Here is a 57671-nt window from a genome sequence, read left to right on the forward strand (position 1 = left end):
ATATCTGCTTGAAGCATGGTTCTTGTTTTTGTACTTTGACCATCTTGAGCTGCTTGAGTAGCTTTAGTCTTGATAGTATCTAAGATTTTAAGTTGCTCATCCATAGCCTTATCAGCAGTTTGTAAGATACCTAAAGCATCATTACCATTTGAGATAGCTTGACCTAAAGTATTGGCTTGAGATCTTAAACTATCTGCTATCGCCATCCCTGAAGCATCATCCGCTGCAGAGTTAATCCTAAGACCTGAACTAAGTCTTGCTAATGAACTATCTAAACTTTTAGCATTTAGATCTGAGTTTGCCTTTGCATTTAATGCTGCGACATTTGTGTTAATACGAAATCCCATTTTAAATCCTTTTAAATAAATTCAAGCTCATCCATGAACTTGTTAAATGCTATATCGTTACTTTTTTTTAAAAATTTATACTTTTATAGAAATAATTTTTCTAAACTTTGTTTTCTAATATTTAATTTTTCTATAAATAAAAGTAGCCAATCTTTATAAGCTTTAATTACTAAAAATAAATATTTCTCTTCCTCTTTTATTTTTTGCAAAATAATTTCACTAAGCTTAAATCCTCTATAAAATAAAACCCCCTTTAATATTCCATCATATAAAGTAGAATTAGAATCTATAAAAGAATTAAATTTTTCTATACTTTTTAAAACATTTAATAAAAATTCTAAAGGCAAATTTTCACTTGATATAACTTTTTCTAAGACATGACACAAAGCTTCAGCATCTTCTAAAGTTTGATCAAATATTTTTAAATCTTGACTAAAAATTTCTAGAATTTTTTTAAACAATTTATCGCTTCTATTTAAAGTAAGACTTTTTGGGATAGATAAGATTTTTTTCTTGCAACTTGCAAATTTTAAACAACACTCTTTAAAACTTAACTCTTTTGTAAAAGCAATTCTAACTCCTCCTTCTGTTGCATTATAATAATTTATTAAAGAATTACATGCAAATAAAAATTCCAACTTTTTTTTATAATCATTCCATCCAACATGAGTAACGACATCACCTTTTCCGCCATAAGCTACAACTTTCATGCTTGGAAGTTTCAAACCAACATCAACAGTACTTCCTAAGGCAAAATTCTTAAAATGTGAATCACCTTCTTCATTATAAGCTAAATCTTGACCTATGATAATAATATTTTTAAATCCTAATGCTAAAGCTAAAGTATAACACATATGTCCTACATGTGTCCCAAGTTCTAGATAGCCAAAGTTCAAAATATTCAAATTTTTATAAGGAAGATCTTCATTTAAAACTATAGATAATGATAATTTTTTATCTTTTAATAACTCTACGACATTTGGATGGGTGCTTTGAGCTAAAATAAATAAGGTTGATTTTAACTTATCTTTTTCAATATCTTTAAAAAATTCCAATGGATACTCTTCTAAATCTAAATTTAATACATAATCAGGAATAATATCATTTTTATAAAGCAAAGGAAAAGCTCCATCTGCACAAAAAATTACAAAATTTTCTTGATATTTTTTTAAAAGTGGAATTTGCTTTTCAAGACTAGGTCCAGCACATACAACTATACAGCTTTCAAATTGGTTTTTTCTCTCCTGTATGATTTTTTGGAATGGAATATTTTTTAACATTATAGGAATATTTTGTATAAAATTATCATAGCAAGTCAAGGCTATCATAGAGCTTGGATCTAAATTTCTAATGACAAGATTAATATTATCATAAATTATATCATTAATTTTAGCTATTTTATCTATAAAAATATTTTTATAATAGGAATTCATAAATATTTCATAAAGACTCAGATATCCAAACATATCTTTTTGATCAAAAAGTATTCTAAGTTGTATGTCTACTCTTTCTTCTTCAATATCCACCAGATAAATTTTTCCACTACAAAGCTCTTCACTCAAATCCAGCATACTTAAAGCTAAAATAAAAAGTTCTATCTCACTTTCAAATACAAAAAGATGTTTATAATGTTTAGCTAAATTTTTAATAAGCAAGGCATTGCCTATACCATAAATACATACAAAAGGATATCTAAGAGTTTTTTCCAAAATACTTTGATAGAAAAAATTTATCTCCTGTTCCAAATTTTCATACATAAAAACATTATGAGTTTTATCATAGATATTTAAATTTTCATCTATATTAAAACGAGAACAAGTTTTATTTTGTATAAAATTTAAAAGTTTATTTCCTAAAGGTTCATTTACCCCGCTTAATAAAGCTTGTATGTTTTTTTCTAGTATAGTCATACTTTTCCTTTAAATTTTATCTATTTTTAATGATATTTTATTATCTTTCTCGCTAAATCGATATAACAAATCCTCACAAGGATAAGAAATGCATTTTTCTTTATAGTCTTTTTTTGGATTTTGTTTTATTTTTTCTAGTATTAAAGGAAGTTCTTTAGAAATCAAAGTTTTTATAGACATTCCCATGCCATGTTCTAGATTTTTAATAAATTTACCATCAATTTGATTTGGATTTTTTATCATATAAAGTTCTGCATCAAACCCAAATTGTTTTAAATATTTATAGAGTTCTAGTTTTTCATCAGGTGGGGCTATTTCTTTATCATAAAAAGAATGATAACTAATATAACATGGTTTTGGGTAATTAGCTTGAATTTCAAGATGCATTGGTTCTAAGATATATCTTATCATTCTTCTTGACACTGAAAAAAAATTATTTGAGCTTGAATTACTTGTCCAAAAAGTTTTGCTAGAACAACAAACTCTAATATTTTGATAAAAATCAAAAGTATCAAACTCTGAATATTCCATAAAATCAACTTCTTTACCAAACCCAACAAGCCTCCAAAGAAATTTAGCATAACTTGAGTTATCTATCACTCCATCTATCAACCAAGGAGCAATTTTAGCGGCTAAATGCGCTAAATATCCCCCATGAGAACTACCTATCATGATAACTGGTATACCCCCCCCCCATAGTATCAAAAGGAGCATATTTTTTAAGATAAAGTGCAACATTTAAAAGATCTTGAGTCTGCATAATGCCAAAATTTTGATACTCATTTTTTGTAGGTTGCAAACTCACATGCAAATTTAAAAAATAATTTGGTGCAAAATCACCTTTTTGCTTGCCTTTGGTTATTTGATTATTTACAAAATGAAAAATTTCACTCATTTGTTTATAGTCTTGAATTTTATCAACATCATAAGGAAGCTTTATGTCTATAGCTTCGCAACTTGCTTTTAAAATAAGCTTGTCTATATCATCTAAATAAAAAGTAGAGCCTGTTTGAGGACGATTACCAATACAATGATAATTCACACTTGCTACAGCCACATTAAATTCGTCTGCTACAAATTCAGCTAAGTGTTCACGGTAATTTTCATCCGCATCTCCACCAAGCCCAGGGATAATAAACACTAAAGCTTTTACTTCTTTTTCATCATCAAAACAAAGCTTAAATTCAAGCTTTGATTCTCTTTTTATACCAAGTTCTGCATCATCACAAGAGTCAATCTCATAAGTTTTACTCACTATCATTACATTCCCCCTATTAAAAGATAAGTTTTGCTCGCTAGGTTTTTAAAATTTTCATTCTTACTTAAAATCACGCAAGCTTTATTGCTTGAAGAGCTTGTAAAGTCTATATTTTCTAAATCTTCATGAGTCTGATTGGCTGCGTTGATGATAGCATTTTTGCTTGCTTCATTGCTTGAAATTCCCATGAGTATAAAATCAGCCTTATTTATAAAAACAAGTTTTAAGCATTCTTTATCATTGCCTACGCCAAAATTTACTTCTTTTGTGCCGTTAAAATTGCCAAGATCAACATTTTCAACCCCGATTACATTACTCATCGTTTTTATAGAGCTTAAATGATCATTTTTTAAAGTATAAATGCTTATATCATTGATCAAAGTTTTAAGGTTGTTTAAAGACTTGCTAACTTCAGCTTCATCCTTGCTTGAACTCATTTTTGGTAAAGCAATAGCGGCTAAAATTCCTAAGATAACAATTACAAAAACAAGTTCTAATATAGTAAAAGCTTTTCTCATCTATATCCTTGAAAAATTTTTATTTTTAGGGCTTAAAATATCTTCTTCTATACTTACAAATTCCTTTTTTTTATAAGCATCAACTGCAGCTCTTGCTATCATCAAAGCATTATCGGAGCAGAATTTTAAAGGAGCTAGTTTTAAATTTGCATTATATTTTTGACATAAATTTTGCAAACGCGAACGCAAGTGAAGGTTTGCACTAGCTCCGCCTACAACGCCAAAATTTTTAAACTTATAAAGATTAAAAATTTTTTCTAATTTATCCATGATATGATCACAAGCTGTATTTTCAAAGGCATAAGCTATTTCAGCTTTTATCTCATCGCTTAAATTTTCATGCTTTAAAATTTCTAAACGCACTGCATTTTTAAGTCCTGAAAAACTATAAGCGAGTTCTTTAGAATGCTTTAAAGGTATGTTAAAAGAGATATTTTTAAGTTTGGCATTTTTTGCTAAATTTTCTATGATGACCCCACCAGGATAACCTAAATTCATCATTTTGGCCACTTTATCAAAACTTTCTCCAAAGCTATCATCATTTGTGCTTGCTAAAAGCTCTAAGTTTGCATCATCTTTAAGATAAAGCACCATAGTATGCCCACCACTAACAAGCAAAATTCCCATATCTAAAGAAATTTTTTCTTCTAAAAAAAGACTATAAATATGACCTTTAAGATGATTTATAGGGATTAAGGGTAAATTTAGAGCACTTGCTAAGGTTTTTGCCATAGAAATTCCACTGAGCAAAGAAACGCTAAGCCCAGGTTCATTTGTCACAGCTATGGCGCAAAGATTTTTAAAATACTCTTTGCATTGCTTAAGTATCTTTGGTAAAGCTTCGCTATGAAGTCTTGCAGCAAGTTCAGGTACCACTCCCCCATAGATACTATGATCTAATTCTTGGGAAATTTTTTTATGAAATTTACACTCTAAGGTATTTTTATCAATGATAGCTATAGAACTATCATCGCAAGAACTTTCTATAGCTAGGATAAGATTTTTCATTCAAATTCCACTAAAATAGAACCTAAGAATTTATCTTTTGATCTTGCCATTTTAAGAGTGTTTAAGTCCAAATTTTTAGCATTTTTGATCAACTTGCTATTGGTATTTGCCTCTAAAAGTTGTTGCAAATTCACCCCTCTTAACTCATAAAATTCCACTCTATAAATTTTACCTGCCATATCCAAAGAGTATTGTGTTTGCATATTTTTTTTATGAACTAAAATATCACTTTCATCTTTTCCATGATCAAAGCCTATGATATTTACGCGCACATTAGCTATCTTTGGAATAAGAAAATTCTCTTTTACTTTTACCTTGGTTCCAAAAGGAACGGTGGTTTCATTGCCATCAACTTGAAAAGTTACTTCATTAAAAGCATCGCTAAATTCTAAATACTCAGGATATAATCTTGTTTGAAAACGATTGCCATACTGGATATAAAAAGAATTTCCTTCTGCGATAACAGCAGTAAGTTCATTGCTTGTATTATAATTTAACTCTTTATTTACCGGAAAAGGCACATAGTTGATAACCTTTCTTGGATTTTTTAAAGAAAGTAAAATTCTATCATCAAAAAGTTTCACTTCAAGCTCTTTATTTATGGCTTTATCAACCCCTTGTGGGGTAAGTTCAAAATCTCTGCTAAATTCAATTCCAGCGGTTTTTAGATAATTTTCAATTGCCAAAAGATGATAATAAGCTCTTAAATTTACAGGCAGATTTTTACTCGCTTCATTTGCAAAAGCAGCTTTGTAATTTGAAATCACAAAATAAGTTAAAGCTTTAAGCATTTCCGTATCACCAAGCTCTTGGGTTTTGGTGTTTTTAAGATGATAAGCATGCTTTGGATCAGCAAGTGAAGAATTGACACTATTTACGGTTTGAGTAGCGATATTTTCAAGATCAGGGTATTTGCTTGCATTGATTTCGCTTGTGTCAATCACACTTGAATTTCCCCAACGCTTAGGATTTTGCATCGCATCAATATAAGTAGGTTTATAAAAACCCCAACCATCGTGAAGATTGATCACCATACTAACTTCAGGAAGTAAAATAAGCTCTTTAATGCGTTGAACTCTCTTATAATCAGGATCTTTTGAGCTAATGTTTGCAAATTTACGGTTTAAATCCCCATTATTCCCACGCGAACGCTTGATAATGCTATCAAAAGCTAAATTTGGAGCCACTATAATCTTACCCTTAGTGATATTATAATCACTCAAAAGCAAACTTGCCGCATGAAATCCACCAGGCTCATCGCCTTGAATTCCACCAAAAATTAAAACCGTATTATTATCATCTAGGCTTTTTCCATTTTCTCCTACGCTAAAGTCTAGCTCTAAAGCAAAAATACTTGTTATAAGAAATAAAATTGTTAAAAAAAATTTCATTTTAACTCCTTAAATACTCTCTTGTTTTAAAATCATACTCAAAAACTTCTTCTATGCTTGAAATTTTAGGCACTCCAAAGTGATTAAGAGCTTTAAAAATGTATTTAGCAATGTCTAAAAATCCACTTTTATTTTCTAAAAAATTATAAACACCAACTTCATTAGCAGCATTGATGATAACACCTAAATTTGGCTCTTTTAAAAATGCATTTTTAAGCTTAAAAATAGGATATTTTTTTGTGCTAATTTTATGAAATTTTAAAGCAGGCATTTTGCTAAAATCAACAGCCTCTAAAATAGGCATATCTTGTTTTTCAAATATAGCATCTGAAATAGCTAATTTCATATCTGCTTTTGAAAAATACGCCGTGCTAGCTCCATTTTTAAATTCACACATTGCATGCACTAAAGATCTTGGTTCTATTAAAGCATCAATTTCTTTAAAATCATATAAATGATAAGCCTCTATAATCTCAAAAAGCTTATTTGCCATAGTCGCACTATCTACAGTGATCTTTGCCCCCATGTTCCAATTAGGATGTTTTAAAGCATCTTTGACACTGACTTGATTTAAATCTTTGATTTTATACCTATAAAAAGCTCCACCACTTGCTGTGATATAAAGTTTTGCTATATTTTTTTTGTCTTCGAGTAAAAATTTTAAAGCCGCATGCTCACTATCAACGGGTAAAAATTTAGCCCCTTTTAAAAAACTCCCAGCCACAACAAGACTTTCTTTGTTAGCTAAGGCTATGTTTTTGCCAAGTTCTTTAGCCTTTAAAGTGCTTTTAAGTCCTGCAAAACCTACAATAGCATTGAGTAAAAGCTTGTCTTGGCATTCTGTTAAAATTTGCTCTAAACCTTCTTGTCCTATAAAAACTCTATCGTGTTTAACTAAATACTTATTTTTTGAATCTTTTATGGCAACAAATTTGGGCTTAAATCTTGCGATTTGCTCATTTAAAAGAGCGATGTTATCCCCACAAGCTAAAGCAGAAATGGGAATGTTTTTTAAAGCAGCAAGTTTAAGAGCATTTACTCCTATACTACCCGTACTTCCAAAAAGTATCATAAAAGAGCAACCATCACAAAAGCAGTAATGATCACTGCATCGATTCTATCGAGCACACCCCCATGACCAGGGATAAGATCTCCACTATCTTTTACACCTGCTTCTCTTTTAAAATAACTCTCAAGCAAATCTCCAATTACTGCAAAAATCGCTACAAAAAACGAACAAAGTAAAGAAAGCCAAAAACTATAGACAAAAACTCCCAAAATAGTTCCAATAATACTCGCACAAATCAAGCCGCCTATAACACCTTCTAAGGTTTTGTTTGGACTTGTTGGAGAAAAAGGAGTTTTACCTATAAGTTTTCCGATAAAATACGCCCCACTATCACAAGCTGTAACGATAATGATAAGCCAAAAAAGCGCAAACATACCCTGATCTAAATACACTTGCCAAAGTGCTAAAATAGGCAAACTAGGATAAATATAAATAAGAGCTGGTTTTAAGGAAGCCTTTTTATAAACCAAATATCCAACGACCAATAACAAAGCTAAAATCCCAAAAAGTAAAGCTTTATGCGATAAACTTCCCAAAATAAAAGCTATAGCCAAAGGGATAATAGAAATATTTTCTAAAGCAAAAAGTTTTTTTGCTTCACTAAAAGATAAATACAATAAAACCGCAAAAACGATAAAATTGATAAAAAATTGATCAATCAACGCGATAATAATAATAGCCCCTATCATCACAAAAGCTGAAATAATTCTAGTTGTATTAAACATATTTTTCCTTATATACTAATATCTAAGCGATGAATGCTTTGTGCGTCTTTAAAATTTGGATCTTTAGACTCATCTTCTTCATTTTTCTCATCATCGCTAGTTTTAGCTTCTTGATTGTGTTTTTTCTTTTTTTCTTCTTGTTCGGCTTTTTCTTTGATCTCTTCTTTGATTTCATGAGTCTTATTGACTTTTTCAAGCTTGTTTAAAGTTTTTTCTTTTTCATTAAATTCAGCCATATTTAGCGTAGCTGCAAAACCTTCTTTTGCAAGCTCATTGCTTGCTTGTGTAGCTGGATAAGCCATATTTTGATTTATATAATTGACATTTCCTAATGGGCTAACTGGCATTTTAATCCTTCATGATATTAATACTTTTAAAATTTGTATAATTTACAAACGCCTTTTGCTGAACCTTAACAAAATTTTTTAAGGTATAATCGACCCAATACGAACCTTTCTTTAACTTAGAAAAACTTACACAAAGCCTTGCGGCAAATTCTATCACATCAAGGCTGATTTTTTGCTTGTTTGATACAATCAAAGTATGTGCACTAGGAATATCCCTTACATGAAACCACAAATCATCTTTTTTAGCATTTTTAAGTAAAAATTCATTGCCTTTTTCATTTTTACCCACGCAAATTTTAAACTCATTATAATAAAAATTTGCCACAAGATCTTCTTGTTTATGATCTTGATTTTTTTTGCTATTTTTTTTAGGTAGTAAAATTTCAAGCTCTATCTCACTCTTAGCTTGAAGCAATAATTCTTTTAAACTCAAGGTAAAATCTAACTTTTCTTTTAAATTTTGCCTTTGTATGTTTAAATTTTTAGCTTTTTGTTCTAATTTTTTGGCATTTTTATAGTATAAATTAGCACTTTGCTTAGGACTAAATTCAAGCTTAAATTCAAACTCTTTGCCTTCAAAGTCATCAAGCTTAAATTCCCTTTCATAATCTTTTAAAACACTCAAATTTGCAAACAATACATCAGCCCTTTTTCTGTATTCTAAAGCTTTTAAGAGTAAAGAATTTTCTTCATCTAAATTAGAAAAAAGTTCTTGTAAATTTTGTATTTTTTTATCCACTTGTGCAAGTTTTAAATTTTTTATTTGTTTGATTTTACTCTCATAAATGCTTGTAAATTTGCGAGAAAAATAATCTTTAAAATCTTTAATTTCCTCAAAACTTTCATCCATTTTATAAGGCTTTAAAGGCTCTAAAATCACATTAGATTTTACTACACGATAACTTTTATCAATGTGCCTTAAAGCCTCTATGATTAAATCTTTTTCATCTGTAAGAATAACATTGGTATTTTTACCCGTAAATTCAAAATAAATCTTGCTCTCATAGCTTTTATAAGCCTTATTAGCTTTTACACTAAAACATAAAATACGATTGCCTTCAAGGACTTTAACTTCCTTTATAAAAGCATTGCTAAAATACTTTTTAAGCATAAAATCAAAAGGTGCATTATAATTTTTTGCATTAAATTTAGCTGTATAAATCGCACTCATTGCACGAGTGAGATCAAAAATAAATCTTTCTCTGTCAAAGCTTAATTCCAAAATATTGTCATTGATACGCTTGATAAAATCGATTTTTTTAAACTGAGAAAAAAAAGTTTGCAATTGTAAAAGTTCTGTGTATTTCATAAAAGAAATTATAAAATATTTTAGCGAATTTGTGGTAGAATTAAACTAAAAAAGGAAATTTGTGCAGCTTAATGAGCTAAATTGTGTGATTTTATGTGGTGGTAAATCTAGTCGTATGGGACAAGATAAAAGCAAATTGATTCTTAAAAATCAAAATTTAACTCAATTTCAAGTAAATAAATTTTCTAAAATTTTTAAAAATGTCTATGTGAGCGCAAAAGAAGACAAATTTGAAAACCATTTTAGCTTGATAAAAGATTCTTTAGAATTTGAAGTTTACTCTCCTATGCTTGCGCTTTACTCTATACTTTCAAATTTTAAAAATGAATTTGTTTTTGTTTTAAGTGTAGATAGTCCTAAAGTAGGTGAAAATGAGCTTTTAAAAATGCTTCCTTTTTTAGAGCAAAACTATAAAATAATCATAGCCAAAACTCCTTTACATAAACATCCCTTGTGCGGCTTTTATCACAGCTCTTTAGCTCAAACTTGTAAAAATTTCTTAGAAAAAAATGAACAAAAAATAGGACTTTTATTTTCTGAGATTAAAACCAAATTTGTGGAATTTGAAGATGAAGATGCTTTTTTAAATCTTAATTTTTATGAAGAATATGAAAAATTTAAAAGTGAGTTAAAATGAGAAAAATTGCTTTATTTTTAAGCTTATGTGTTTTTATATGGGCTAGTGATTTACAACAAGCTTTAGAGTATGAAAAACAAGGCGATTATAAAAAAGCTATGGAAATTTACAAAAAACTCGCTTTAAAAAATTCATCTGTTTTAATCCCTCAAGAACAAAATAAAACTAAACAAACTACTCAAAATGAAAAATCTATTATTGCAGCCAAAGAAGAAAGACAAGATTTTGCTCGTCTTGCCTTGGCAAATTATCTTGAAGAAGATGAATACTTTAACCCTCTTGGCATTAGTGCTTATAAAATGAATTATTTTCTACCTTTGGCTTATAGTTTTAACTCTCTAGAAGAAAATCACAATAAAAGTGAAGCTAAATTTCAACTTAGCATTAAAAAAAGACTTTTTGAAAATTTGCTAGGATTGGATGAAAAATATTATATAGCCTATACTCAAACTTCTTGGTGGCAAATTTATGAGCATTCTTCTCCTTTTAGAGAAACCAACTATCAGCCAGAATTTTTTATAGATTTTCCTTTGTATCTTAAAGATTATGAATTTTTTAACAACCTACGCGTAGGCATATTGCATGAAAGCAATGGCAAGGGAGATGAGAATTTGCAATCTCGCTCATGGAATAGAATTTATGTATCTACAGCTATTTTATATAATAAATTTTTATTTGTTCCACGCCTTTGGTATAGGATTCCTGAAAGCAAAAAAGATGATGATAATCCTGCCATCTTACATTATATGGGAAATTTTGATGTAAATTTAGCGTATTTGGGTGATGATTATTTTATCAATCTTATGCTAAGAAACAATCTTAAATTCCGCAATAACAAAGGTGCTATACAGGTTGATCTAGGATATGATATTTTTAACAATGGAATTTATTGGTATTTACAATACTTTAATGGCTATGGAGAAAGCCTTATAGACTATAACAAACACTTGCAAAGACTTTCCACTGGATTTTTGATTTCTTACTAAAATATCCTTTGTAGTTTTATCATTTCTTAAAACAAATTTCATTACAATTTCATTTTTGATAATTATTATTACTATAAGGAAAGATTTGTTTTTTAAGCATATATTGAGTTTAAAAGTGCTTATAGCTTTACTTTTATTCTTTGGAATGATAAGTTTATTTATAGGAGTTATCAGTATCAATGTAAAAGATATTCTTAATCTTAACTCCACTCAATTAGAAATCATAACTCTCACAAGAATTCCTAGACTTATAGCGATTTTACTCACAGGAATGAGTCTTAGTATATGCGGGCTTATCATGCAACAACTCACGCAAAATAAATTCGTTTCTCCAACTACAGCAGGAACTATGGATTGTGCTAAATTTGGCATACTTATTTCTTTAATATTTTTTGCTGGAGCATCTTTTTTCACTCAAGCTGTCATTGCTTCTGTATTTGCACTTTTGGGTTCTTTTATATTTATCCAAATTTTAAGAAAAATCAAACTCAAAGATGTGATTTTTATACCTTTAATAGGCTTGATGTTTGGAGGCATTATTAGTGCTATAACCACTTTTTTTGCCTATGCTTTAAATTATATACAAAATATCCAAGGCTGGTTACAAGGCAGTATGGCAAATGTTATGCAGGGAAATTATGAATTGCTCTACATTTCTTTACCACTTTTTATACTTGCTTATTTTTTAGCTCATAAAATCACCATAGTTGGCATGGGCGAAGATATAGCTTTAAATCTTGGAATCTCTTATAATGGTATATTATTTTTAGGCTTGATGATTGTAAGCATTATCACTAGTTTAGTGATTGTAAGCGTTGGGATTATCCCTTTTTTAGGGCTAATTATCCCAAATTTAGTAGCTCTTTATCTAGGTGATAACCTTAGAAAAAATCTTATCTATATAGCACTTTGTGGAGCTTTGTTTTTACTTATTTGCGATATCATTTCAAGACTTGTCATCTTTCCTTTTGAAATGCCTTTAAGTATCACTACAGGTGTTTTAGGATCTTTAATCTTTATCTTTCTTTTGTTAAAAAGGAAAGTTTATGCGTAAAAAAATGCTGATTTTAAGCTTTTTAACACTTAACATGATAGGGATTTTTATACTTGTGGGTTTAAATGGCTTTGATGAGTACGCCTTAAAAAGTCGTTTTTTACAAATTGCAGCTATTATCATAGTAGCTATTTGTATCGCTGTTTCAACAGTGATTTTTCAAACTTTATGCAATAACAAAATTCTAACCCCTGCTATCATAGGATTAGATTCTTTATATATGTTACTTCAAAGTGCTCTTATCTTTTCTTTTGGTGTAGCTAATTTAAGTGTTTATAAAAATGACATCAATTTTTCAATCACTCTAGTTTGTATGATGGTTTTTTCACTAGGACTTTATAAAATTTTATTTAGTAGCGATAGAAGCATTTATCTTATCATGCTTTTAGGCTTAGTTTTTGGAACACTTTTTAGCACTTTAAGCTCTTTTTTTGAAGTATTAATCGACCCTGATGAATTCATGGTAATACAAGGAAGAATGTTTGCTAGCTTTGATAATATTGCTTTTGATGTTTTAATTCTTGCTTATATCATTAGCTTTTTAAGTTTTATATGGATTTTTCGCTATATGAAATTTTTAGATCCTTTAAATTTAGGCAAAGATTTAGCGATAAATTTAGGGATAAATTATCAAAAAATTTCAAAACAATTGATGATTATCATAGCTATTTTAACTTCTATTAGCACCGCACTTGTAGGTCCTATAACCTTTTTAGGGCTTTTGGTGGTAAATATCACTTATGAGCTATTTAAAACTGCAAAGCATAGTATTTTGCTAAGTGCTTGTATACTCATTAGCATTTTAGCTTTGCTTGGAGGGGTATTTTTTGTCTCTAGAGTTTTTGATTATAATGCCACTATAAGCGTGGTTATTAATTTCTTAGGTGGGATATATTTTATCTATCTTGTATTAAAGGGTAATAAATTATGATTAAACTAAAAAATATCACCAAATTTTATGACAATAAAGCCATTATTTCAGATCTTAGCCTTGATTTTCATAAAGGAAAAATCACTTCTATAATTGGAGCCAACGGTGCTGGAAAATCCACTCTTTTAGCCCTAGCAAGTCGTTTGATAAAACCTAGTAGCGGAGAAATTTATATCGATGGAATGAATTTAAAAGACCATAAAGAGCAAATCTTAGCACAAAAAATTTCCATTCTCAAACAACAAAACAATATCAATTTAAGATTAAAAGTTGAAGAATTAGTTGCTTTTGGGCGTTTTCCGCATTCTCAAGGAAGACTTAATGCAAACGATAAAATCAAAATCAATGAAGCTTTAGAATATATGGGGCTTAGTAACTTAAGAAATGAATTTTTAGATACATTAAGCGGCGGACAAAAACAAAGAGCTTTTATAGCCATGATCATCGCTCAAGATACTGAATTTATAATGTTTGATGAACCTTTAAACAATCTTGATATGAAACATAGCGTACAAATCATGCAACTAATGAAAAATTTAGTCAAAGACTTTAACAAAAGTATAGCTGTTGTATTGCATGATATTAATTTTGCTTCGATTTATTCTGATGAAATCATAGCCTTAAAAGATGGGAAGCTTTTAAAACAAGGTTCAAAAGATGAAATCATCAATCAAGAAAATTTAAAACAAATTTATGATATGGATATACCTGTAAGTCAAATTGATGCTAAGAAAATTTGTATTTATTTTTAAAAAGGAGAAAATATGAAAAAATCTTTAGTTTTTGCATTTTTTGCATTTTTTGCATTTTTTTTAAGTCTAATCTTAACAGCTTGTAATTCAAACTCAAATGAAAACAATGCAAGCTCTACAACAAAAACCAACACTGCTACGGTGAAAGTTTTGCCTATTAGCATGAGTGATGAGGGTGATAGTTTTTTAGTAAAGGATAGTCTAGGAGAAAATAAAATCCCTAAAAATCCTTCTAAGGTAGTGATCTTAGATCTTGGAATTTTAGATACTTTTGATGCTTTAAAATTAAACGATAAAGTCGCGGGCGTTCCTGCTAAAAATTTACCAAAATACCTACAACAATTTAAAAACAAACCTAGTGTAGGTGGAGTGCAACAAGTTGATTTTGAAGCCATTAATGCTTTAAAACCTGATCTTATCATCATTTCTAGACGCCAAAGTAAATTTTATGATAAATTAAAAGAAATAGCTCCAACTTTATTTGTAGGTCTTGATAATGCAAATTTTTTAAGCTCTTTTGAAAACAATGTCTTAAGCATTGCAAAACTTTATGGTTTAGAAAAAGAAGCTTTAGAAAAAATTTCAGATATTAAAAATGAAATTGAAAAAGCCAAAAGCATAGTTAATGAAGATAAAAAAGCTCTTATCATTCTTACAAATTCTAACAAAATTTCAGCCTTTGGTCCTCAATCTCGCTTTGGGATTATTCACGATGTTTTAGGGATTAACGCGGTAGATGAGAATATAAAAGTAGGCACACACGGCAAAAGTATCAATTCTGAATTTATATTAGAAAAAAATCCTGATTATATTTTTGTTGTTGATAGAAATATCATTGTAGGCAACAAAGAACGCGCTCAAGGCATACTCGATAATGCGCTTGTTGCTAAAACCAAAGCAGCACAAAACAAAAAAATCATCTATCTTGATCCAGAATACTGGTATTTAGCAAGTGGAAATGGACTAGAGTCTTTAAAAACTATGATTTTAGAAATCAAAAATGCTGTAAAATAATACAACCTCGCAAGGGCTAGTCTCTTGCTTTGATGCTTAATAAAATACTTGGAATTTTCAAGAAAGTTTTAGTGGCGGACAGAGAGGGATTTGAACCCTTTTTATAAATAAAAATATTTTTATGTTATAATAAATTTTTAAAAAGGAGTGAAAAATGAACTTAGAATTTTCAAAAGAAACACAGCATTTTTTAACTAATTATTGTAAAGATAACAATTTAAGTGAAAAAGAAGTTTTAGAACTTGCTTTAAGTTATTTAGAGCATAAAATAAGAATTGATGGTTATAAAAAGGATATAGAACTTTACGAGCAAGGTAAATTAAAGACTTTAGATTTTGATGAAACTTTTAATGATATTAGAAAAGATTTAGAATAAATGAAAATTGTTCCAACTCCTAGATTTAAAAATGAGCTTAGGCATATTGTTAATTTTATAAAATTAGATAGTTCTTTTCATGCTAAAGAATTTCTTAATGATATTAATTCAATTTGTAAAAATCTTTCTTTTATGCCTTATAAAAATAGAAAATCTTTGTCTTTTGATAATGAAAATATAAGAGATTTGATTTTTAAAGGTTATATTATCCCTTATCTTATCGATAAAAGTAAAAATGAAATTGTAATTTTAGGCATATATAAAAGTAATCTTTGGGATTGATTTTATATTTTATTTTTTTAGAATTCTTGCTTCCATATAAGTAATACAATATTTTTTTCTTTTTCATCTAATTTCTTAAATAATTCCAAAATATCTTATCTTCTAATGGATTATTTTCCAATTTTAGAATAATGTTGATTTATTTATAGTTCTAGATTATTCTTTTTTCAAATATATAAATACTTGGAATTTTCAAGAAAGTTTTAGTGGCGGACAGAGAGGGATTTGAACCCTCGAGACCCGTTAAGATCTGCACCCTTAGCAGGGGTGTGGTTTCAGCCGCTCACCCATCTGTCCAATAAAGTAAAGTGTAATTATACAAAAAAATAAATAATACCTAGCTTAAAAAGCTAGGAAAAATCAAAGGCTAAGATAAGCCAAAAGCAAAGTTACAACAACCCCTACTCCAAGAACTGCAAATTGTTTACTTCTATCTTTTTTATTTGCAAACAAAGTAATCATAAGCCCTGAAATATAAAGCATAAATAAAGTAATACCAAAACCTACACTAAGCACAGAAAAATACCAAGCACCCTTATCTTTATGAAGCATAATCATATCTCCAAGCAAAGATCTTGTTTTTAGAGTAATGCTGTATTCATTAGTAGAATTTTGAGTTATATTAGCACTATAATGAGTTCCACCTATTGTTATACCTTTATCTTTACTTTTAATTATATTTGTATTAGATGGCACTTTTAAACCATTTGTTTTTAAGTACTCTATTAAAGCTTCTCTTTCTTTACCACTTTCTATAACTTTTGACAATTGATACTGCTCAACTTTCAAACCCACATCTTGATTAATACCAAAAATATACGCTATACCCGTTAAAGCAAAAAGCAAAGCACAAGGCAAAAAGAACAAACTAAGATAGATATGAACCTGTCTAAACAATTTATTTTTATTGATCATTTTAACTCCTTTTTGATTATCAAAATTTGTGATATTTTGACAAAACAAAGTGAAGCAAAAGTGAACTTTAAATAAAAAGTTTGTATTTTTTAAAACAAAGAAAAGAAAAAGCCCTATGATTATAGGGCTTAAGAATTATTTTTTATCAATCACTTGATAATTATAAGGAGCAAGCTCTTTATCATGCTCTAAAAGTTCTTTTGGAGGATTACCATTAACATCTTTTTCATCTGCATAGTAACGCTCTCCAGCTTTATGACCATTAACATCTACTTTATAATAAAGCTCTCCTGGATTAAATTTTTGAATATCTTCAAAACCTAAATTTGAAGTTTTAAAATCTTTAATTCCATTTGCCGCTGCAATTTCTACAAGTTTAGTTTGTCCCATTCTTGCCATATCAACAGCTTGCAATAACATTCTTGAAGCTTCACGAGGATTATGGAAACCAGTTGAGTTTTCAGCATTAACAAAATCTGCTCTCATTTGGGCTTTACGATGAAGTTCTAAAACTTCTTTTAACTCTTCGCTAATTTTTTTCGCATCAGCTTTTCCATCGCTTTGGAATTTTTCCATATTACCTAGTTCATCGCGTAGTTTTTTAGTATCCATAATCAAACTAACAATTGCATACTCTGCAGTTCTTTGATCATGTGCAACGCTGTTTTGTATGTCAAGCACTTGAGCTTTTAAATAATCTTCACTTTGTTTATGACAAGACTTACAAGCAGAGTTAATATCTCTTAAAGGAGAAGTGATATTGTGTTGAGTAACCTTTTTAGCTCCTTCTCTAACATAAGGCATATGACAATCCACGCAACTTACTCCATTTGCAGCATGCACACCGCCACTATAAAGTTCACTTTCTGGATGTTGAATTTTAATAATTTGTGCTCCTGTTAATTTATGAGTAAAATCAGCTCCAAATACTCCACGAACTTTATCATAATAATCATCTAGCATTTCAATTCTAAATGGTTGCCCTTTTTTCCACTCACTCCAAGGAAAAGTTAAAACTATACCATCGGTTTCAATCTCTTTAGCTTTATTTCCATCTCTCCAAAACTCATACTCATCATAATTTTTCTGAGTTCCATTCCACCATTTTTTAGAACTATCATCTACAATAGTTTCACCCATTACTTTTACTTTTTCCCCTGTTGGTTTAAAATAGTATTCAACATGGCATTGAGAGCAAACTAAAGTTCTCATTTCTTCTCTCGTAGCTTTTACGCCTTGTACTGGATCTTTTTCATATCCCCTAGAAACTAAAGCATTAATAGCTGCTGGACGAGTAAGTCTTAAACTCATATCATTTGGATTGTGACAATCTGCACAAGTTACACCCATTCTTTTACCACCATGTGGGCCTGCATGTTCAGGTGAATTTTCCACTATACCATCAACGGCTGGGATATTTTTAATCATGGTCCAATAATTTGTAGAGTTAAAAGCAGTAAAATCCCCTTTAGCAACATTTTTTATAAGCCATGGAGTCCATCCACTATGACAATTCATACAAGCTGCGGGTTGGCCTTTAAAAGCAGCAAGTCCATGGGCGTTAAGAAAATCTTTGTTGTTTCTTGCTGTTTTCATTTGATCTACTTGAACCCAAAAATGCCCTCTTTCTTCATTGAAATCAAGGCTAAAAGGATATCCTGCCCAAAGTATGGTTAATTGAGGAAAGCGAATCAATTTTGAATAAGCTAAATTACCACCAAACTCAGTAGCCTTAGGCTCTTCTTTTTCAACCGTTAAATACATTTTTAGTTGCTCTGGGAAAACCTTACCCCATTTTTCAAAATTTGGATCATCATCGCTAAGCAAAGAAAAATCAGCATTTGCTGCAATAGCATTTTTATTTGCTTCATCTTCTTTTTTTTGATTGATATCATTATTTAGCCATAAAACTCCCGCTATAAGTAAAACCAAAACAACAATACCCAAGCGTAAAATATTTTTTTTCATTCATCTTCTCCTTATTAAATTCCGTGTTTATGTCCAACATCTTTATGACAAGAAGCACAATTTAATGACTTGTCTGCATGTGGATTTGTTGTAGCATTGATAGCTGTTTGAGCAAAATCTGCATGACAGCGTATGCAGTTTTCTTGCACCATTTTTCTGCTTTTTTCAGTCGCACTCAAATTTGTAGGCAACTCATCAAGTTTAAAAGTAAAAGCATAAGCATGCCCTAAACCACTTTGAGCTTTAGCTATCCATTTAGCTACAAAATTATGTGGCAAATGGCAATCCACGCAAGTTGCCCTAGGTTCGCCTTTGACTTTTTGAGAGTGCGGCCCTGCCATGTATTCGTTATAAACTTCATTCATAATATGGCAGTTATTACAAGATTCGCTTGCATTGCTTAAATAAGATGTGCCCTTAGCGTTATAAAAAGTATAAAACCCAACCGCAAAGAAAACAAAAAGCAAAACAAGAAAAATAGTAAAAAGATTCGAAGTTTTCTTCAAAATTTTCCTCCTTAAAATTATCATTTCTTAAAATCTTCAATAGAACAATAATGTCACAGAATTTCCCAGAAATAAATTTTGTAATTTTAACATAGATGAATTTAATATAATTTTAAAGATATATTTACTCTTAATTAACCTAAAAAATTTGAAACTTTTATTCAATAATTTTAAAATAAATGATAAAATATAACAAAAAAAGGAAAAATTAATGCAAATAAGTCCTGATATGTTTATCAATCGCGAACTTTCTTGGCTTCGCTTTAATTCTCGTGTTTTAGACCAATGTTCTAAAAATTTACCCTTATTAGAAAAATTAAAATTTATAGCTATATATTGCACTAATTTAGATGAATTTTATATGATACGCGTTGCAGGCTTAAAACAACTTTTTTCAGCTGGAGTTAATGCAAGCAGTAGCGATGAAATGACCCCTTTACAACAATTAAAAGCCATACGCAAATATTTACACCAAGAAAAAGAGCTTTTGGAGCGTTATTTTAATGAAATCACAAGTGAATTAGAAAAAGAAAATCTTTTCATAAAGCATTATGAGAATTTAGATGAAAATTTAAAACAAAAATGTGATGAGTATTTTTTCTCTAATATTTTTCCTGTTATTGTTCCAATAGCTGTTGATGCGACTCACCCTTTTCCGCATTTAAACAACTTATCTTTTTCACTAGCGGTTAAAATTTGTGATAAAGCACATCCTGAACTTGTAAAATTTGGAATGATTAGAATTCCAAGAGTTTTACCTCGTTTTTATGAAGTAAGTGCAAATATTTATGTTCCTATAGAAAGTATAGTCCATCAACACGCAGAAGAAATTTTTCCAGGCTATAAACTCTTAGCTTCAGCAGCATTTAGAGTGACTAGAAATGCAGATATAGTAATAGAAGAGGAAGAAGCTGATGATTTTATGATGATTTTAGAGCAAGGCTTGAAGCTTCGCAGAAAAGGAGCTTTTGTAAGATTGCAAATTCAAAAAGATGCAGATGAGCAAATCGTAGAATTTCTTAATACTCACATGAAAATTTTTCATAAAGATGTTTATGAATATTCTATTTTACTCAATCTCCCTAGCCTTTGGCAAATCGCAGGAAATAAAACCTTTACACATCTTTTAAGCCCACTTTACACGCCTAAAACTTTACCACCTTTTGATGAGAATTTATCTATTTTTGATGCTGTAGAAAAAGAAGATATACTCATCATACAACCTTTTGAAAGTTTTGATCCAGTTTATAAATTTATCAAAGAAGCAAGCAAAGATCCTGAAGTAATTTCCATAAGAATGACACTTTATAGAGTTGAAAAAAATTCCAATATAGTTCAAGCTTTAATTGATGCTGCAAGCGATGGAAAACAAGTAACTGTGATGGTAGAATTAAAAGCACGTTTTGATGAAGAAAATAATCTTCATTGGGCGAAAGCTTTAGAAAATGCCGGAGCTCATGTTATTTATGGCATTACAGGTTTTAAAGTCCACGCTAAGGTTTCTCAAGTCATACGCAAACAAGGGGATAAGCTTAAATTTTATATGCATTTAAGCACAGGAAATTACAATGCAAGCAGTGCTAAAATCTATACTGATGTGAGTTATTTTACAAGCAAAGTAGAATTTGCAAGAGATACGACAAAATTTTTTCATATCTTATCAGGCTTTAGTAAAAACCGTCGTCTTCAAACTCTTTCAATGAGTCCAAATCAAATCAAAGAAAAAGTTTTAGAAATGATACGCATTGAAACAAGCAAGAAAAATGAAGGTGTGATTGTAGCTAAAATGAACTCTCTTGTAGATAGTGATATCATACAAGCTCTTTATGAAGCAAGTATGGAAGGAGTGCAAATCGATCTTATCATACGCGGAATTTGTTGCTTAAAACCTGATGAAGAATACAGCAAAAACATACGCGTTAGAAGCATCATAGGAAAATACTTAGAACATGCTAGAGTATTTTATTTTAAACATAGTGAGCCAAATTATTTTATATCGAGTGCAGATTGGATGCCAAGAAATTTAGAGCGTCGCTTAGAACTTATGACTCCTATATATGATGAAAGAAGCAAAGCTAAATTAGCTCAATTTTTACGCTTACAGCTTAGCGATAATGTTTTAGCTTATGAGCTTAAAAACAATGGAGAATATGAAAAAATTCCTTCTTCTGAAAAAACCATAGATTCTCAACAAACCTTAGAAGAATATGTAAGTAAAATTTATAAAACACTTAAAAAAGATACAGATCAAAGTCGTGCAACGCACTTAGCTTCCAAACTTTTCAAAGAAAACTAAAAGTTTTTAGGGTTTTATACCTTAAAAACTTTAAACTATGAATTTTTATTAATCTTCAAATTTCAATAAATATTAATTTTAAAACTGGTGGAAGCGAGGGGAATCGAACCCCTGTCCAAAAATAATCCCACAAAGATCTCTACATGCTTAGCAAAGATGACTACTTCACCCTACTTCGCTCATCTTCCAAAACTCAAAAGCAAGGCTAAGACTTTATTTCACCTCAACGCTTGTCAAACGCAAGGCTACACTATCAAAAATGACCGAAAATTAAGCTAGATAGTATGACTTAAATTTCAGGCTCAACTGAACTTACGCAGCTTTAGCGTAAGCAGGAGCGAATTTAACGTTGTTTGCGTTTAATTTTATTTGGGCTTTTTACGCTTTGCCCAAAGCGACATGCCATCTAAGCAGACTTACTCCTGTCGAAGCCAAGTCGCTCCCTTATTTAGAAATAATATTTGGAACATTAACAATTAAAGGATTAAAAACCGCTAAAACAGAATCATCATTTTCATATGAACGACAATATTTTTCAAACTGATCGCTCATCAAAAGCATCCAATCCGTAAATTCATCACTAGCAGGTCCGTTAAAGCGATTTGCTTGCGCCATCATCTCTTCACAAAATACACAAAAATCAGTCACTTCTTCAAGATTTAAACGTCTTGCTGCCCAAGCGGTATTGTGTGCTAAAGTTTCAAGCTCTTTTATAGCTTCTTTATAACGCACACTATCGCTTCCAAGCTTGATGATTAAAGGTTCAAACCTATCACACATGGTTCTAAAAAATTGTAAAAATTTTTCTATATCGTCAATTTCATAATCTAATTCTAATTTTGTTAAAATTCCCATTTTTAAACCATAATCATTAAAGTTTAATATAAATTCTAGCAAATTTTAGCTAAAATCTTATTTTAATTTTTCCAAAATATAAGCAAAGATATGGATAGAATAGTAGAAATAGAAAAATACTCCTTTGATGAAACTTACGAAACTTCGTTGCGTCCTTCAAATTTTGATGGTTATATAGGTCAAGAAAGCATTAAAAAAAATTTAAATGTCTTTATAGCTGCAGCTAAAAAACGTAATGAATGTTTAGATCATATACTTTTTAGTGGTCCTGCAGGACTTGGAAAAACAACACTAGCTAATATCATCTCCTATGAAATGGGTGCAAATATCAAAACAACCGCCGCTCCTATGATAGAAAAAAGCGGGGATTTAGCCGCTATTTTAACCAATCTTAGCGAAGGAGATATACTTTTTATCGATGAAATTCATCGTTTAAGCCCTGCTATCGAAGAAGTACTTTACCCTGCAATGGAGGATTATCGCCTTGATATTATCATAGGTAGTGGTCCAGCTGCTCAAACCATAAAAATCGATTTACCAAAATTTACTCTTATAGGGGCTACAACGCGTGCAGGTATGCTTAGCAATCCTTTGCGCGATCGTTTTGGTATGCAATTTAGATTAGAATTTTACAAAGACAGCGAACTTGCCCTAATCTTGCAAAAAGCAGCTTTAAAACTTAATAAAACTTGCGAAGAAAAAGCCGCACTTGAGATCGCTAAAAGAAGTCGTTCAACCCCTAGAATAGCTCTAAGGCTTTTAAAAAGGGTAAGAGATTTTGCCGATGTTAATGATGAAGAAATTATCACAGAAAAAAGAGCTAATGAGGCCTTAAATTCTTTAGGAGTGAATGAGCTTGGTTTTGATGCGATGGATTTAAGATATCTTGAACTTTTAACCGCTGCTAAGCAAAAACCTATCGGGCTTGCAAGTATTGCTGCGGCTTTAAGCGAAGATGAAAATACCATAGAAGATGTAATTGAGCCTTATTTGCTTGCTAATGGCTATATAGAACGCACTGCAAAAGGGCGTATAGCTAGCACAAAAAGCTATAGTGCTTTAAAATTAAACTATGAAAAAACTTTATTTGAGGAGTAAATTTTGCAAAATGGAAAAATCTTTCTTATAAGCTTTATTTTAGTTATTTTATTTCTTTTGCTTTATCTTTTTAAAGGTTTTTTACTTGTGATTATCATAGCTAGTTTAATGGCGGTAGCTACCTCAAACATCAATGCGAAATTTTTAAATCTTACTAAAGGACATAAATTTTTAGCTTCCATTCTTACAACAGCTTGCATGGTTTTGCTTTTCTTTGCACCTTTTGTTTATGCTATGATAGAACTTGCCAAAGCTTTAAAGAATTTTGATATCAATTTAGTCACACAAACACTTGATTATGTCAAAAACTATCAATTTACCTTGCCTGAAAGCTTTAATTTTTTAGAACCTAAAATCAAAGAATTTTTAGCTTCTATAGATTTAAATAGCATTTCTAAACAAATTCTAAGCTATGCTTCAAGTTTTACAAAATCAGGAGCTAAATTTCTTATAGATATGGTTTTAATTTGTGTGTTTTATTTCTTTGCAAATCTATATGGAACAGAACTTGTTATCTATCTTAAATCCATCATTCCTATTGATAAAAAAGAACTCGATGATGTTTTAAGCGAAGTGGGTAATGTTATGGCTGTTGTGCTTTACTCTATGGTAATTGTAGCAATATTTCAAGGTGCACTTTTTGGTTTAATCACAATGTTTTATGGTTATGATGGAATTTTAATGGGAGTAATTTTTGCTGTAAGTTCTCTCATACCTGCTATAGGAGGAGCTTTAATTTATGTGCCTGTAAGTCTTTATGAATTTGCCTCAAACAATCTTAACTCAGCTCTTGCTATTTTTATTTATTCTGTAATTGTAATTTCTTTTATAGCAGATACTTTAATCAAACCTTTAATCATCAAATGGATCAACAAAAAACTTGTAAAAACCCCTACCAAAATCAACGAACTTTTAATTTTCTTGGCCATGATAGCAGGAATTTCAACCTTTGGTTTTTGGGGTATTATACTAGGTCCTGCGATTTTAACTTTTTTTGTATCAACTTTAAGAATGTATGTGATTTTAAAAGATAAGAATTTAATTTAACTTGCCTTAAAAAAGGCAAGTTTTATGTTCTAGGCTTTTGGGCCTATCATTTTAGTAGGATCAACAAATTTATTGAAATCTTCTTCGCTAACCAAACCAAGCTCCATTGCGCTTTCTTTTAAAGAAATACCTTTTTTATGAGCATTTTTGGCTACTTTAGCAGCGTTTTCATAACCTATGTGTGGATTTAGAGCGGTAACTAGCATTAAAGAATTATGAAGATTATGATCGATTTTTGCACGATTTGGTTCTATGCCTACAGCACAATGGATATTGAATGAATGCATAGAATCAGCCAACAAATCAAGACTTTGCAAGAAATTATAAATAATCACAGGCTTAAACACATTAAGTTCAAAATTTCCTTGACTTGCTGCAAATCCAATAGCTGCATCATTTCCCATCACTTGTACAGCAACCATAGTAACAGCTTCGCACTGGGTAGGATTTACCTTACCTGGCATAATCGAACTTCCTGGTTCATTTTCAGGAATGATAAGCTCACCAAGACCACATCTTGGACCCGAAGCTAACCATCTTATATCATTTGCAATTTTCATTAAATTTGCAGCCAAACCTTTCATAGCTCCATGAGTAAAATTGATCGCATCATGACTTGTTAAAGCATGAAATTTATTTGGACTTGAAACAAATTTCGTACCTATAAGTTGAGTTAGTTCTTCACTTACTTTTTGGCTTAATTCTGGATGCGCATTAAGCCCTGTTCCTACTGCGGTTCCTCCTATAGCAAGTTCTCTTAAAGTTGGTAAAGAAGCGATGATTTGCTCTTTTGAATGCAAAAGCATAGAAAGATATCCACTAAATTCTTGTGCTAGAGTAAGTGGCGTAGCATCTTGTAAATGCGTGCGTCCTATCTTGATAATACCATCAAATTCTTTTACTTTTTTTTCAAAAGTTGCAATAAGCTCATCAAGCGCAGGGATGAGCTTTTTCTCTACTTGCTCAACCGCAACAATACTCATAGCAGTTGGAAAAGTATCATTTGAACTTTGACTCATATTAACATGATCATTTGGATGTACAAGCTTTTCTTTTCGAAAATCTCCGCCCATGATTTCAGTGGCACGATTTGCAATAACTTCATTCATATTCATATTGCTTTGCGTACCTGAACCTGTTTGCCAAATCGCAAGTGGAAAATTATCATCAAATTTACCTGCGATAATCTCATCACAAGCTTGAACTATAGCATTTTTTTTAGCATCATCAAGTTTGCCAAGTTTGTTATTGACTAAAGCTAAAGATTTTTTAAGATTTGTAAAAGCATAGATTAAAACCTTTGGCATTTTCTCACAACCGATTTTGAAATTTTCAAAACTTCTTTCAGTTTGCGCTCCCCAATATTTGTCATTTGGGACCTTAACTTCACCCATGGTATCATGTTCAACTCTGTATTCCATAGTGTTTCCTTTCTAGAAATATTGTTAGAATTATTTAAGCAAAAATAAGCATAAAATTAGCTTATAATTTAAAATTTATTTATAATTTTTGAAGTATTTGAAAGTTATGTGCAGTTTCTTTAAACTGCACGGATTATTCGACTGTTACGCTTTTAGCCAAATTTCTTGGCATATCCACATCATTGCCAAGTCTTATAGAAATTTCCATTGCTAAAAGTTGAGTAATTACCATCATTTCAAAAAATTCACACATATAGTGATCTTGCTCATTGGTTTTTATAAAATCATCACTCAAATCAAATTCTAAAGGCGAAATGCTAAGCACTGTAGAATCCCTAGCTATAAGCTCTTCAACATTTGATTTTGTTTTTTCATAAAGCATATGCTTTGGCATTAAAGCTATAGTATAAAGTTTAGAATCAGCCAGAGCAATAGGGCCATGTTTCATCTCTCCTGCAGGATAACCCTCAGCGTGAAGATAAGATAATTCTTTAAGTTTTAAAGCTCCTTCTAAGGCCAAAGGATAAAACACATCTCTACCTATAAAGAAAAAGCCATGTCCATCTAAATAACGCTTGGATAAACGATGAATTTTTTCATGTAAAGCCTGTTTTACACTCACACAATTTGGAGTATGTAAAAGCGCTTTAATTTCAGCAGAAACATTTAAATTTCTTTTTTGTGCCATAAAAATAGCAAGCATCCAAAGTGTTAAAACCTGAGTGGCAAAAGCTTTAGTTGAAGCAACTCCTTTTTCTATGCCCGCACGAGTTAAAAGGCTTAGATGTGCTAAACGCACTATATTAGAATTATCCACATTACAAATTGCAAAAGTCTTAGCACCCTGCTCTTTTGCAATCTTTAAAGCCTCTAAAGTGTCTGCTGTTTCTCCACTTTGAGAAATAACGATAAATAAAGAATCTTTTTTTATAATTGCTTCACGGTATCGAAATTCACTTGCAATTTCTACTTTAGCTTTAACTTTAGCAATTCTTTCAAACAAATAAGCACTTGCCATTGCAGCATGATAGCTTGTTCCACAAGCACAAAGCGTGATTTCATCTACTTGACTTAAATCTTCATTGTTTAGCTCATCAAAAACGACTTCATCGCCTTGAATACGCCCCATTAAAACTTCACTCATCACGCGATTTTGTTCATAAATTTCTTTTTCCATAAAAAAGCGAAAGCCGTCTTTTTTTGCATAAGCCTTATCGCCTGAAAGCTTAGAAAAACAAAGTGATTTTAAAACATCATTTTCATAAACGACAAGCTCATCTTTACTCGCGTATCCCAAGCTTAAATCTTCAAGATACATCACCTCATCACAACTTCCTATCAAAGGTGCATCACCTGAAGAAAAATACCATTCTTTATTTGCATTTTTACCGATAATCAAAGGAGCAGCATTTTTTGCAAAATACACATGATGGGGATCTTTTTTTGTTACTAACAAAGTAGCAAAAGCACCGCGAAGTTCTTTGATGGTTTTTTGCCAAGCTTCAAAAACTCCCAAATTTCTTGCATAAAATTCAAAAAGCTGAACAATAACTTCAGTATCTGTTTGGCTTAAAAAACTCACGCCTTCTTTTTCAAGTTTATCTTTGATTTCTTTATAATTTTCTATAATACCATTGTGAATCACGCAAGAATACTGTCCCAAATGAGGATGTGCGTTGATTTCAGTAGGCTTACCATGAGTTGCCCATCTTGTATGACCTATAGCAAAACCATAACCTTGACTTTCAAAATCCGTGCATTTATTCGCCAAATTTTCAAGTTTTCCTACAGCTTTAAAAAAACTAAGCTCTCCTTCTTGCATCACTGCCATACCCGCACTATCATAGCCACGGTATTCTAATTCTTTAAGTCCATTTAGTATAATTTGTTTTTTTTCATTATTTCCTATATAGCCTACGATTCCACACATTTTTTTACTCACTTATTAATAAATTAACTAACTTTTGCTCGCTATGTTCTAATTTTTCATTCTTTTGAAAAATAAAAATATTACGCGTCCTTTGTCTTATAGTTTGAATTTTTGCTGCACATAAAACAAGTTCAAGTTCATTAAAAACATTCATCAAATACGCCATTAAACCTTGCTGATCTTTGGTATTAAGACCTAATTTGGCATACATTTTAGAATAGTTTAAGTCTAATTTTAACTCATCTTTTTTAATGACTGGCTTTTTAATTTTTTTCAAATTAAAACCAGAAAGATTTGAATTTAAAAGCTCGCAAAGTTTTAGTTTTTGCTCATCACTGATAATATTATCATATTCAAATCTTAAATAAATTTTATCATCAAAAAGTTCAAAAAAATTCATGAAAATAAGATTTAAATTTGTTAAAGAACTTAAAATAATGGCAATATTAAAATGAAGTTGTGCAACAATTTGCAAACTAAGATTTGTTTCATTACTAAACCAAAATTTAAAATCATTTTCTTTGGCTAATTTAGAAATCATAACAATATCTTCAAAAGTATTTTTTATAATAAAAAGATTTGATTTGATATGTATGATTTTATCTTGCAAAATTTCATCTTGCTCTAAAAAAATCTTACTTCTTTTAAGTGTTAATTCTTTTTTTACTCTTCTTGCGCTTTCTTCAAGTAGATTTTCATCTTCAAAACCTTGTTTTGCATTTTCTAAAAGTTTATCAAGAACTCTAAAATAAAAAGCATTGTAATTTAAAGCCTTAGCCTTTAGCCAAGTTAAAGTATATAAAAGCTCTAAATTTTCTAAATTTTCTAATTTAGAAACCAAACTACTTACAACAATAGGATTATATATATCTTCTTTTTCTACAAGATCTTTTAAGGCATTATTGTTTTTAAATATTTTAAGACCCCATTCTAAAATTTCATTCTTTAAATCAAATTTGGAGCAATACGCTCTATATATGCCTGCTAAAGAAATTTCATTTTCACTTTCTATAGCGCTTAAAAGTATCACAAGCTTTAAAATCATTTTTTCATCGGTTTTAAGTTTTTGGAGTATCTCAAGCTCATCTTCGTATTTTTCAAATTCACTTAACATAAGAAAAACTTGCTCATCAAAACTATAATTTCCTTCTTCATCGCTTAAAAAACGAACTGTCCAAAAAGGCTTGCATAAATCTTTTAAAATTCCACTATCAAGCAAAAGTTTTAAAACACAAAAACTATGCCTTTTATAAAAAATTTTCTCAAAAAGTATTAAAGCTTTTTCTATATCTTTTTTACCGTATTTCAATCTTCTTAGGGCAAAAACTAAGTTAAGATCGAAAATAACCTGTTTATCTTCAAGTTTTAATAAGTATTCTAAAACTTCCACAAGAGTTTTAAATTTATATTCTTGTTTAAGAGCATGATTTAATCCATCTTGAATTTGCTTTGCTAAAAAGTGTGTATAAAAACCTATAGTATGCATACTTTGCAAAGCTTTTTGAACCAACAACTCATTTGCTCCAAAATGTTTTTTAGCTTTTTTATACATTAATTCACTCAAATCATGAACATTAATAAGTAAAAATTCATCCTCATCTTTAGCACTTAATAAATTCATCGCTGATTTTAAAGAAAGTAAAAAGTCTCCAGCTAAACGTAACTCGCTTAAATTTTTTTCATCTATAAAATTTAAAGCATAATTTTTTGGAGAAGTCTTAAAAAGAACAAGCAAACCCTCTAAGGATCTTAAATGATTTAATCCGCCAAAATCTTTTAAGATATTAAATTCTTGCTTTATAAATGGAATATCAAATTCTTTAAAATTTTCTAGCAAAAGCTTGGCAAAATCATTTTTATTTTCTTCTAAAATACTCTCAAATTTCGTCTTAATCCCTTTAAATAAAATCCTAGAACCACATATAAAACGAGTTTGTATTATAGAAGTCTTAAGCTCATTGCTAGCATTATAAAGTCCATTAAATTCTAAGACAACCAAATCAATTTGCAAATGTGCATCATTTAAAATTTCGATAAAAGCCTTAATCATAGGTTTTAAATGAAAAGCCTTAATATCTTTATAAACAAAAATCAAAGAAATGCTTTCATTAAAACAAAGACTATTATTTGCATATGCTTTGCTTGCTAAAACACAAAAAGGGATATTATCACTTGGAGGTGAAAAATCATCAAAATAATCTTTAAGAACTATATCATAAGCTTTTTTTATGAAATTATCCATATTTTTAGAATGATATAAGCTAAACGCCCCTTGCTTAAGAAAAAATTTTCTACAACTTTGGGTATAGGAACTAAGATTTTTTTTAAAAATTTCTAATTCTTTATTTAACAAAATTTCCACTCTCTTTAAATTTTAATATTTTAATAATAATCTTAACAAAAATATCTTTTATTTTGGCTTTTTCTATAAACTCTTTTTCAGTAAGCAAAAATTATAATGCTTTATTTAAAAACAGCAAAAGAGTAAAATTAAAATGAAAAATTTAATTACCAAACTAGAAAATGAAGAAAGATTAAATCAAGAAGAAGCCAATGCACTTTGGGATTTAGATCTTTTTACCCTAGGCAAATACGCCCATAAAAAACGCACCAAACTTCATGGAAAAAAAGTTTATTTTAATATCAATCGTCATATCAATCCAACTAATATCTGTGCAGATACCTGTAAATTTTGCGCCTTTTCAGCACACCGAAAAAATCCTAATCCTTATTTGATGACTCATGAAGAAATCATGAAAATTGTTGATGAAACCGTAAAACGAGAAACCAAAGAAGTACATATCGTTTCAGCTCATAACAAAGATACAACTTGGCAATGGTATTTAGAAATTTTTAAAATGATAAAAGAAAAATATCCTAATCTTCATGTAAAAGCTATGACTGCTGCTGAGATTGATTTTTTACATCGTCGTTTTAAAATGAGCTATGAAGAAGTGATAGAAAAAATGCTTGAATACGGCGTTGATTCCATGCCAGGCGGTGGAGCTGAAATTTTTGATGAAGAAGTGCGTAAGAAAATTTGTCATGGAAAAGTTAGCAGTGAAAATTGGCTTAAAATTCATAAACTTTGGCATGAAAAAGGCAAACAAAGTAATGCTACCATGCTTTTTGGACATATAGAAGAAAGACATCACAGGGTCGATCATATGTTAAGACTGCGTGATCTTCAAGATCAAACCGGTGGATTTAATGCTTTTATCCCTCTAGTTTGGCAAAGGGATAATAGCTTTATACAAACTGATAAAATCATAGATAGTGAAGAAATTTTAAAAACCATTGCCATTGCTCGTTTGGTGCTTGATAATATTAAAAATATCAAAGCTTACTGGGCAACAATGACTTTAAATTTAGCCATGGTAGCACAAGAATTTGGAGCTAATGATTTAGACGGCACCATAGAAAAAGAAAGCATACAAAGCGCAGGTGGTGCAAAATCTGCCAAAGGCACAAGTTTAAAAACTTTTATCGATATGATAAAAACTTCAAATCTTATTCCTGTAGAACGCGATAGTTTGTATAACGAGCTAAAAACCTACTAAGGAGAAAAAATGGACTTTTTTAAACTCAAAGAAAACAATACGAGTTTTAAAACTGAAGTTATAGCAGGGCTTAATACTTTTTTGGCTATAGTTTATATTATCCCTGTAAATTCTAGCATAGTAGGAAATACAGGAATGCCTATAGAAGCTTTAATCACCGCAACAGCTTTAATCACCATAGTTGCAAGTGCTTTTAATGCTTTTTTTGCCAATACTCCTGTAGCTATGAGTGTTGGAATGGGTTTAAATGCTTATTTTACCTTTGCAGTTTGTTTAGGTCAAAACATAGCTTGGCAAAGTGCCTTAGGAGCTGTTTTTATTTCAAGTATTATTTTTCTCATACTTTCTTTTACGCATTTTCGCCTTTGGGTAATCCGTAATATCCCAAAAGATTTACGTCTTGCAATTTGTGCCGGTATAGGTTGTTTTATTGCATTTTTAGGCTTAAGTCAAATGGGTGTGATAATGCATAATAAAGATACTTTAGTCAGCATAGGAAATTTCAAAAGCCCTCATGTGCTTTTTGGAATTTTTACCCTAGCTTTAATCATATTTTTTTGGGCTATAAAACTTCGCGGAGCTTTTATTTTGGGGGTATTAGTAAGCTCTATTATCGCTTGGATTTTTCATTTAGATAATGCAAGTTTTCCTGTGCAAATCTTTTCTTTGCCAAATTTTAGCATGGAAAATGGTTTAGGAGTCATCTTTTTACAACTTGATATCAAAAGTGCCTTAAATATTACTATGATACCTATAATTCTTACTTTTTTTATCACTCAACTTTTTGATAGTATAGGAACTATCACAGGTGTGGGTGAAAGAGGAAAGATTTTTGATGATCCAAAAAATGGAGAAAAAAAACTAAGCAAAACCTTAATGGCAGATGCAACAGGATCAGCCTTAGGAGCTATGACAGGCACTTCTACAGTTACTGCTTTTGTAGAAAGCACTACAGGTGTTGAAAGTGGAGGAAGAACGGGGCTTACAGCTTTAGTTGTAGCTATTTGTTTTGCTTTTACACTTTTTTTACTGCCACTTTTTAAAGCCATTCCTGCAAACGCAATATACCCCGTACTTGTAATGGTTGGAATTTTAATGTTTATGGAAGTTAAAAATATAGATTTTAAAGATAATGCTATAGCTGTAGCAAGCTTTTTTACTATTATCATGATGCCTTTTACTTACTCCATTACCACAGGTTTTGCTTTTGGTTTTCTTTCTTATTTACTTGTAAGAATTTTTAAACGCGAATGGGATAAAATCAATCTTGGCATTATAGTTTTAAGTTTATTATCTTTGGGTAATTTTTTACTTATGGCACTACAATAAATTAAGGATATATAATGATATTTTACTCCTATGAAGAATTTAAAGAAGATGTAAAAATTCTTGCTAAAGAAATTAAAAAAGATTTTAACCCTGATGCACTTTTAGCTATAGCAAGAGGAGGAATGAGTTTAGGACACTCTTTAGCAGTAGCTTTAAAAACACGTCAGCTTTTTGCTTTAAACTCAATTCATTACGATGATACAAAAAAACTTGATACTATTAAAATTTTTAATATTCCTGATTTAAGCAAGCACAAAAAAATTCTACTCATTGATGATATAGTAGATAGCGGAGAAAGTTTAGTAGAAATAAAAAAAGTTTTGCTTGAAAAATTTCCTCATATAGAACTTAAAATTGCAACCATTTTTTACAAAAAAACCGCTCTTTTGGAGCCTGATTTTAAAGTAAAAGAAGCTACTGAATGGGTGGATTTTTACTGGGATATAAATCTTGATTAAAAATTTGCTATAATCTTACTTTTAAAATTTTTAGGAGTTTTTTCTTGAGAATAAAATTTATATCTTTTATTTTAATTTTTTTTACTATTTTTGCTTTTGCTAAAGAACAAAATTTAGATGATTTTGAACAAGAATACCAAAACTATCAAGTAAACGATCCGCTTTCAGGATATAACAAAGCTATGACAAGCTTTAATGTGGCTTTGTATGATTATGGTTTGCGCCCCGTTCTTAAGGGCTATAACGCCATCACTCCTGAATTTATAAGATTAGGAGTAAGAAATTTCTTGGATAATTTACTTGCTCCTTTGCGTTTTGTAGGCAATGTTTTGCAGTTTAAATTTGAAGAAGCGGGAGAAGAATTTAAAAGATTTACTGCTAATACCATTATGGGATTTGGTGGACTTATGGATGTGGCATCAAAAATGGGTCTTAAAAAACATCCCGCGGACTTAGGAACCGTTTTGGCTCACTGGGGCGTAGGAAGCGGTTTTCATATTGTCTTACCTATACTCGGTCCTAGTAATCTTAGAGACACTCTTGCTTTACCTGCAACTTGGTATGCAAGTTTTACCGCTTACATTGATCCTACTTGGGCAAGTATAGCTATAAGTGCTTATGGATTTGGCAATGAACTTAGTTTTAGGCTCGATGAAATTGATGAAATTTATCACAACACGCCTAATTTATATCCATTCTTGCGTGATGCTTACGAGCAAAGACGCAATGAACTTAGCAAATAAAGGAAAATAATGAAAAAAATATTTCTAATCTTGGCTTTATTTTTTAATGCTTTTGCCTTACAGCTAGATGAAATTTCTAGTACTATGCAAAAAAACATTGATGCAAGCTTAAAACTTTTACAAGATAGCAAAGAAGACAAAAAACAAGCTGCTGATGGAATCTTTAAACTTTTTGATAGTATAATAGATTATAAACTCATGGCAAAACTCAGTCTTTCGAAAAATTATTCTAAATTAAACTCAAAAGAACAAGAAAAATTTACCACAGCCTTTGAAACAAGTCTTAAAAAAAGTTTTACTGATAAACTCAGTCTTTATAAAGATCAGGTTTTAAAGGTCAAAAATGGTGAGTTAAAAAATGAAAAACGCTATTTTTTAACCACTTCTATGGTAGTAGATGGAGAAGAAAAAAATATCATTTTCAAATTTTACAATGATAATAACAACTGGCTTATTTATGATGTAGATGTTTTAGGCATTAGTATAGTACAAACTTATAGATCGCAATTTGGAGATATTTTAGCCAACCAAGGCTTTGATGTCCTACTTCAAAAACTTGAAAGCATCATTATAGAATAATGTTTGCAAAGCTTTTAAAGTTTTTTATTTCTCGTCCAAAAAGTACTTTTTTTGGAACCTTGTTTATATGCCTGTTTTTAAGCTTTTTTGCTTTTAAGCTTAACGTAGATGCAAGTGCTGAAAGTTTACTTTTAGAAGATGATACGGATTTAAAAACTTTTAGAGAAATTTCAAAACATTATAAAAGTGATAATTTTTTACTTTTAGCCTTCAAACCCTATGATGAAAAACCTTTTTCAAATGAAAATTTAGTTAAATTAAAAAAACTTCATGAAGAATTAGAAAAAGCCCCTTTAGTAGAACGCGTTTTTAGTATCATCAATGCCCCTTTGCTTCAAAGTTCGCAAAATACAGATTTAAAAGAACTTTTAAAAAATATCCCAAATATAGAAAGCCTAGACATAAACCGCACAAAAGCTCAAAATGAAATTTTAAATAGTCCCTTTTACAAAAATAATATCATCTCAAAAGATGGAAAAATAACAGGGCTTATTATTTACTTAAAGCCTGATACAGTTTATAATAACCTTATAGAAAAACGCGATCTTGCTACCGATGAAAAAGAAAAAGATCAAATTCGTCTTGCCATAAAAGAACATCAAGACAAGCAAAAAGTTATCACGAAACAAAGTCTAGATACTATTAAAAGCATAGTTCGAAATTATGAAAAAAATAAAGATACGCTCTACCTTGGTGGCGTAAGCATGATCGCTGATGATATGATAGCTTATATAAAATCTGATCTTGTGCTTTATGGTGTTTCTCTTGTATTTTTACTGGGATTTGCACTTTATTATTTTTTCCGTTCATGGCGTTTTGTTTTTTTACCTCTTTTTATTTGTTTTATAAGCTTAAGTGCGGCTAGTGGAGTTTTTGCACTTTTAAATTTTCAAATCACAGTTATTTCATCAAATTACGTTGCTTTAGTTTTAATTATCACCTTAAGTGTAGTTGTTCATTTGATCACGCATTTTATCGAAAGCACCCAAAATCATCCCAAAGCTAAAGTTGAGCGCATAGTGCTTGAAACCTTACTAGCCAAAGCAAATCCTAGCCTTTATGCCATTGTTACAACGATGATAGGATTTTTTTCTTTAATCCTATCAAATATCGAACCTATCATAAAACTTGGCATTATGATGAGTATAGGTATAGGTTTAGCTCTTATCTTTAGTTATTTGTTTTTAGCAAGTATCTTAGTTCTTTTAAAACCAAAAAATTATCATAAAAAAGAGTTTAAATTTAATCTTTTAGCCTTTTGCGCCAAAACCGCTCTTGATCCTAAAAAGCGTCGCATGATTTATGGAATTTCAGTTCTTGCTATAATCTTAGCTTTAATAGGCATTTCAAAACTCAGAGTTGAAAATTCTTTTGTCAATTATTTCAAAGATGGTAGCGAAATCAAAAAAGGACTTTTGGTTATTGATAAAAATCTAGGTGGAACCTTACCTTTAGAAGTAATCATTCGTTTTCAAAATAATAAAAACGATCAAAATACAAGCGATACTCTTGATAGTTTTGAAAGTGAATTTGAAAATTTAGCCACACAAGAAACTTATTGGTTTGACTCTAAAAAAACACGCATTGCAAAAAAAGTTCATGAATTTTTAGAAAACAAAGAATTTGTAGGTTCGGTTTTAAGTCTTAATAGTCTTTTAACCCTAGGGAAAAATATCAACGATGGAAAAGAGTTAGATGATTTTGCTCTTGCATTTTTAAATGAGAATTTACCTGCTAAATTTAAACAAGACTTGCTTTCACCTTTTGTAAGTATAGAAAATAACGAGTTAAGATTTAGCATGCGTATTGTTGATTCTGATCCGAATTTAAGACGTAATGAGTTTTTAATAGATCTTAAAAAACAGCTCAACGAGCTTGTAAAAAACGATGGAGTAGAAGTGCAAATCACAGGCATAATGGTGCTTTATAATAATATGCTTCAAAGTCTTTTTTCATCGCAATTTGATACTCTTATATTTGTAATTTTAGCTATTTTCATACTTTTTATCATTGTTTTTAGGGATTTAAAATTTTCAGTTGCGGCTATATTGGTAAATGTTATTCCTTTAAGTGTGGTTTTTGCTCTTATGGGGCTTTTAGGTATTCCTTTGGATATGATGAGTATTACTATAGCTGCTATTGCTATAGGTATAGGCGTTGATGATGCCTTGCATTATATTTATCGTTTTAGAGAAGAAATTAAAAACAAAAGCCTAGAAGAAGCCATTATGACTTCTCACCTTAGTATAGGTTCGGCACTTTATTATACTACCATTAGTATAGTTTTAGGTTTTAGCGTGATGATGAGTAGCAATTTCATTCCAACAATTTATTTTGGAATTTTAACCGTTTTTGTAATGATTTTGCTTTTAAGTGGAAGTTTGTTCTTATTACCAAGCTTTTTAATCACTATTTATTCTAAGAAAACCAAGTTTCCAAACCAACATAAAGAGCATATATTAAAACAATAATAGCTATATATTTTAAAAAATTTTTCATTTTTATCCTTTATTTAAAATCTTTAAAATGATTTTTGCAAGCTCTAAGGCTTTAAAACGATGAGAGATATTATTCTTCTCGTCCACGCTAAGCTGGGCTAAGGTTTTATCAAAACCCTTTGGAATAAAAAGGCTATCATAACCAAAACCATTTTCACCTTTTTCTGTATCTATTACTTTTCCATGCATGATTCCATGTGTACTAAATTCCCCCATCAAACCTACCATAGCAATAGCAGCAACATAATGTGCCCTGCTTTGATTAAAACCTTTTTTTATCATTTCATTGACAAGTTTATCACGGTTACTTTTATCATCGCCCTTACCGCTAAATCGAGCAGAATAAATTCCTGGGTTTCCTTCTAAAATATCTACACAAATACCACTATCATCACTTAAAGCGATAAAATCTTTTTTTTGTTTTTCATCTAAAGCATTAAAAACTGCTCTTGCTTTAATCAAGGCGTTTTCTTTAAAAGTTTTTCCATTTTCTTCAATCTCAAAAGGCGTTAAAACTTCATCAAAAGCATAAATTTCAAAATCTTTTAAAATTTCTTTAAGTTCTAAAACTTTATGCTTATTGCTCGTAGCTAGGATAATCTTCATAACAAAAGCTCCAAAATAATATCAAAACAAAAATATGATTTTATAAAATTTATCCTTGTGCGTAGCTTTTAAATATCAAATGATAAAACGATGTTAATCAATGCTTAATCCATTTCATAGTAAAATTATCCTAATTTAAATTTCAAATTTAATAGGAAATTGATAATGCTAAATAATGTCTTACCCTTATCTTTCATAGTTGGAACAAGATTTTTTGGGCTGTTTATAGTTTTGCCAGTTCTAAGTCTTTATGCTTTAAAACTTGAAGGTGCTAATGAATTTTTAGTGGGACTTTTAGTTGGTGTTTATGCCTTAACCCAAATGATTTTACAAATGCCTTTTGGAATTTTAAGTGATAAAATTGGTCGTAAAAAAACCATGCTCATTGGACTGATTATTTTTATAATAGGCTCTTTAATCTGCTCTTTTGCGGAAAATATCTACGTCATGCTTTTAGGAAGAATGCTCCAAGGTGCAGGAGCTATTGGAGCAGTAGCTACGGCAATGATAAGTGATTTTATCACAGAAGAAAATCGTGGTAAAGCCATGGCAGTAATGGGTTCTTTTATAGGACTTAGTTTCGCAGCTTCTATGGTGATCTCTCCTTTAATGAGTGCAAAATGGGGTTTATCTAGCCTTTTTGATCTTAGTGCGACTTTGTCTCTTTTATGTATAATTTTACTTTATACCGTTGTACCTAAAGAAAATAAAATCACTCATGAAAATGAAAAAACTCCTTTTTTTCATCTTATTAAACAAAAAAATTTAGCCCTTATGAATCTTACTAATTTCATGCAAAAAATGCTTATGAGTATAGCATTTTTAAGCATTCCTATCATTCTAGTAAAACATTTAGGCTTTGCTTCTGATAAACTTTGGATTGTTTATAGCACTTCTATGATGGTAGGTTTTGTCGCTATGGGCTTTGCTGGAAGTTTAGGTGAAAAAAGAGGTTTGGCTAAACAAATTTTACTCTTGGGAATTGTTTTTTTCATACTTTCTTATCTTTTTTTTGCTTTTAGTAATTCTATGAATTTTTTTATCATAGCGGTTGTGATTTTTTTTATAGGTTTTAATTTACATGAGCCTATTATGCAAAGTTGTGCATCAAAATTTTGTAAAGTCCATGAAAAAGGCGCAGCATTAGGATTATTTAATGCTTTTGGATATGGTGGAAGTTTTATAGGTGGTATTATCGGAGGGATATTTTTACATCTAGATGCCTTAAATCTTTTGGCTATTATTTTAGTAATTTTAGCTCTAATTTGGCTTGTGGCATTATTTTTCTTAAAAAATCCAGCTGATTTTAAAAACCTTTATCTACCTTTAGAAACACCTTTAAATTTCAGTACTTTTAGCGAAAATTTAGGAGTTGTAGATATTTATAAAAACTCTAAAAATCTTGTTGTTAAATTTGATAGCAAACTTACAAATAAAGAAGAATTAGAAGGCAAAATTAAGATCTAAATCTAATTTTGCCCCGCAAAACCCATTGCTTTTATCATCACTTTTGCCTTGCAATCTGCACAACAATAAAGTGTTTTGATTTTATTCTCATCATTACCAAATTTAGGTTTCATTAAATTGGCTATTTTTTCTACAGCTTTTTTGGTGGCAAATTCTTTACCACATTCTATACAGGCAAAAAGCTCATCTTTTGCCATGGTTTGATATTCAAAATAAGAAGCTCTAAACTCCATTCCACTACGAAGTAATTTTAAAGTATCTTTTTCAGCACAACTTAACTCACAATACCCACAAGTCGTGCAAAGAGAAGCATTAAATTTCAAAGCATTTTCTTGTTTGTCAGCGATTAAAGCTCCTACATTACAGGCACCCACACAAGAAAGACAAAGCGTACAGGTGTTAGGATTAATTTCTATCTTACCATAACGCAACCATTCGCCACTTTCTATACCGCCAAAATCTTCATTTTTTATCATTTCTTGCATTCTTTTGGCAAAATTTTCTCTTGTAGTTAAGGTGTTGTTATGAAAATCATATTTTAAATCTTGTATGAATTCTTGCTCTTTTAAAACATTTTGCAATTCTTTTTCATCTTTGGCAACAAAAATAGCTTTTTTTTGAAATTTTCTCTCAAAAAAAGTATTTAAAAGTACAATAGCCTCATTGCTACCACGAGATACAAAGTCCGTATAAAAAACCAAATTTGCTCCACTATTTTGCAAAAGTGTTAAAAAATGCATAGAAGAAAGCCACTTTTCACCCTCTATCATAAAGGGTAAAACATCTTTTGGTAAAGCAAGATTTAAATTTTCTAAAGACATTTTTTTAGGAATGATTAAAATTTTTTTATCTTTATAAAACTCACAAAGGGTAAAAAAACTTTCTCTTGGCATGGGAGCATAATCAAGTGATCCACTAGGACATACACTAATACATCCTCCACAACCCAAACAATCCACTTGAGAAAATTCTAAATGCTTTTTTTCATCATCTTTTAAAATCGCCACAGTAGGACAAATTTCAGCACATTTTGCACAATGCTCACTGCGTCTTTCGTGGTATTGGCACACGCTAGCATTATAGCTAATATAAGTTTTATAATGATATTTTGGACTTTTGCTTTGCAAAAACTCCAACAATACTTCAAGATTTTCAAAATTTAAAAGATTATAACATCCACTTTGTCTTGTAAAATCTTTACGCACAACGCTTAAATCCTCAGCTTTAAAAAGTAAAAAATCAAAATCTATTTCCACTTCTTCGCCTTGATTTTTAACCACAGCACAAAGTTCCCCTACACTTCCAAAAACAGCTAAAATTTCTACACTGCTTAAAGTAATAACCTTAAATCCATGTTCTTTTAAAAACTCTACGGTTTGAGTATCGCTATCTACTAAAATCAAACGATTTTGCACTTCTTTGCTTTGTTCTAAATCAAGCCCTAAATCATAAACACTAGCTCTTGCCTCATAAAGCGTTAAAACATTTTTACTTTGCTCTAAAATTTCATCTTGAGAATTTTTAAGATAAAAATTAATCTCAGGGGCATAAATTTGTGCTTTTTGATTTTTATCATTACAAATTAATACTTCTTTATCATTTGCCTGATCTAAAATTTCAATAGCATCGGGCAAAGGGATCAAAACATCATTTTTTATATAAACAAAATCTTGCATTGTCTTCCTTAATCTCTTTAAAACATCATTTTATAAATTCTATGTTAAAATAACCAAATATTTTCTTAAGGCTTAAGATGAACAAATTTAGAACTTTTCCACAGATTAACACTCTTATTGAAGATGAGAGTTTAAAATCCTATCCTTTTTATATCAAAGCATTTTTTTGTAAAAAAGTTGTCGCAAAACTAAAAGAAAATTTTTCCCAAGATGAAATTTCTAAAAATAAACTACTTTTAGAAATCAAAAAAGAAATCAAAACTTTTTACCGCAAAGACTTACAAAGTGTGATTAATGCAAGCGGAGTGGTTATACACACAAATCTTGGTAGAAGTGTAATCCATGAAGAACTTTATGAAGCGTGTAAAGATATCATTTGTAATTATTCTAATGTAGAGTTTGATTTAGAAAATGGAAAAAGAGGCTCTCGCTATGCTTTGGTACTAGAAAAACTTAAAATGCTTTTTGAATGTGAAGATGCTTTAGTAGTCAATAACAACGCTGCGGCAGTTTTTTTAGTACTTAATTCTCTTTGTTATAATAAAGAAGTCATAAGCTCAAGAGGAGAACTTGTAGAAATTGGCGGAAGTTTTCGTGTGCCTGAAGTGATAAAAGCTGCAGGTGTAAAGCTTTGTGAAGTTGGAACTAGTAACAAAACACACTTAAAAGACTATGAACAAGCTATCAGTGAAAATACCGCTCTAATTTTAAAAACCCACAAGTCTAATTTCGCTCTTATGGGTTTTCACAGTGAAGCAAACATAAAAGATCTACATGAATTAGCAAAAGAAAAAGGGCTTTTGAGTTATTATGATCTAGGTTCTGGCTGGTGTGAAAATTTAAATGAAAAGCTGATTAAAAATGAACCTAAGATCAAAAAACTCGTGCAAGAATGTGATATTTTAAGTTTTAGTGGAGATAAACTTTTTGGTAGCGTACAAGCAGGCATTATACTTGGAAAAAAAGAACTCATAGAAAAACTTAAACAAAATCAACTTTTAAGAATGCTAAGAGTGGATAAATTAACCCTATCTTTTTTAAACGAAAGCTTAAAAGCTTATTTGCAAAAAGATTATGAAAAAATTATTACCTTAAAACTTTTAAATGATGACTTATCCTTTATAGAGAAAAAAGCTTTAAGAGTGCAAAAAGAATTAAATTTTCAAACCCAGCTTAAAAAAAGCAAAAGTTTAGTAGGTGGAGGTTCTATGCCTGATAAAAGTTTAGATACTTATATACTAACTTTTCAAGGAGATGCTTTAAAACTACAAACTCGATTTAGAAAAGAAAATATCATAGGACGCATTGAAAATGATGAATTTGTTCTTGATTTTAGAACTATACAAGAAAGTGAACTTCAAAAACTTATTCTTACAATCAATCAAATGGAAAACTTATGAAATCTGTTATTATAGGAACTGCAGGACATATTGATCATGGAAAAACTTCACTCATTAAAGCTTTAAATGGTTTTGAAGGCGATAGTTTAAAAGAAGAACAAGAAAGACAAATCACCATTAATTTAAGTTTTTCAAATCTTAAATTAAAAGATAAAAACATTTCTTTTATCGATGTTCCAGGACATAAAGACTTGGTTAAAACTATGGTAAGTGGAGCTTTTGGCTTTAGTGTTTGTTTATTTGTCGTAGATATTAACGAAGGTTTAAAAGAACAAAGTTTAGAACATTTAGAAATTTTAAAAATTCTTGATATTAAAAATATTATTTTAGTACTTAGCAAATGCGATCTTTGTGAAAATATAGAGCAAAAAAGTGTAGAAATTTTAGAAGAGTTAAAAAATTTAGATTATCCCATTTTAAAAGTATTTCACACCAGTATAAAAAATAATCAAGGTATAGAAGAATTAAAAAATTATCTTTATACCATAGAAAACAAAGAAAACGATGAAGAACTGATTTTTCATTATTATATCGATAGAGTTTTTTCCCTAAAAGGCATAGGAACTGTCGTTACAGGTAGCCTGAATGAAGGAAGTATCGCTTTAAATGAAAAAATCATCTGTTTAGACACTCAAAAAGAACTCATTGTTAAAAATATACAAAATCACGATACCAATCTAGAGCAAATCAAAGCTTGTAACCGTGTGGCTTTAAGTTTAAATTGTGATTATAAAGAGTTAAAAAAAGGTTATTTGCTAAGTAAAAAAGGTTATTTTAAAGCCTTTAAAGAATGCGATGCTTTAGTTAAAGCAAAAAATTTACAAAATAGCAAAATGATTTTTTGCGTGGGTTCAAAACAAATAGAATGCAAAATAAATATATTAAAAAAACTAGAAAATGATGAATTTTTTGTGCATTTTAGTTTTGATAAAAATGTATTTTTAAGTTTTGATGAGGCTTTTATTTTATTACAAAACAATCGTGTTATAGGCGGTGGTAAGGTTTTAAATCCTTTAAGCGAACCTTTAAAAAAAGAACAAAAAAATAAATTTTTAATGTTTTTGAAAAATAAAGATTTTAAAGCAGCTTTTTCTTTCTTAAAAGACGCACATAAATATGGTTTTGGTTTGCTTTCAAGCTATCAAAGATTTAAACTCTCTCATCAAAAAGCATTGAAATTAGCAAAAGAATTAAATCAAGCATTTGTTGATGAAAAAAATCTTAATGTATATCATTTACAAAGTCTAGAAGAAATTAAAAATTTCATCAAATTCATACTTGAAAAAAATCCTTATGCCATGCTTTCAGCACATTCTTTAGCTTTAAGGATTACTTGGGCAAGTGAAAATTTTTGCGAACTTGGGCTTAAAGAAATGTCAAATTTATTGGATTTTCAAAATGGAATTTATTTTAAAAAGGGCATAGATTTTGAAAAACTTCAAGAAAAAAATAATAATCAATTATATGAAATTTTAAAAAAACAAGGCATTAAACCCGAAGCTCCTTATAATCTTTATGATCTTTTAGAACTCGATAGAAAAAGCGGAGATAATATACTCAAAAAATTTACCCAAAAAGGCTTGGTTGTAAGACTTTCACACAATCTTTTTATAGAAAAACAAGCTCTTGAAAAACTTATGCAAGAATGTTTAAATTTATTAAAAAATCAAAGTCTTGATGTGCAAAGTATGAAAGAATATTTTAATCTTTCAAGAAAATATGCTATTGCTTATTTAGAATACTTAGACAAATTTCCTCAAGTAAGTAAAGAAGCTGAAAAAAGATTTTTAACAAACATTTAGAAAATCATTATAGAATTAAACATAATTTATTTAAAGGATTTATGAACTATGAAAAAATTAAGTTTAATTCTTGCCTGTTCAGCATCTTTGTTTGCTGCAAGTAATTCAGAAATTAGTGATTTTTATTCAAAAAGCATTAAAGCACAATTTCCAAATGCTACCGTTAGTGTATCAAATCGTCAAAAGGTTGGTAATACGGGTTTTGAAAGTGTTATTGTAAGCGTTGAATTAAATGGACAAAAACAAGAAAACATTCTTTTTACAAAAGATAGTCTTATTACCCCTGATCTTATCGACTTGAAAACGGGAATTTCTTATGCTCAAGAATATGAAATGAAAAAATTTCAAGAAGCAAGAGAAAATTTTACAAAAAATGCTAAAGCTGTAGCACAAAAAGAAACCATGGTAATAGCTTTGGGAGATAAAAATAAACCTGCAATTTATGTTTTTTCGGATCCTGAATGCCCTTATTGTAGAGAACATTTAGCTCAAATTGATGATGAACTTAAAAACTATCAAGTTAATTATATTTTAACTCCAGTACATGGAAAATCTGCTTTTGAAAAATCCGCTCTAATCTACAAAGAAACAAAAAAAGCAAAAAATGATAAAGAAAAAATCGCAATTTTAAACAAATACTACGATGTAAATATCAAAAATTATCCAAAAGTAAGTGATGCAGAATTAAAAGAAGTTTTTTCCTTATATGAAAAATATCGCTCATTAGGTCTTAGCGCTACTCCAACTATTATTAAATAAACCTAATGTCTAAATTTGCTTTAATTTTAAGCTTTTTTATAGCACTCTTTATGAGTGCTTGCACCAATGCAACTTTCATACAAAGCTTTATTCAAACAAGCAATGAAGGCATTTTTATCAGATCGCAAAAACAACAAAGTTTTAAAATTTCCTTTCAAAATCCTAGCCAACTTCGAACTACTTTGGATAGAGATTTGGCTTTAAAACTTAAAAATTTAGGCTTAAAAGAAGTAAAAGAGAATGCAGATTATGAAATTTTAATCAATCTTGTAGATATGAAAAAGCATTCTTATGCTCAAAATCACAACTTCAGCAAGATTTTTTTATGATTTTGATCCTTTGGAAAGCGATGGAGAATGGATGGTGGAAAACTACTATACTATGCAGGTTAATTTACAAATCAACTCTAAAAATCACAATTCTCAAAAAACAAGTCTTCTTGCAAGAACGGCTTATCTTGGAAATAAAGAACGCTGTCAATTATCTTTAGAAAATAAAATTATAAATCAAATAGTGAGTTTTTTTTATTTTTAAGAAAAGACAATCAAGAGTATAAAGACTCTTGATTTTAAGAATTATTAAGCAAAATAAGGTTTAATTTGTTCTACCCAAGCATCAATTCTTGATTCAGTTTGATCTTCTTGATTATCATTGTCAAGAGCAAGTCCAACAAATTTACCATCTACAACCGCATCGCTTGCTTCAAATGTATAACCATCAGTTGAAACTTCTCCCACCAAATTTGCACCTGCATCTTTTAAATTTTGAGCTAATTTACCCATGCCACCACAAAAAGTGTCAGAATAACTTTCACTATCACCCATACCAAATACAGCTACAGTTTTTCCACCAAGACTAAGTCCTGAAAAATCAAAACCATCCCAATCATCTTGTAAATCACCACTTCCCCAAGTTGAAGTTCCACAAATTAATTTATCGTAAGAATTTATTTTAGATGCATCAATATCTGAGATATTAAAAACATCGCTAATTCCAAGTTTTGAAGCAATTGTATTAGCCGCTCCTTCTGTATTTCCCATAGCACTACCATAGATTACTGCTACTGACATTATTTTCTCCTTATAATTTGATTTGATATTTTATACGGAACTAATTTTAACATAGTTTTGTTTAAATCACACAAAAAATGTTTTATTTCAATAAAATGTGTGAAATTTTTGTTACGCGGACAAACAATATAAAATTTTTCAAAATTATTTTCTTTTATTAAATCCAATAATCCATGAATTTCATTTTCAATTTTTAAATTATGTATATTAATCTCTTTGCAAAGTGGTAAAATTGCAAATTTCTTATCTATTATAATAAGATCACCATCTTGATCTATATTTTTTCCATTATTTTGAAAAGAAACCTTATCATAAACATAAGAGCTAAATAAAATTTGCGCATCAAAACAAATGCCATAAAGATAAATTCTTAAAAGTCTTAAAAGATCGATATTCTTAGATATTTTAGTATTAAAAATTAAGCTTTTTCTTTTTTGAAAGTAGAAAGCGTATGTATTAAGCTTGATATTTATATTTTGAATCTTACCAAATGAAACATGCATTATATCATGTAAAAAATTTCCAAATATCATTTTTAAACTCTTGGTATTTTTTGCATATAAAAGAGGAATTTTTAGAGCGCTATCAACGCTCGCATTATATTGAGTTAAAAAAGTCAACATAAGCTCTTGATTGTTTAAATAGCGATAAATTTGCGGTATAAATTCTCGCTTATCATCAAATCCAAATAACATCTTTAACCTTTATAGCAAGAAAATTCTTTATTAAGATTAAAAATTTTACAATATTCACAATACACACAACTTACACTTCTTTTTGCACAAACTAATGGAATTTTACGCTTTTTAGCTTCACTTTTGATTTTTTTCATAGTATTATGATTTAAAAAGCTTGTTAACATTACTATACATTCTGTATCACAAGGAATCGGCTTGCGATTAACTCTATTTTCATTACGCGCATCCCAGTGTTCTATTTTTTTAGCGCCTAAATCATGTAAAACAACTCTAATAGGAGTGATTTCATCTGCACCAATAACCAAAACTGACATAAATTCTCCTTTGTGATTTTTAAAATATATTTTAATAATTATTATTATAATATAAAAAAACTAAATTTATTTTGAAATTTATTATCAATAAAATGCAATTATTCAGTTAATTTTAATTTTTAATAGATATAATTTACTAATTAATAAATTTTATTATTTAGGAGAAAACAATGAAAAAATTGACTAACGATTTTGGAAACATTATAGCCGATAACCAAAATTCATTAAGTGCAGGTGCAAAAGGACCTTTACTCATGCAAGATTATCTTTTGCTTGAAAAACTTGCTCATCAAAATAGAGAAAGGATTCCAGAAAGAACTGTTCATGCTAAAGGAAGTGGAGCTTATGGAGAAATAAAAATCACTACTGATTTATCTGCTTATACTAAAGCAAAAATATTTCAAAAAGGAGAAATAACTCCTCTTTTTCTACGTTTTTCTACTGTTGCAGGTGAAGCAGGTGCAGCAGATGCTGAACGCGATGTGAGAGGTTTTGCTATTAAATTTTACACCAAAGAAGGAAACTGGGACTTGGTAGGAAATAACACTCCGACATTCTTCATCCGTGATGCTTATAAATTCCCTGATTTTATCCATACTCAAAAAAGAGATCCAAGAGCACATTTAAGAAGCAATAATGCTGCTTGGGATTTTTGGAGTTTATGTCCTGAAAGCTTACATCAAGTAACCATTCTTATGAGTGATAGAGGAATTCCTGCAAGTTATCGTCATATGCATGGATTTGGAAGTCATACTTATAGTTTTATTAATGATAAAAATGAAAGATTTTGGGTGAAATTCCATTTTAAAACCCAACAAGGGATTAAAAATCTTACCAACCAAGAAGCTGCCGAGCTTATAGCAAAGGATAGGGAAAGTCACCAAAGAGATCTCTATAATGCTATAGAAAATAAAGATTTTCCAAAATGGAAAGTTCAAGTTCAAATTCTTGCTGAAAAAGATATAGAAAAGCTTGGATTTAATCCTTTTGATTTAACAAAAATTTGGCCTCATAGTCTTGTACCTTTGATGGATATAGGCGAAATGATTCTAAACAAAAATCCTCAAAATTATTTCAATGAAGTTGAACAAGCTGCCTTTAGTCCAAGCAATATCGTTCCTGGAATTGGGTTTAGCCCTGATAAAATGTTGCAAGCTAGAATTTTTTCATATCCTGATGCACAAAGATATAGAATAGGAACTAATTATCATCTTTTACCAGTAAATCGTGCAAAAAGCGAAGTGAATACTTACAATGTCGCTGGTGCTATGAATTTTGATAATTATAAAAATGATGCAGCTTATTATGAACCAAACAGCTATGATAACAGTCCAAAAGAAGATAAAAGCTATCTTGAACCTGATTTAGTCTTAGAAGGCGTGGCACAAAGATATGCTCCACTAGATAATGACTTTTATACTCAACCAAGAGCTTTATTTAATCTTATGAATGATGATCAAAAAACTCAACTTTTTCATAATATCGCCGCTTCTATGGAAGGAGTTGATGAAAAAATTATCACTAGAGCTTTAGAACATTTTGAAAAAATTTCACCTGATTACGCAAAAGGAATTAAAAAAGCTTTAGAAAAATAATTTTTACTTGCCACTTTTGGTGGCAAACTAAAGATTATAATAATTAAGGAAAAACAATGACAACTCTTAGTTTAGAAGAAGAAAAAAGATTTGAAGAGCTTTGCAAAATGGCTTTTAATTTTGCAAGAAATAATGAATATGAAAATCTTAAAATCATGATAGAAGCAGGTTTAAATGTAAATTTAAAAACTCATAAAGGCGATAGCTTGCTTATGCTTGCAGCTTATAATAATTCTTATGAAAGCGCTAAAATGCTTTTAGAAAAAGGTGCAAAAGTAGATGAAAAAAACGATCGTGGACAAACCCCATTAGCGGGAGTTTGTTTTAAAGGATACTTACCTATGTGTGAACTTTTGGTTAAATATGGAGCAAATATTGACGAAAACAATGGTTTAGGAATGACACCTTATACTTTTGCTATTATGTTTGGACGCAAAGATGTGGCAGAATTTTTACTCAAAAAATCTAAAAATAATTTTTTAAAGAAAATGAGCCTAAAAATACTAAAATTTATCAAAAAATTTTAGTTATTTTTTAAATTTCTTCAGATACCTATAAACACTAGGTTCTGAAATTTTTAAAAATTTTGCTACGATAGGAACCGCTCCTTTTATATTAAAAATACCTTTTTCATATAGCTTTTCAGCAATTTCTTCTTTTTGAGTAATACTTAATTGATAATCAGAATTTAAATAACTAGAATCTACACTTTGAACTAAAATATCCTCTATCGAGTGACTTAATGTTTCTATGCTTGAATCATTTTGAGAAAAACTAATATTTCCTAAAATATCACCCATATCTCCAATTTTTTCTAAATCAATCATCTTGCATATTAAATCTCTCATAATGCTAGTATCATGATTGATACACAAAATACCTACTAATTTGTCATGATTTTTAATAAAAAAAGTAGATCCTCTAATTAATTTTGATTTTCCAACAAGAGCCTTATAATCACATAAAAAATCTTTTTCTAAATATTTTTTATTTTGCATAAGCTCACTTGCAAAAGCAGTCAAGGGAGAATCTAAACTTCTCCCACTAATGTGATTGTTAGCAATTGCCGCAATATAAGCTCCATCTTCAGTAATTACATGAAAAACTATCTCATATTGCTCACCTAAAACTTCTCCTAAAAAATATGTCAACTTTATAAATTGTTGTTTTTGCCCCTCATCCATAAAACCGCCTTCAATAAAAATTAATATAATATTAAATTCTACTCTTTATACTTTAAAACATTTCTTAAAAAATAAAATTTTATTATTATGATAATAAACTATTGACAAGTTATTATTGTAGTGATAAAATTCACTCTGCTTAATCTATATTTAACAAAGGAGAATTCATGTCAAACTATCCAAAAGCTATTGGTCCATACTCAGCTTACAGAGAAGCAAATGGACTTTTATTTATATCAGGACAACTTCCTATCAACCCTACTTCAGGAGAAATAGAAAGTTCTGACATCAAAGAACAAACCAAACAATCTTTAAAAAATATCGGTGCTATTTTAGAAGAAAATGGTATCAGTTATGATAAAGTGATTAAAACCACTTGCTTTTTAGCTGATATTAATGATTTTATAGCATTTAATGAAATTTATGCTGAATTTTTTAAAGATCCTTATCCAGCAAGAAGTGCTTTTGCGGTAAAAGATCTGCCAAAAAAAGCTAAAGTAGAGATAGAGATTATCGCTCAAAAAGGCTAAAATATGCTAGGTATTGTTTTATCTCTATTTAGCATTTTTTTACTTGTTTTTATGCTTTATAAAAAAATCAATGCTCACATGGCATTGCTTTTAAGTGGTTTACTTTTACTTTCCTTAGCTGCTATTTTTGGACTTTCTCCACACATTGTTACCAAAGATTCTTTAAATCTAGGTTTTTTTGATATTTTTCAAGTTTTTAATCAAACTATGTCAAGTACATTAGCAGGGCTTGGACTTACACTTATGACTATAGCAGGTTTTTCTGCTTATATGGATCATGTAGGGGCTTCTTATGCACTTTTTAAAGTTTTTGAAAAACCTTTAAAAGCCGTAAAATCTCCTTATGTTTTACTCATAGTTGCTTATTTTATCGTGCAATTTTTAGTTCTTTTCATCCCTTCTCACGCAGGCTTGGCACTTTTACTTATGGTTACTATGTATCCTATACTTGTACGCTCTGGTGTTTCAAAGCTTTCTGCCTTAAGCGTGATTGCTATTTGCCAATATATCGATCATGGACCTGGGAGTGGAAATGTGATCATGGCGTCAAAAGTAGCTGAAGTTGATCCTGCAATTTATTTTGTTCATTATCAACTCCCTGCGACTTTACCTATCATTATAGCTGTAGGTATTGCAATATATCTTTGCAATAAATTTTTTGACAAAAAAGATAATTTTGTCTTCAATGCACAAGAAATTGAAAAAGAACTAAATGAAAATGAAAGCAAAGAAAAAGAACTTAAAAAACCTCCTAGAATTTATGCGATTTTACCTATAATTCCTTTGGTTTTAATCCTAGGATTTAGTTCCGTACTTGATAGCATCTTGGTTTTAATGGGAATAAATAGTGCTGAAGAAGTCAAAGCAGCTGCTAGTACTGCAATTAAAATGAATGTTCCAGTAGCAATGGTGATTTCAACTTTTGTGGCTATTATTTTTGAAATGATACGCTATAAAAGCATAGTAGAAACTCTTAATTCTATTATGATTTTCTTTAAAGGAATGGGACATTTATTTGTTATCACGGTTTCACTCATCGTTTGTGGTCAGGTATTTGCAAGTGGTCTTTTATCTGTAGGTTTTGTAGATACTTTAATAGAATTTTGCAAAAATGCAGGATTTGGAGTTTTGGCTATTATTATCGCCATTTCAATCTTGCTTGCAGTTTGTGCTTTCTTAATGGGTTCAGGAAATGCAGCATTTTTTAGTTTTGCTCCACTTATCCCAAATATAGCAAAACACTTTGGAGTTGAAACTATCACCATGATAGCACCAATTCAAATCATGACGGGCTTTGGAAGATGTGTTAGTCCTATTGCACCAGCGATTTTAGCTATCTCAGCCATTGCAAAAGTAAGTCCTTTTGCCGTGGTTAAAAGAACAGCTATTCCTATGCTTGTAGCGGCTATTGTAAATGTTATTATGACTTATATTTATCTTTAAAAAGGAGAAAAAATGAACTCAAAAACTAAACTTATTCATTGTGGCAGAGGTGATCAAGGCGCTGAAGTAAGATCAGTTAATCCTACACTTATGCGTGCATCAACCATACTTTTTAAAGATCACGCAACTTGGCAAAAATACAGAGAATTAAGAAAAACAGATCGTGTTTTAAGTTATGGAGCTAGAGGAACAACAACTAATTTTGAACTTGAAAAACTTATTTGCACTCTAGAGGGTGGCTATAGAGCACAACTTTTCCCAACAGGACTTGCAGCATTAGCTATGGTGCTTTTAAACTATGCAAGCAAAGATGCACATTTTTTAATTACCGATGCAATTTATGGGCCTGTAAGAACGATTTGCGAATTATTTTTAGAAAAAATGGGTGTTGAAATTGATTTTTTAAAAGCTGATGCAAGTGATGTAGAAGAAAAAATCAAACCTAATACCAAGCTTATCTTATGTGAAAGTCCAGGTTCTATACTTTATGAAATCATAGATTTACCAAAACTTTGCAAAATTGCCCATGCGCATAATATCCCTGTAGCCATTGATAATACTTATTCTAGTGGATATTTTCTAAATCCTTTAGAACTTGGAGTGGATATTTCAGTTATCGCCGCTACAAAATATCTTAGTGGACACTCTGATGCAACCATGGGTATAGTAGTAATCAACGAAAAAGAATGGAAAAATTTTGACAAACTTCCAGAAGCCTTAGGCTTTACAACAAGCCCTGATGATGCTTACTTAGTACTTCGTGGTATGAGAACACTAGATGTGAGAATGAAAGCTCATGAAAAAAGTGCTGATGAAATTGTAGAGTTTTTACAAAACAGAAAAGAAATTAAAACAATTTTCTATCCAAAACTCAAATCCCACCTAAATCATGAAATTTTCATGCGTGATCATAAAGGTGCAAATGGTATGATTACCATAGAATTTGCAGAAGGTTATAGCAAAGATGATGCTATTAAATTTGTAGATAAACTAGAATACTTTTCAATTGGTGCTAGCTGGGGTGGATATGAAAGCTTGGCCACCGTAACTACTCCGCCTAGAACTGCAACAGACCTAAGCGCAAGAGGGCCATTTGTAAGATTTCATATAGGTCTTGAAGATACTAAAGATTTAATTGCTGATTTAACACAAGCTTTTGATAGTATTAAAAAATAAGGAGATAAGATGACAGGAATTAGCGTATTTGATCATAGATTACTAGCAGACTCATGGAGCACGCAGGAAATGCGTGCTATTTTTTGCGAACAAAACCGCATACAAAAATGGCTCGATGTTGAAGCAGCTTTAGCAAAAGCACAAGCAAAACTTAAAATTATCCCTAAAAAAGCAGCTGATGAGATCGCAAAAAAAGCTCATTATAAATTTATGGATATGGACTTTATCTTTGCTGAATTTAAAAAGACTAAACACCCTTTAGTTCCTACTGTAAGAGGATTAGAAAAAGCTTGTGATAATAATTTAGGCGAATATGTACATTTTGGAGTAACCACTCAAGATATCATCGATACAGGACTGGTTTTACAATTTAAAGAAGCAATGACTCTTGTAAAAAGCGAATTAAAAGCCATCGCAAAAGCCCTAGCAAAACTAGCTAAAACCCATAAAAATACTGCTATGATGGGAAGAACTTTAGCACTTCAGGCTTTGCCTATTACTTTCGGACATAAAGTGGCTATTTGGTTAAGCGAACTTGAGCGTCATTTTGAAAGAATACTTGAGCTTGAAAAAAGACTTTATGTAGGCAGTATAGTAGGCGCTGTAGGAACTAAAGCAAGTTTAAGTGATGAGTGCAATGAGGTAGAAAAACTCACTTTAGAAAATTTAGGACTTGATGTGCCTAATATTTCTTGGCAGAGCGCACGTGATCGCTTTATAGAACTTGGCTTTGTACTAGGTAATATCAATGCAACCTTTAACAAAATCGCTCATGAAATTTTAATCCTTTCTCATAATGAAATTGATGAAGTTGCTGAACCTTTTGGAAAAGGACAAGTAGGATCAAGCACTATGCCACACAAAAGAAATCCTGCAGTAAGCGAAAATGCGGTTACAGTAAGCAATGCCTTTAAAGCAAATTTAGCCATTTTAAGCGATATTGAAAGACATGAACATGAAAGAGATGGTCAAGTTTGGAAAATGGAATGGAAGCTTTTACCTGAAATGTTTTTAATGCTTTCTGTGGTTTTAGCAAATATGAAATTCGCTCTTAGTGATTTAGAAGTAAAAAAAGACAAAATGCTTAAAAATTTAAATACTCTTAATGGTTTTGTTTTAGCCGAGCGTGTTATGTTTGCATTAAGCGATCATTATGGAAAACAACATGCCCATGAAATTATTTATGAAAATGCTATGCTAGGTATAGAAAAACAAAAAACTTTTAAAGAAGTTTTACTTGCAGATAAAAGAGTATCTAAGGTATTGAAAGAAAAAGAAATCGATGCTTTGCTTGATGCAACAACCTATGTAGGATATGCGCCAAAACTTGTAGATGAATTTTTGGCAAAAATCAAAAATAGCGCTATCTTAAAATAGGAAAAATCATGTTCTATAGTGAAATTTTAGCGGATTTTATTTTCAATCTTAAATATGAAAATATCCCTAATACAGTTGTTCAAAGAGCTAAAGAGCTTATGCTTGATAGCCTTGGAACAGCTATAGCAGCAAGCAAAGAAGAATGTGTTTTAAATGCTTTTAAAGCTTTTGAAAATTTAAGCACAGAAAAAAATACCCCTATTTGGGTAAATGATCAAAAATTAGATCCTATATACGCAGCCATGCTAGATGGCATTGCTTCTCATGCGTTAGATTTTGACGATACGCATACAGAAGCGATTTTGCATGCAAGTGCGATTTTAACTCCACTTTGTTTAAATTATGGTTTTCATGTTAGCAAAGATGCGAAAAAAATCATTAAAGCTTTTATAGTAGGCTGGGAAATTGCAGCTAGAGTAGGCATTGCAAGTAAAGGCACTTTTCATAAGCGTGGTTTTCATACTACTGCTATTGCAGGAATTTTTGGAAGCGTGAGTGCAAGTGCAATCTTGCTAGATCTTAACAAAGAACAAATCATCAATGCTTTAGGACTTGCAGGAAGTTTTGCAAGTGGGGTTAATGAGTTTTTATCCAATGGATCTAATTCAAAAGTTTTACATATTGCCAATGCTATTAAAAACGGCATTATGGTAGCTCATTTTGCTAAAAACAATATGAGTGGGTCTTTGAGTATTTTTGAAGGTAGGGATAATATCTTTAAATGTTTTGGTATAGAAGAAGAATGCGATAAAACAGAACTTAGCAAAGCCTTAGGTGAAATTTGGCAAACCATGCAAGTTTCAATCAAGCCTTATCCAAGTTGTCATTTTGCTCATGGGCTTATTGATTGTGCCATTGCTTTAAAAAATGATGGTTTAAAAGCTGATGAAATTAAAAGTATTCATTGCTTTGTAGATGAAGTTCCTATTTCTTTTATCTGTGATCCTTTGGAAGTAAAATACACTCCAAATAGTGCTTATGAAGCTAAATTTTCGATGCCTTTTTTAATGGCTCTAGGATTCTTTGATGGTAAAATCACTCTTGAATCTTATGAAAATTTAAAGCGTGAAGAAGTACTAGAATTTGCTAAAAAAATCAGTTACGAAAAAAGAAAATCTCAAGGCTTTCCAAAATATTTTCCAGGACATTTAGAAGCCAGTTTGCAAGATGGACGTATAATCCAAAAAGATGTTTTTATCAATAAAGGTAATTTTGATAATCCACTAAGTTTTGAAGAATTAAAAGCTAAATTTTTAGCCAATGCACAAATTTACCTTGATAATGCTAAAGCTAACAAAATTCTAGATCAAATCATCAATCTAGAAAATTTAAACCGCTTTTCTTTTTAAATATTAATCCTTCTTTTTACAAGAAGGATATTTCATTACACTTTTTTATTATAATATTTATTATTAATTTAGGAATTACAATGACTTTAAACGAGTTAAAAGATGGACAAAAGGCTATTATTGTCAATTTAAACGCTCACAAAGAACTCAAAAATAGACTTTTAAGCTTTGGATTTATTAAAAATAAAAACTTGAAAAAAATTCACTCCTCTTTAAAAAATGCCACCATAATGGTAGAACTTGATACAAGTTGTGTTATCCTAAGATCTGATGAAGCTAAAACCATAGAAGTGAATCTTATATGAAAAAAATCAAAATAGCCCTTGTAGGTCAGCCTAATGTAGGCAAAAGTCTTCTTATTAATGCGCTTTGCAAAGCTAATATGAAAGTAGGAAATTTTAGCGGAGTTACTATAGAAAAAGCAAGTGCAAAAACTTTTTACAAAAACTATGAATTTGAAGTCATTGATTTACCAGGAACTTATTCTTTAGATGGATATAGCGAAGAAGAAAAAATCACACGCCATTTTTTAAATCAAAATGACTATGATGTTGTTGTTAATGTTTTAGATGCTACCAATTTAGAACGCAATCTTATCCTTAGCGCAGAACTTTTAAGTCTTAATAAAAAAATGCTTTTAGCTTTAAATATGTGCGATGAAGCCAAAAAAGAAGGTATAGAGCTTGACACTTCTGTTTTAAGCCAAGAATTTCAAAGTCAAGTTGTTGAAATTTCAGCAAAAACAAAAGAAAATTTAGAACTTTTGCTGCAAAAAATTATTATTTTATTTGAAAGTAAATTTATTCCAAGATCCCAATTTTACACTCCACTTTGCGAAAAAAGTCCAGAAAAAGAAGATTTATTATATTTTATTAATGAACTTTCAAAAAAAATTATCGCACACAAAAAAGAAGAAAGAAATTTAACCAAAAAAATCGATGCCTTACTTATCCATAAATTCTTTGGCTTACCTATATTTTTATTTTTAATGTGGCTTTTATTTCAACTCACCTTTAGCTTAGGACAAATTCCTATGGATTATATAGAATCAGGCTTTAATGCCTTAGGTGAATTTGTTAAAAACAATATTTCTAATACCTTTATCGCTTCAGCTTTGGCTGATGGGATTATCGCAGGTGTTGGTGCTGTGATACTTTTTTTACCTAATATAATGATTTTATTTTTAGGCATAGCTCTTTTAGAAACCACAGGCTATATGTCAAGAGTAGCTTTTTTACTTGATGGGATTTTACATAAATTTGGTTTGCATGGTAAAAGTTTTATTCCGCTAATCACTGGTTTTGGTTGTTCGGTACCTGCTTTTATGGCTACACGCACTCTTAAGAACAAAAGAGATAGGCTTTTAACTCTTTTTGTGATCAATTTTATGAGTTGTGGGGCAAGACTTCCTGTATATGTGCTTTTTATCGGTGCTTTTTTTCCAAGTGAAAAAGCAGGAAATTATCTTTTTGGAATTTATATTTTAGGTGCGATTTTAGGACTTTGTGCTGCAAAATTTTTAAGAATGACAGCATTTCGTGGACTTGATGAACCTTTTGTTATGGAAATGCCAAAATATCGTATGCCAAATTGGCATTTAGTTTGGTTTATGGTTTATAATAAAGCCAAAATGTATCTTAAAAAAGCAGGAACTTTCATACTTTTGGCCTCTTTGCTCATATGGTTTGCTAGCAATTTTCCAAAAAGTGAAGAAAATTTAAATGATTTTAATACTCAAGAAAGAGCTATAGAACAAAGTTATTTAGGACAATTTGGCAAAGGCATAGAACCTATTTTTAAACCCCTTGAGTTAGATTGGAAATTAAGCGTATCTTTAATCAGTGGTTTGGCTGCTAAAGAAGTGATGATCTCAACTATGGGCGTGCTTTATTCACTAGGAAAAGATGTAGATGAAACAAATAATGATTTAAAAGGAATTATCGCTAAAAACATACCTATACCAAGTGCAGTGGCTTTTATTTTATTTGTAATGATTTATAATCCCTGCTTTGCAGCAACTATAGTTTTTTCAAAAGAAAGTGGAAAGCTAAAATACACTCTTTTTCTCTTTCTTTTTACCTGCACAAGTGCTTATATAGTAGCTTTTA

General features: G+C 30.2%; 51 protein-coding genes, 1 tRNA gene, 1 other RNA gene and 3 pseudogenes (1 of these 56 running past the window's edge). 31 read left to right on the forward strand and 25 right to left on the reverse strand.

Features of this window, described 5'->3' with window-relative positions; all coding sequences use genetic code 11:
• The 10 genes and pseudogenes from AJ884_RS07140 to AJ884_RS07185 all read right to left on the reverse strand — a co-directional run.
• Nucleotides 1-347 (reverse strand): annotated as a pseudogene (locus tag AJ884_RS07140) (flagellin); the annotation flags it as partial.
• A gap of 83 nt (nt 348-430) precedes the next feature.
• Nucleotides 431-2257 carry a motility associated factor glycosyltransferase family protein gene (locus tag AJ884_RS07145; RefSeq protein ID WP_070286529.1) on the reverse strand — a complete coding sequence of 609 codons (1827 nt, stop codon included), beginning with the start codon at nt 2255-2257 and terminating at the stop codon, nt 431-433.
• A 9-nt stretch (nt 2258-2266) separates the two neighbouring features.
• Nucleotides 2267-3518 (reverse strand): annotated as a pseudogene (locus AJ884_RS07150) (DUF2920 family protein).
• Nucleotides 3518-4033: a type II secretion system protein gene (locus tag AJ884_RS07155; protein ID WP_070286530.1), complete on the reverse strand. Its 516-nt coding sequence runs from the start codon at nt 4031-4033 to the stop codon at nt 3518-3520. The pseudogene AJ884_RS07150 and the gene AJ884_RS07155 overlap by 1 nt, the downstream one beginning before the upstream one ends.
• Nucleotides 4034-5041: a tRNA (adenosine(37)-N6)-threonylcarbamoyltransferase complex transferase subunit TsaD gene (gene tsaD / locus AJ884_RS07160; protein WP_070286531.1), complete on the reverse strand. Its 1008-nt coding sequence runs from the start codon at nt 5039-5041 to the stop codon at nt 4034-4036.
• Nucleotides 5038-6432: a M99 family carboxypeptidase catalytic domain-containing protein gene (locus AJ884_RS07165; RefSeq protein ID WP_070286532.1), complete on the reverse strand. Its 1395-nt coding sequence runs from the start codon at nt 6430-6432 to the stop codon at nt 5038-5040. The genes tsaD and AJ884_RS07165 overlap by 4 nt, the downstream gene beginning before the upstream one ends.
• A gap of 1 nt (nt 6433) precedes the next feature.
• Nucleotides 6434-7504, reverse strand: a complete 1071-nt coding sequence (gene dxr / locus AJ884_RS07170) for a 1-deoxy-D-xylulose-5-phosphate reductoisomerase (RefSeq protein ID WP_070286533.1) — start codon at nt 7502-7504, stop codon at nt 6434-6436.
• Nucleotides 7501-8226: a phosphatidate cytidylyltransferase gene (locus AJ884_RS07175; protein ID WP_070286534.1), complete on the reverse strand. Its 726-nt coding sequence runs from the start codon at nt 8224-8226 to the stop codon at nt 7501-7503. The genes dxr and AJ884_RS07175 overlap by 4 nt, the downstream gene beginning before the upstream one ends.
• An 8-nt stretch (nt 8227-8234) precedes the next feature.
• Entirely contained in the window at nt 8235-8573 is a 339-nt protein-coding gene (locus AJ884_RS07180; RefSeq protein ID WP_070286535.1) for a hypothetical protein, read from the reverse strand.
• A gap of 1 nt (nt 8574) precedes the next feature.
• The gene (locus tag AJ884_RS07185; protein WP_070286536.1) at nt 8575-9882 is read right to left on the reverse strand and encodes an NFACT RNA binding domain-containing protein; all 1308 of its coding nucleotides are present in this window, start codon (nt 9880-9882) and stop codon (nt 8575-8577) included.
• A 61-nt stretch (nt 9883-9943) separates the two neighbouring features.
• On the opposite strand from AJ884_RS07185, the gene AJ884_RS07190 reads away from it, so the two are divergent.
• From AJ884_RS07190 to AJ884_RS07225, 8 genes are all read left to right on the forward strand, one after another.
• On the forward strand, nt 9944-10519 hold the full coding sequence (locus AJ884_RS07190; RefSeq protein WP_002855734.1) for a molybdenum cofactor guanylyltransferase: 576 nt from the start codon (nt 9944-9946) through the stop codon (nt 10517-10519).
• A complete protein-coding gene (locus tag AJ884_RS07195; RefSeq protein WP_052776834.1) occupies nt 10516-11505 on the forward strand; it encodes a phospholipase A in 990 nt (329 codons plus the stop codon). Before AJ884_RS07190 ends, AJ884_RS07195 begins: the two co-directional genes overlap by 4 nt.
• An 85-nt stretch (nt 11506-11590) precedes the next feature.
• Entirely contained in the window at nt 11591-12559 is a 969-nt protein-coding gene (locus AJ884_RS07200) for an ABC transporter permease (RefSeq protein WP_070277623.1), read from the forward strand.
• Complete coding sequence (locus AJ884_RS07205; RefSeq protein ID WP_070286537.1) at nt 12552-13490, forward strand: iron chelate uptake ABC transporter family permease subunit; 939 nt, start codon at nt 12552-12554, stop codon at nt 13488-13490. The genes AJ884_RS07200 and AJ884_RS07205 overlap by 8 nt, the downstream gene beginning before the upstream one ends.
• The gene (locus tag AJ884_RS07210) at nt 13487-14242 is read left to right on the forward strand and encodes an ABC transporter ATP-binding protein (RefSeq protein ID WP_070286538.1); all 756 of its coding nucleotides are present in this window, start codon (nt 13487-13489) and stop codon (nt 14240-14242) included. The genes AJ884_RS07205 and AJ884_RS07210 overlap by 4 nt, the downstream gene beginning before the upstream one ends.
• Nucleotides 14243-14254: 12 nt before the next feature.
• Nucleotides 14255-15256: an enterochelin ABC transporter substrate-binding protein CeuB gene (gene ceuB / locus AJ884_RS07215; RefSeq protein WP_070286539.1), complete on the forward strand. Its 1002-nt coding sequence runs from the start codon at nt 14255-14257 to the stop codon at nt 15254-15256.
• A 154-nt stretch (nt 15257-15410) separates the two neighbouring features.
• The gene (locus AJ884_RS07220; RefSeq protein ID WP_070277620.1) at nt 15411-15632 is read left to right on the forward strand and encodes a hypothetical protein; all 222 of its coding nucleotides are present in this window, start codon (nt 15411-15413) and stop codon (nt 15630-15632) included.
• Nucleotides 15633-15914, forward strand: coding sequence for a type II toxin-antitoxin system RelE/ParE family toxin (locus AJ884_RS07225; RefSeq protein WP_070277619.1), 282 nt, complete (start codon nt 15633-15635; stop codon nt 15912-15914).
• 207 nt (nt 15915-16121) lie between these two features.
• On the opposite strand, the gene AJ884_RS07230 is transcribed toward AJ884_RS07225, so the two are convergent.
• The 4 genes from AJ884_RS07230 to nrfH form a co-directional block, all read right to left on the reverse strand.
• Nucleotides 16122-16211, reverse strand: a tRNA-Ser gene (locus tag AJ884_RS07230).
• A 63-nt stretch (nt 16212-16274) separates the two neighbouring features.
• A complete protein-coding gene (locus AJ884_RS07235) occupies nt 16275-16829 on the reverse strand; it encodes a hypothetical protein (RefSeq protein ID WP_070277618.1) in 555 nt (184 codons plus the stop codon).
• A 135-nt stretch (nt 16830-16964) separates the two neighbouring features.
• The gene (locus AJ884_RS07240; RefSeq protein ID WP_044259035.1) at nt 16965-18797 is read right to left on the reverse strand and encodes an ammonia-forming cytochrome c nitrite reductase subunit c552; all 1833 of its coding nucleotides are present in this window, start codon (nt 18795-18797) and stop codon (nt 16965-16967) included.
• A gap of 14 nt (nt 18798-18811) precedes the next feature.
• Nucleotides 18812-19327: a cytochrome c nitrite reductase small subunit gene (gene nrfH, locus AJ884_RS07245; RefSeq protein WP_010891930.1), complete on the reverse strand. Its 516-nt coding sequence runs from the start codon at nt 19325-19327 to the stop codon at nt 18812-18814.
• A gap of 187 nt (nt 19328-19514) precedes the next feature.
• Between nrfH and AJ884_RS07250 the strand changes: the two genes are divergently transcribed.
• Nucleotides 19515-21599 (forward strand): RNA degradosome polyphosphate kinase, encoded by a 2085-nt coding sequence (locus tag AJ884_RS07250; protein ID WP_070286540.1) that lies wholly within the window; start codon nt 19515-19517, stop codon nt 21597-21599.
• An 85-nt stretch (nt 21600-21684) separates the two neighbouring features.
• On the opposite strand, the gene ssrA is transcribed toward AJ884_RS07250, so the two are convergent.
• Both ssrA and AJ884_RS07260 read right to left on the reverse strand, forming a co-directional pair.
• Nucleotides 21685-22043: a transfer-messenger RNA gene (gene ssrA / locus AJ884_RS07255) on the reverse strand.
• Nucleotides 22044-22454, reverse strand: coding sequence for a hypothetical protein (locus AJ884_RS07260; protein WP_002783915.1), 411 nt, complete (start codon nt 22452-22454; stop codon nt 22044-22046).
• A gap of 90 nt (nt 22455-22544) precedes the next feature.
• Between AJ884_RS07260 and ruvB the strand changes: the two genes are divergently transcribed.
• Both ruvB and AJ884_RS07270 read left to right on the forward strand, forming a co-directional pair.
• Nucleotides 22545-23552: a Holliday junction branch migration DNA helicase RuvB gene (ruvB, locus tag AJ884_RS07265; protein ID WP_002862037.1), complete on the forward strand. Its 1008-nt coding sequence runs from the start codon at nt 22545-22547 to the stop codon at nt 23550-23552.
• A gap of 3 nt (nt 23553-23555) precedes the next feature.
• Entirely contained in the window at nt 23556-24599 is a 1044-nt protein-coding gene (locus AJ884_RS07270) for an AI-2E family transporter (protein ID WP_070286541.1), read from the forward strand.
• Nucleotides 24600-24628: 29 nt separating this feature from the next.
• Here the strand turns inward: AJ884_RS07270 and fumC are convergent, their stop codons facing one another.
• The 3 genes from fumC to AJ884_RS07285 form a co-directional block, all read right to left on the reverse strand.
• Nucleotides 24629-26020, reverse strand: a complete 1392-nt coding sequence (gene fumC / locus AJ884_RS07275) for a class II fumarate hydratase (RefSeq protein WP_070286542.1) — start codon at nt 26018-26020, stop codon at nt 24629-24631.
• A gap of 133 nt (nt 26021-26153) precedes the next feature.
• A complete protein-coding gene (gene glmS / locus AJ884_RS07280; RefSeq protein ID WP_070275966.1) occupies nt 26154-27950 on the reverse strand; it encodes a glutamine--fructose-6-phosphate transaminase (isomerizing) in 1797 nt (598 codons plus the stop codon).
• A 4-nt stretch (nt 27951-27954) separates the two neighbouring features.
• Nucleotides 27955-30303 carry a nucleotidyltransferase gene (locus AJ884_RS07285; RefSeq protein WP_070286543.1) on the reverse strand — a complete coding sequence of 783 codons (2349 nt, stop codon included), beginning with the start codon at nt 30301-30303 and terminating at the stop codon, nt 27955-27957.
• A gap of 142 nt (nt 30304-30445) precedes the next feature.
• Between AJ884_RS07285 and mqnE the strand changes: the two genes are divergently transcribed.
• Genes mqnE through AJ884_RS07315 form a run of 6 tightly spaced genes read left to right on the forward strand, consistent with a single transcriptional unit; the run spans nt 30446 to nt 37090 of the window.
• Nucleotides 30446-31510 carry an aminofutalosine synthase MqnE gene (mqnE, locus tag AJ884_RS07290; protein WP_070284116.1) on the forward strand — a complete coding sequence of 355 codons (1065 nt, stop codon included), beginning with the start codon at nt 30446-30448 and terminating at the stop codon, nt 31508-31510.
• 9 nt (nt 31511-31519) lie between these two features.
• Complete coding sequence (locus AJ884_RS07295; protein ID WP_070286544.1) at nt 31520-32839, forward strand: NCS2 family permease; 1320 nt, start codon at nt 31520-31522, stop codon at nt 32837-32839.
• A 14-nt stretch (nt 32840-32853) separates the two neighbouring features.
• Complete coding sequence (locus AJ884_RS07300) at nt 32854-33297, forward strand: phosphoribosyltransferase (protein ID WP_070284114.1); 444 nt, start codon at nt 32854-32856, stop codon at nt 33295-33297.
• A gap of 44 nt (nt 33298-33341) precedes the next feature.
• Complete coding sequence (locus tag AJ884_RS07305; protein ID WP_070284113.1) at nt 33342-34040, forward strand: VacJ family lipoprotein; 699 nt, start codon at nt 33342-33344, stop codon at nt 34038-34040.
• A gap of 9 nt (nt 34041-34049) precedes the next feature.
• Complete coding sequence (locus AJ884_RS07310; RefSeq protein WP_070284111.1) at nt 34050-34619, forward strand: ABC transporter substrate-binding protein; 570 nt, start codon at nt 34050-34052, stop codon at nt 34617-34619.
• Nucleotides 34619-37090: an efflux RND transporter permease subunit gene (locus tag AJ884_RS07315; RefSeq protein WP_070285949.1), complete on the forward strand. Its 2472-nt coding sequence runs from the start codon at nt 34619-34621 to the stop codon at nt 37088-37090. The genes AJ884_RS07310 and AJ884_RS07315 overlap by 1 nt, the downstream gene beginning before the upstream one ends.
• A 30-nt stretch (nt 37091-37120) precedes the next feature.
• Here the strand turns inward: AJ884_RS07315 and rdgB are convergent, their stop codons facing one another.
• A complete protein-coding gene (rdgB, locus tag AJ884_RS07320) occupies nt 37121-37723 on the reverse strand; it encodes an RdgB/HAM1 family non-canonical purine NTP pyrophosphatase (protein ID WP_070285948.1) in 603 nt (200 codons plus the stop codon).
• Between the two features lie 165 nt (nt 37724-37888).
• On the opposite strand from rdgB, the gene AJ884_RS07325 reads away from it, so the two are divergent.
• Nucleotides 37889-39190 (forward strand): MFS transporter, encoded by a 1302-nt coding sequence (locus AJ884_RS07325; RefSeq protein ID WP_070286545.1) that lies wholly within the window; start codon nt 37889-37891, stop codon nt 39188-39190.
• Nucleotides 39191-39192: 2 nt separating this feature from the next.
• On the opposite strand, the gene AJ884_RS07330 is transcribed toward AJ884_RS07325, so the two are convergent.
• On the reverse strand, nt 39193-40866 hold the full coding sequence (locus AJ884_RS07330) for a 4Fe-4S dicluster domain-containing protein (RefSeq protein ID WP_070286546.1): 1674 nt from the start codon (nt 40864-40866) through the stop codon (nt 39193-39195).
• A gap of 77 nt (nt 40867-40943) precedes the next feature.
• Between AJ884_RS07330 and selA the strand changes: the two genes are divergently transcribed.
• The 4 genes and pseudogenes from selA to AJ884_RS07350 all read left to right on the forward strand — a co-directional run bounded on the left by selA (nt 40944) and on the right by AJ884_RS07350 (nt 45361).
• Nucleotides 40944-42266 (forward strand): L-seryl-tRNA(Sec) selenium transferase, encoded by a 1323-nt coding sequence (gene selA / locus AJ884_RS07335; RefSeq protein WP_070286547.1) that lies wholly within the window; start codon nt 40944-40946, stop codon nt 42264-42266.
• The gene (gene selB / locus AJ884_RS07340) at nt 42263-44068 is read left to right on the forward strand and encodes a selenocysteine-specific translation elongation factor (protein WP_070286548.1); all 1806 of its coding nucleotides are present in this window, start codon (nt 42263-42265) and stop codon (nt 44066-44068) included. The genes selA and selB overlap by 4 nt, the downstream gene beginning before the upstream one ends.
• 48 nt (nt 44069-44116) lie before the next feature.
• Nucleotides 44117-44827 (forward strand): thioredoxin fold domain-containing protein, encoded by a 711-nt coding sequence (locus AJ884_RS07345; protein WP_070286549.1) that lies wholly within the window; start codon nt 44117-44119, stop codon nt 44825-44827.
• 5 nt (nt 44828-44832) lie between these two features.
• A pseudogene (locus tag AJ884_RS07350) lies at nt 44833-45361 on the forward strand (hypothetical protein).
• Nucleotides 45362-45405: 44 nt separating this feature from the next.
• Here AJ884_RS07350 and fldA read toward each other — a convergent pair.
• The 3 genes from fldA to AJ884_RS07365 are packed head-to-tail and all read right to left on the reverse strand — an operon-like array spanning nt 45406 to nt 46909.
• Nucleotides 45406-45897: a flavodoxin FldA gene (fldA, locus tag AJ884_RS07355; protein ID WP_002871975.1), complete on the reverse strand. Its 492-nt coding sequence runs from the start codon at nt 45895-45897 to the stop codon at nt 45406-45408.
• Entirely contained in the window at nt 45897-46592 is a 696-nt protein-coding gene (locus AJ884_RS07360; RefSeq protein ID WP_070286550.1) for a hypothetical protein, read from the reverse strand. Before AJ884_RS07360 ends, fldA begins: the two co-directional genes overlap by 1 nt.
• Before the next feature lie 2 nt (nt 46593-46594).
• Nucleotides 46595-46909 carry a DUF2325 domain-containing protein gene (locus AJ884_RS07365; RefSeq protein WP_070286551.1) on the reverse strand — a complete coding sequence of 105 codons (315 nt, stop codon included), beginning with the start codon at nt 46907-46909 and terminating at the stop codon, nt 46595-46597.
• Between the two features lie 170 nt (nt 46910-47079).
• Between AJ884_RS07365 and AJ884_RS07370 the strand changes: the two genes are divergently transcribed.
• Complete coding sequence (locus AJ884_RS07370) at nt 47080-48504, forward strand: catalase (RefSeq protein ID WP_070286552.1); 1425 nt, start codon at nt 47080-47082, stop codon at nt 48502-48504.
• A 56-nt stretch (nt 48505-48560) separates the two neighbouring features.
• Nucleotides 48561-49031, forward strand: coding sequence for a Cj1386 family hemin-binding protein (locus tag AJ884_RS07375; protein ID WP_002855628.1), 471 nt, complete (start codon nt 48561-48563; stop codon nt 49029-49031).
• Here the strand turns inward: AJ884_RS07375 and AJ884_RS07380 are convergent, their stop codons facing one another.
• The gene (locus AJ884_RS07380) at nt 49032-49688 is read right to left on the reverse strand and encodes a transcriptional regulator (protein ID WP_002859670.1); all 657 of its coding nucleotides are present in this window, start codon (nt 49686-49688) and stop codon (nt 49032-49034) included.
• 167 nt (nt 49689-49855) lie between these two features.
• Here AJ884_RS07380 and AJ884_RS07385 point away from each other — a divergent pair, with 167 nt between their 5' ends.
• From AJ884_RS07385 to feoB, 7 genes are all read left to right on the forward strand, one after another.
• A complete protein-coding gene (locus AJ884_RS07385) occupies nt 49856-50218 on the forward strand; it encodes a RidA family protein (RefSeq protein ID WP_070286553.1) in 363 nt (120 codons plus the stop codon).
• 3 nt (nt 50219-50221) lie between these two features.
• Nucleotides 50222-51661: a C4-dicarboxylate transporter DcuC gene (gene dcuC, locus AJ884_RS07390; protein WP_070286554.1), complete on the forward strand. Its 1440-nt coding sequence runs from the start codon at nt 50222-50224 to the stop codon at nt 51659-51661.
• Between the two features lie 12 nt (nt 51662-51673).
• Nucleotides 51674-52837: a trans-sulfuration enzyme family protein gene (locus tag AJ884_RS07395; RefSeq protein WP_070286555.1), complete on the forward strand. Its 1164-nt coding sequence runs from the start codon at nt 51674-51676 to the stop codon at nt 52835-52837.
• A gap of 9 nt (nt 52838-52846) precedes the next feature.
• Nucleotides 52847-54214 carry an adenylosuccinate lyase gene (gene purB / locus AJ884_RS07400; protein WP_052858264.1) on the forward strand — a complete coding sequence of 456 codons (1368 nt, stop codon included), beginning with the start codon at nt 52847-52849 and terminating at the stop codon, nt 54212-54214.
• A gap of 8 nt (nt 54215-54222) precedes the next feature.
• Nucleotides 54223-55563 carry an MmgE/PrpD family protein gene (locus AJ884_RS07405; RefSeq protein WP_070286556.1) on the forward strand — a complete coding sequence of 447 codons (1341 nt, stop codon included), beginning with the start codon at nt 54223-54225 and terminating at the stop codon, nt 55561-55563.
• An 80-nt stretch (nt 55564-55643) separates the two neighbouring features.
• The gene (locus AJ884_RS07410; RefSeq protein WP_002779147.1) at nt 55644-55868 is read left to right on the forward strand and encodes a ferrous iron transport protein A; all 225 of its coding nucleotides are present in this window, start codon (nt 55644-55646) and stop codon (nt 55866-55868) included.
• Nucleotides 55865-57671, forward strand: partial view of a ferrous iron transport protein B gene (feoB, locus tag AJ884_RS07415; RefSeq protein ID WP_070286557.1) — the 5' portion only. 35 nt of this gene lie beyond the right edge of the window; 1807 of the gene's 1842 nt are visible here — the first part of the coding sequence; the start codon lies at nt 55865-55867; its stop codon lies off the right edge, out of view. The genes AJ884_RS07410 and feoB overlap by 4 nt, the downstream gene beginning before the upstream one ends.

The organism is Campylobacter sp. BCW_6463 (genome assembly GCF_001762785.1).
In the GTDB taxonomy this organism is placed as follows: domain Bacteria; phylum Campylobacterota; class Campylobacteria; order Campylobacterales; family Campylobacteraceae; genus Campylobacter_D; species Campylobacter_D jejuni.

Coding starts and splice junctions, on each gene's coding strand:
- AJ884_RS07145 (WP_070286529.1), bottom strand. CDS start 2,257: ATGACTATACTAGAAAAAAACATACAAGCTTTATTAAGCGGGGTAAAT.
- AJ884_RS07155 (WP_070286530.1), bottom strand. CDS start 4,033: ATGAGAAAAGCTTTTACTATATTAGAACTTGTTTTTGTAATTGTTATC.
- tsaD (WP_070286531.1), bottom strand. CDS start 5,041: ATGAAAAATCTTATCCTAGCTATAGAAAGTTCTTGCGATGATAGTTCT.
- AJ884_RS07165 (WP_070286532.1), bottom strand. CDS start 6,432: ATGAAATTTTTTTTAACAATTTTATTTCTTATAACAAGTATTTTTGCT.
- dxr (WP_070286533.1), bottom strand. CDS start 7,504: ATGATACTTTTTGGAAGTACGGGTAGTATAGGAGTAAATGCTCTTAAA.
- AJ884_RS07175 (WP_070286534.1), bottom strand. CDS start 8,226: ATGTTTAATACAACTAGAATTATTTCAGCTTTTGTGATGATAGGGGCT.
- AJ884_RS07180 (WP_070286535.1), bottom strand. CDS start 8,573: ATGCCAGTTAGCCCATTAGGAAATGTCAATTATATAAATCAAAATATG.
- AJ884_RS07185 (WP_070286536.1), bottom strand. CDS start 9,882: ATGAAATACACAGAACTTTTACAATTGCAAACTTTTTTTTCTCAGTTT.
- AJ884_RS07195 (WP_052776834.1), top strand. CDS start 10,516: ATGAGAAAAATTGCTTTATTTTTAAGCTTATGTGTTTTTATATGGGCT.
- AJ884_RS07205 (WP_070286537.1), top strand. CDS start 12,552: ATGCGTAAAAAAATGCTGATTTTAAGCTTTTTAACACTTAACATGATA.
- AJ884_RS07210 (WP_070286538.1), top strand. CDS start 13,487: ATGATTAAACTAAAAAATATCACCAAATTTTATGACAATAAAGCCATT.
- ceuB (WP_070286539.1), top strand. CDS start 14,255: ATGAAAAAATCTTTAGTTTTTGCATTTTTTGCATTTTTTGCATTTTTT.
- AJ884_RS07220 (WP_070277620.1), top strand. CDS start 15,411: ATGAACTTAGAATTTTCAAAAGAAACACAGCATTTTTTAACTAATTAT.
- AJ884_RS07225 (WP_070277619.1), top strand. CDS start 15,633: ATGAAAATTGTTCCAACTCCTAGATTTAAAAATGAGCTTAGGCATATT.
- AJ884_RS07235 (WP_070277618.1), bottom strand. CDS start 16,829: ATGATCAATAAAAATAAATTGTTTAGACAGGTTCATATCTATCTTAGT.
- AJ884_RS07240 (WP_044259035.1), bottom strand. CDS start 18,797: ATGAAAAAAAATATTTTACGCTTGGGTATTGTTGTTTTGGTTTTACTT.
- nrfH (WP_010891930.1), bottom strand. CDS start 19,327: ATGATAATTTTAAGGAGGAAAATTTTGAAGAAAACTTCGAATCTTTTT.
- AJ884_RS07250 (WP_070286540.1), top strand. CDS start 19,515: ATGCAAATAAGTCCTGATATGTTTATCAATCGCGAACTTTCTTGGCTT.
- AJ884_RS07260 (WP_002783915.1), bottom strand. CDS start 22,454: ATGGGAATTTTAACAAAATTAGAATTAGATTATGAAATTGACGATATA.
- ruvB (WP_002862037.1), top strand. CDS start 22,545: ATGGATAGAATAGTAGAAATAGAAAAATACTCCTTTGATGAAACTTAC.
- fumC (WP_070286542.1), bottom strand. CDS start 26,020: ATGGAATACAGAGTTGAACATGATACCATGGGTGAAGTTAAGGTCCCA.
- glmS (WP_070275966.1), bottom strand. CDS start 27,950: ATGTGTGGAATCGTAGGCTATATAGGAAATAATGAAAAAAAACAAATT.
- mqnE (WP_070284116.1), top strand. CDS start 30,446: ATGAAAAATTTAATTACCAAACTAGAAAATGAAGAAAGATTAAATCAA.
- AJ884_RS07295 (WP_070286544.1), top strand. CDS start 31,520: ATGGACTTTTTTAAACTCAAAGAAAACAATACGAGTTTTAAAACTGAA.
- AJ884_RS07300 (WP_070284114.1), top strand. CDS start 32,854: ATGATATTTTACTCCTATGAAGAATTTAAAGAAGATGTAAAAATTCTT.
- AJ884_RS07310 (WP_070284111.1), top strand. CDS start 34,050: ATGAAAAAAATATTTCTAATCTTGGCTTTATTTTTTAATGCTTTTGCC.
- AJ884_RS07315 (WP_070285949.1), top strand. CDS start 34,619: ATGTTTGCAAAGCTTTTAAAGTTTTTTATTTCTCGTCCAAAAAGTACT.
- rdgB (WP_070285948.1), bottom strand. CDS start 37,723: ATGAAGATTATCCTAGCTACGAGCAATAAGCATAAAGTTTTAGAACTT.
- AJ884_RS07325 (WP_070286545.1), top strand. CDS start 37,889: ATGCTAAATAATGTCTTACCCTTATCTTTCATAGTTGGAACAAGATTT.
- AJ884_RS07330 (WP_070286546.1), bottom strand. CDS start 40,866: ATGCAAGATTTTGTTTATATAAAAAATGATGTTTTGATCCCTTTGCCC.
- selA (WP_070286547.1), top strand. CDS start 40,944: ATGAACAAATTTAGAACTTTTCCACAGATTAACACTCTTATTGAAGAT.
- selB (WP_070286548.1), top strand. CDS start 42,263: ATGAAATCTGTTATTATAGGAACTGCAGGACATATTGATCATGGAAAA.
- AJ884_RS07345 (WP_070286549.1), top strand. CDS start 44,117: ATGAAAAAATTAAGTTTAATTCTTGCCTGTTCAGCATCTTTGTTTGCT.
- fldA (WP_002871975.1), bottom strand. CDS start 45,897: ATGTCAGTAGCAGTAATCTATGGTAGTGCTATGGGAAATACAGAAGGA.
- AJ884_RS07360 (WP_070286550.1), bottom strand. CDS start 46,592: ATGTTATTTGGATTTGATGATAAGCGAGAATTTATACCGCAAATTTAT.
- AJ884_RS07365 (WP_070286551.1), bottom strand. CDS start 46,909: ATGTCAGTTTTGGTTATTGGTGCAGATGAAATCACTCCTATTAGAGTT.
- AJ884_RS07370 (WP_070286552.1), top strand. CDS start 47,080: ATGAAAAAATTGACTAACGATTTTGGAAACATTATAGCCGATAACCAA.
- AJ884_RS07375 (WP_002855628.1), top strand. CDS start 48,561: ATGACAACTCTTAGTTTAGAAGAAGAAAAAAGATTTGAAGAGCTTTGC.
- AJ884_RS07380 (WP_002859670.1), bottom strand. CDS start 49,688: ATGGATGAGGGGCAAAAACAACAATTTATAAAGTTGACATATTTTTTA.
- AJ884_RS07385 (WP_070286553.1), top strand. CDS start 49,856: ATGTCAAACTATCCAAAAGCTATTGGTCCATACTCAGCTTACAGAGAA.
- dcuC (WP_070286554.1), top strand. CDS start 50,222: ATGCTAGGTATTGTTTTATCTCTATTTAGCATTTTTTTACTTGTTTTT.
- AJ884_RS07395 (WP_070286555.1), top strand. CDS start 51,674: ATGAACTCAAAAACTAAACTTATTCATTGTGGCAGAGGTGATCAAGGC.
- purB (WP_052858264.1), top strand. CDS start 52,847: ATGACAGGAATTAGCGTATTTGATCATAGATTACTAGCAGACTCATGG.
- AJ884_RS07405 (WP_070286556.1), top strand. CDS start 54,223: ATGTTCTATAGTGAAATTTTAGCGGATTTTATTTTCAATCTTAAATAT.
- AJ884_RS07410 (WP_002779147.1), top strand. CDS start 55,644: ATGACTTTAAACGAGTTAAAAGATGGACAAAAGGCTATTATTGTCAAT.